We start from the raw sequence: 56825 nt of genomic DNA on the forward strand, positions 1-56825 counted from the left end.
TTCTTTTTGCTCGCGTCCACTGTGCGGTATCTGAAACAGCAACCGTTCTGGTTGTTCGTGTTCAATTGAACAGTGCGCCGGCACACGAGTTTTCCCCCGGCCATGTGTGGGGGGTGTGTTTCGGTGGTCATAGCGTGAGGGAAACGCCCGGTTACTTTCCGAACCCGGAAGCTAAGCCTTACTGCGCCGATGGTACTGCATGCGGGAGCGTGTGGGAGAGTAGGACACCGCCGAACTCTTAGTAGGAGAAGCCCCGTTGGAGGGTGGCACAGCCACCACACCAACGGGGCTTCTCGTCGTTGAACGGGGGCGCTGTGCATGGGGCGCCGGCCTGCCGGTAGTGTCTGGGTGCATCGTCGGCGCGTGTTCAGGGGAGGCCCGGTGGAGGTCCAGGACAGGAAGTCCGAGGAGGGCCGGGTCTTCACCATCCCGAACATCCTCAGCATGGCGCGCCTCCTGGGCGTCCCGGTCTTCCTGTGGCTGATCCTGTGGCCGGTTTTCGGCGGGCCGAACTGTGACGGCTGGGCCCTGCTGGTCCTCGCGCTGAGCGGCATCAGCGACTACCTCGACGGGAAGCTCGCCCGCCGCTGGAACCAGGTGAGCGACCTGGGCCGGATCCTGGATCCCGCAGCGGACAGGCTGTACATCCTCTCCACCCTGCTGGGACTCACGTGGCGAGGCATCCTGCCCTTCTGGCTCACCGCGACGCTCCTGGCGCGTGAACTCCTGCTGCTGGTGATGGTGTGGCTTCTTGACCGGAACGGGTATGCGCCTCCCCAGGTGAACTTCCTCGGGAAAGCTGCGACGTTCAACTTGATGTACGCCTTTCCCCTGCTGCTTCTCAGCGACGGAAGCGGTTGGATCGCATCTCTGGCGGCGATTTTCGGATGGGCCTTCGCCGGGTGGGGAACGGCGCTCTACTGGTGGGCCGGGATCCTGTACGTGGTACAAGTGCGACGTCTGCTCGGCGCCGGCGCAGCGGCTGCTTGAGGTTTTTCCCAGGTCGCGGCGGCTGGATTGTGCCGGGCGAATGTGTGGGCCTTCCCCGATCGGGGAAGTCGGTATGACCGTCGTCTTACCGAGGAGGACGCTTCCGATATGAAGGCCGTCGTTATGGCCGGAGGTGAAGGCACCCGCCTTCGCCCCATGACCGCGAGCATGCCCAAGCCGCTGCTGCCCGTGGCCAATCGCCCCATCATGGAGCACGTACTGCGGTTGCTGAAGCGCCACGGACTCACCGAGACCGTTGTGACCGTGCAATTTCTCGCCTCTCTCGTCAGGAATTACTTCGGGGACGGCGAAGAGCTCGGCATGGAGCTGAGTTACGCCAACGAGGAGAAGCCCCTCGGTACCGCGGGCAGCGTCAAGAATGCGGAAGAGGCCCTCAGGGACGACTCGTTCCTCGTCATCTCCGGCGACGCGCTCACCGACTTCGACCTGACCGAACTCATCGACTACCACAAGCGGCAAGGGGGGCTCGTCACGGTCTGCCTCACGCGTGTGCACAACCCCCTCGAGTTCGGCATCACCATCGTGAACGACGACGGACAGGTGGAGCGCTTCCTGGAGAAGCCCACGTGGGGGCAGGTGTTCTCGGACACCGTCAACACAGGCATTTACGTGATGGAGCCCGAGGTCTTCGACTACGTGGACCCGGATGTGCCGGTCGACTGGTCCGGCGACGTCTTCCCGCAGCTGATGAAGGAAGGCAAGCCGATCTACGGCTTCGTCGCCGAGGGGTACTGGGAAGACGTCGGGACGCACGAGAGCTACGTCAAGGCCCAGGCCGACGTGCTCGAGGGCAAGGTCGAGGTCGACATCGACGGTTTCGAGATCTCCCCCGGGGTGTGGGTCGCCGAGGGAGCAGAAGTACACCCTGACGCGGTTCTTCGGGGTCCCCTCTACATCGGCGACTACGCGAAGATCGAGGCGGGGGCCGAACTCCGCGAGCACTCGGTCGTCGGCTCCAACGTCGTCGTCAAGAGCGGCGCCTTCCTGCACCGTGCCGTGGTCGACCAGAACGTCTACATCGGGCCGCAGGCCAATCTGCGGGGCTGCGTGGTCGGCAAGAACACCGACATCATGCGAGCGGCCCGCATCGAGGACGGCGCCGTGATCGGGGACGAGTGCCTCATCGGCGAGGAGTCCATCGTCCAGGGCAACGTGCGGGTCTACCCATTCAAGACGGTGGAGGCCGGCGCGTTCGTCAACACGTCCGTCATCTGGGAGTCGCGAGGACAGGCCCATCTCTTCGGGGCCCGCGGCGTGTCGGGCATCGTGAACGTCGAGATCACGCCGGAACTCGCCGTACGGCTGGCCGGTGCCTATGCGACCACATTGAAGAAGGGCTCCACCGTCACCACCGCCCGGGACCACTCGCGCGGTGCGCGCGCGCTGAAGCGGGCCATGATCTCCGCGCTGCAGACCAGCGCGATCGACGTGCGGGACCTGGAGAACGTGCCGCTGCCGGTAGCCCGCCAGCAGACGGCACGCGGCAGCGCCGGCGGCATCATGATCCGTACGACGCCCGGCGTGCCCGACAACGTCGACATCATGTTCTTCGACGAGCGCGGAGCCGACCTCTCCCAGGCGGCGCAGCGCAAACTCGACAGAGTCTTCGCGCGGCAGGAGTACAGGCGGGCGTTCCCCGGCGAGATCGGTGATCTGCGCTTCCCGTCGAGCGTGTACGACTCCTACACGGGCGCGATGCTGCGGTCCGTGGACACCACGGGCGTGGAGGAGTCCGGACTCAAGGTGGTCGTGGACGCCTCCAACGGCAGTGCCGGCCTGGTCCTGCCGAGCCTGCTCGGGCGCCTCGGCGTGGACTCGCTGACCATCAACCCCGGCCTGGACGAGTCACGCCCCACGGAGACCGCCGACGAGCGCCGCTCGGGCCTCGTCCGGCTCGGGGAGATCGTCGCGTCCGCCCGCGCCGCCTTCGGAATCCGCTTCGACCCGGTCGGCGACCGTCTCTCCCTCGTCGACGAGCAGGGTCGGATCGTCGAGGACGACAGGGCTCTGCTGGTGATGCTCGACCTGATCGCGGCCGAGAGGCGCACCGGCAAGGTGGCACTGCCGGTGACCACGACCCGCATCGCCGAACAGGTCGCCGCCTATCACGGCACGCAGGTGGAGTGGACGACGACGTCACCCGACGACCTGACCCGCGTCGGCCGCGACGACACGACGGTCTTCGGAGGCGATGGACGGGGCGGCTACATCATCCCGGAGTTCAGTTCCGTCTTCGACGGCTCCGCCGCCTTCGTACGTCTCATCGGTCTCGTCGCCCGCGCTCAGCTCACGCTCAGCCAGATCGACGCACGGATTCCACGGGCGCACGTACTCAAGCGTGATCTCGCAACTCCGTGGGCCGTGAAGGGACTTGTGATGCGGACCGTGGTCGAGGCGGCGGGCGACCGGTCCGTGGACACCACCGACGGCATCCGCATCGTGGAGCCCGACGGCCGGTGGGTGATGGTGCTGCCGGACCCGGCGGAGGCAGTGACTCATCTGTGGGCCGAAGGCCCCGATGACGCCTCCGCACAGTCATTGCTGGACGAATGGTCCGCGGTGGTCGACAGCGCCGGCCGCTGAGCCTGAAAGAGACGGGTCCGTTCGGCGGCAGTGACCTTGCCGTGCGACGATGTGCGTCATGTCGCAGCAGCCGCCCGAACGGAGTATCGCATCGCGGCCCGCGCGGCCCGATGCCTCCATGTCGCTGCTGAACAACGCGATGCACAACAGCCTCGACGACGGGTATGCCCAAGCCGCTGCCCGCCGCGGGGTGGAGGGCCAGTCCGGCATGCCGGGGACCGTTCGGGCAAAGGTCGGTCTCGCCGCCGGGCTGGTCCTCGTCGCGCTGGTCGTCACCGTGGGCGCGGCGCAGGCGCGGGTGTCCGCACCCGAGCTCGCCAAGGAGCGGCAGGAGCTGATCTCCCGGATCGATGACGGCGACCGCCGCGCCGACTCACTGCAGAAGAGCGTCGACCGGCTGCGCAAGGACGTCGAGGCCCGGCAGCGCAGGGCCCTGGAGAAGCACGGGGGCAACCAGGCGGAGGTGGCCGGGCTGCTTTCGGGCGCGCTCCCCGTGCACGGACCAGGCATCAAGCTGGTCGTCGACGACGCCAAGGACACCGAGGACAGCGACGGCGGAGGTCCCCGGCAGAGCAGCGGATTCTCCGACAACGGGCGGGTGCGCGACCGGGATCTGCAGCGTGTGGTCAACGGGCTCTGGGAATCGGGTGCGGAGGCCGTGTCCGTCAACGGCCAGCGCCTGACGTCGGTTTCCGCCATCAGGGCCGCGGGCGACGCGATCCTCGTGGACAACAAGCCGCTCGTGCCGCCTTACACCCTGCTCGCAATCGGGCCGGGGAAGCAGCTCAACACGACGTTCCAGGACAGTGCCGACGGGCAGTACTTGCGGGTGCTGCAGGAGAACTACGGTGTGCGCACCAGCATCAGCACCCAGGACGACGTGCGGCTTCCGGCCGCGCCGAGCCTGATCGTCCGAACGGCAAAGCCGGTGCAGACAGGAGAGGGCAGCAGATAGTGATCGCCGTACTGGGCCTCATCGTCGGGGTCGTGGCCGGACTCGTGGTCCGGCCGGTCGTCCCGACGATCGTCGAGCCCTATCTCCCGATCGCCGTTGTTGCGGCGCTGGACGCGGTCTTCGGTGGGCTGAGGGCCATGCTCGACGGGATCTTCGACGACAAGGTGTTCGTCGTGTCGTTCCTGTCGAACGTAGTGGTCGCTGCGCTGATCGTGTTCCTCGGCGACAAGCTGGGGGTCGGGGCCCAACTCTCCACCGGCGTCGTGGTGGTGCTCGGAATCCGTATTTTCTCCAACGCGGCCGCGATCCGCCGGCACGTCTTCAGGGCGTGAAGCGGATGAGTGGCGAAGAAGGAAACAGGTTCCCGGGCGAACTGCCGCCCGAGAAACGGGCGGAGGACCGCGGAAGGAACAGTGGTCCGGCACGGTCGGAGCGGCCTGAAGGCGGCGGTGCGCGGGACGATGCGCAGGGTTCCAGCCCCGGCAGGCCGGAGCGGCCCGCCGGCAGCGCCGGTGCCGAAGCAGGCCGGTCGCACGCACGGGGTGCCGCCGAGTCGAGTGCGGGGCACGGCAGTTCGCAGGACCACGAGGGCACCGCGAAGGGCACCCCGGACAGCTCCGGCGACAAGGGCGACAAGAAGGCAGGGCCGGCACGCGAGAGGCGGGAGGCGTCCTCCGGGGCCGCCGGACAGGCGCCGGGCGGCGGGACGGGCAACGGGAGTACGGGAAGGCAGCGGCTGGCCCAGGCGGTCTGGCCGCCGCGCGTGACGCGGGCTCAACTCATCGTCGCCCTGCTGCTGTTCGTACTCGGCCTCGGGCTTGCGATCCAGGTCCGGTCCACGAGTGAGAACAGTTCGCTGCGCGGCGCGCGCCAGGAGGACCTGGTGCGCATCCTCGACGAACTGGACGACCGCAGCAAGCGGCTCGAGGGCGAGAAGCAGAGCCTCGAGCGCCAGCGCACCGAGTTGGAGAACAGTTCGGACCAGGCCGAGGAGGCACGGAAGCAGACGCGTCAGAAGGCGCGTCAACTCGGCGTCCTCGCAGGTACGGTGGGTGCCGAGGGCCCCGGCATCGAGCTGACCGTGACCGACCCCGGAGGATCCGTCGAGGCGGACATGCTGCTGGACGCCGTGCAGGAGCTGCGTGCGGCGGGGGCCGAGGCGATCGAGGTCAACAACGTACGGGTGGTTGCGAATACGTACTTCTCGGACAGTTCGGGAGGCGTGAGCGTGGACGGTCACAAGATCAGCCCGCCGTACCGCTTTCAGGTGATCGGCAAGCCCAAGGACCTGGAGCCCGCGCTGAACATCCCCGGCGGCGTCGTACAGACGCTGCGCAAGGAGCAGGCGAATGCGTCCGTCAAGCCCTCCGAGAAGATCGTCGTGAACGCCTTGCGCTCTGCGAAGCGGCCTGATTACGCTCGGTCATCCGGGCAGTGAGGTCGCGGCGGAGTCTTGCGGGGGGTCGGCGGACCCGGTGACCATCGCGTGAGGGAAACTGTCCGAAGGTCAGGGACGTTGTCTGGGCGTCGTATCGGCGGAGTGAGAGCATCGAGGGTCTGTCCTGCCCCACGGGCGGGTCTGTTTCGTGCGAGGGGAATCGCCCGTGAGTTTTTTTGCAAGGCTGTTCGGCAAGGGCCGCCAGGAGCACGAAGCCGGTGCCGCGCGGCGCCGGGCCACCCGGCATCACGATTCCGGGGCGGGGCCCGACGGCGAGGCCGCCGGACGCCCCTTGTTCCGCGACGAGGTCGCCCCTCCCGGCGGTGGCCATGCGGGTGGTCAGGGCGGGGATTCGGTTGACCCCGCAGCGTCGGGACGCATAGGTTCCGGTGCACCATCAACCTCGAGTACAGGTGGAGGATCTGCCGTGCCGGTGTGTAGCAGGTGCGGGACCCAGGTCGCCGAGGCGAGCCGGTTCTGTTCCAACTGCGGGGCACCGCTCCGGGGCGGTGCTCCCGTGGCCGAGGGTTCCTCGGAGACGACCTCGACGATCTCGATCTCCGGCTTGGAGGCGTACGAGGCGGAGGTCACCGGCCAGCAGCAGACCCCGCCGCTGTCTCCCGAGGCGCAGGCCGCGGTCGACGCGCTTCCGCTGGGTTCCGCCCTCATGGTGGTCCGCCGAGGCCCCAACTCCGGCAGCCGCTTTCTGCTCGACGGTGAGCTGACCACCGCGGGCCGCCACCCTGAGAGCGACATCTTCCTGGATGACGTGACCGTCTCGCGGAGGCACGTGGAGTTCCGGCGCGGCCCGGACGGTGTCTTCACCGTCTCCGACGTCGGAAGTCTCAACGGCACGTACGTCAACCGGGAACGCATCGAGGCCGGCGTGCCGCTCTCGAACGGTGACGAGGTGCAGATCGGCAAGTTCCGACTGGTCTTCTTCGCGAGCAAGCACACGGTCTGACCCGCCGGGAAGGGCATGGAACACACACTGCCCGGCGGCACCGGTGACGGTGCCGCGGCAAGGGCGGACGGTCCGCTGGGCATCGGAGGCGTGCTGCGGGCGCTCCGGGGCGAGTTCCCCGGGGTCACCGTCTCGAAGATCCGCTTCCTGGAGACGGAGGGCCTGGTGAAGCCGGGCCGCTCGCCGTCAGGTCACCGACGGTTCGGCAGCGAGGACGTGGAACGGTTGCGGGACGTCCTGCGGATGCAGCGGGATCTCTATCTGCCTCTAAAAGTGATCAAAGAGCGTCTGAGGCCCGTCGCAACGGGTCAGCACTCATCGCCGTCTGTCCAGCAATCCCGGCGGAGCACTCCTCGCGCACCGGCTGCCGCAGTGTCCGCTCCCGGGACCGGAGTCAGCCGCCGGCAGCTGCTGGCCATCACCGGAGCCATGGAGGCCGACCTCGCGGAGTGGGAGGCGCAGGGGCTTCTCTCCCCGCACCCCGACGGTTCCTACGACGCCGGCGCCGTTTCCGTCGCCCGTATCGTCTCGGACCTCGACGGTCACGGAATCCCTCCCCGACGCTTGCGCGAGGTGAAGGCCGCCGCCGAACACCAGGCAGAGATGCTCGCGAGCGCTGGGGCGCCGCCGGAATTCCGGCATGGCCTGCGTAGCGGCGGTGGCCCCGGGTCGTCGCCCGCCCGGCTGGCGGCCCTGTCCGTGCGGCTTTACGAGGTCTTTGTGCAGACGGCGATGGACGTAGGCCCTGCTGAGGGGCCCGGCCCCGGCAGCTGCCCGGGTGAGTAGGTTCACAGCACAGCTGAAGGCGGGTCCCGACTACCCAAACAGGCGGGGCACCGCCTAGGGTTGCTGTGTGAACGAGCTCGACGTTGTCGGTGTCCGGGTCGAAATGCCCTCCAACCAACCGATCGTGCTGCTGCGTGAAGTGGGTGGCGACCGGTACCTCCCCATCTGGATCGGCCCCGGGGAGGCGACCGCGATTGCCTTCGCGCAGCAGGGGATGACGCCTGCGCGCCCGCTCACCCATGATCTTTTCAAGGATGTCCTGGAAGCAGTGGGTCAGGAGCTCACTGCTGTCCGCATCACGGACCTGCGGGAAGGCGTGTTCTACGCCGAGCTGGTGTTCGCCAGCGGAGTCGAGGTCAGTGCGCGGCCGTCCGACGCCATAGCGCTGGCGCTGCGCACCGGTACGCCGATCTACGGCAGCGAAGGTGTGCTGGACGACGCGGGCATCGCCATCCCTGATGAGCAGGAGGACGAGGTGGAGAAGTTCCGCGAGTTCCTCGACCAGATCTCGCCCGAGGACTTCGGTACCAGCAGTCAGTGATCCTGTCGGCACCGGTATGACTTGACGGCCTCCGCGACTGCGAACCGTGACGTGTTCCCTGCCTGGGGTTACGGGAAACCACCCCTTGGGGGATTTTCACCCGGCGTGCCGAGTGCGGCGATCGTTGACGCACCATGGGTGACTGCCTACCTTCGGTGAGGCAGGTTCCGGGTCGTTCCCCGGGATGTGGAGGACGGAGGTCGGCGTGAGAGATACCGGCGGCGGTATGACGGCGGGCGACCCCCCTCCTCGCGGGGTCGCGACAGGTCCGCTGCAGGGGAAGAGCTGCACGGACGAATCGCCGGAACTCATCGGGTACCGCGGGCCCACCGCGTGCTCTGCCGCGGGGATCACTTACCGCCAGCTCGACTACTGGGCGCGTACGGGCCTGGTGGAGCCGAGCATCCGTGCCGCCTACGGCTCAGGCAGCCAGCGGCTCTACAGCTTCCGCGACATCGTGGTCCTCAAGATCGTCAAGCGGCTGCTGGACACCGGCGTCTCGCTGCAGAACATCCGCACCGCCGTGCAGCACCTTCGTACTCGCGGCCGTGCCGACCTGGCCCAGATGACGCTCATGAGCGACGGCGCCACCGTCTACGAATGCTCCTCGCCCGACGAAGTGGTCGACCTGCTGCAGGGTGGACAGGGCGTGTTCGGAATCGCTGTCGGCGTGGTGTGGAAGGACGTCGAAGGAGCCCTGGCCCAGCTGCACGGCGAGCATGTCGATACGGGCGAGACCATCGTCGGCGACCACCCGGGGGACGAACTGGCACGGCGGCGCAACCGCGCGGGCTGAGGATTGTCGGTGCCATGCGGCACCATCGACCAATGTGAGAAGCGCGCCGACGATCCTTCATCTGGACATGGACGCCTTCTACGCTGCCGTGGAGCAGGCCGCCAAGCCCAGCCTGCGCGGAAAGCCCGTCGTCGTCGGCGGGCTCGGGCCGCGCGGAGTCGTCGCCACGGCCTCCTACGAAGCGCGGATCTTCGGCGTCCATTCGGCTATGCCCATGGGCCAGGCCCGTCGACTGTGCCCGAACGCCGCATATCTCGCGCCCCGATTCAGCCTCTACCGGGACGTGAGCGAGGCCGTCATGGAGATCCTCGGCGGGCTTTCGCCGCTGGTGGAGCCCCTCAGCCTCGACGAGGCGTTCGTGGATCTGGAGGCCGGTGACGCGCTCGGCGAGGGGCCGGAGCCCTCGGACGTACGGGCCGTCGGCCGGCGGGTGCGGCAGAAGATCACCGAGACGACAGGCCTCAGCGGCTCGGTCGGGCTGGCCGGCTCGAAGATGCTCGCCAAGATCGGGTCGGAGCTGGCCAAGCCCGACGGACTCGTCGTCATCGAGCCGGGGACCGAACGTGAACTGCTGGCTCCGATGCCCGTGCGTACCCTCCCGGGTGTGGGGCCGGCCACCGAGGGGGTGCTGCGGCGGGCGGGGATCACCACCGTCGGCGACACGACGGAGGCGGGCGAGGCAGAGCTGCTGAGACTTCTGGGCAGGGCCCACGGCACTTCGCTCTACGCGATGGCGAACGGCTGGGACGACCGGCCGGTGATCGCGGAACGTGACGCGAAATCCGTGTCCGTGGAGGACACATTCGACGTCGACCTCACCGACCGGTCGCTCGTACAGGCCCACCTCGCACGTCTCGCCGAACGCTGTGCCGAGCGGCTGCGAGCGGCAGGAAGGTCCGGTCGCACGGTGGTGATCAAGGTCCGCAGCTACGACTTCTCGACCCTGACGCGCTCGGAGACGCTGCGCGGCCCCACGGACGACACGGGTGTGGTGCGCGAGGCAGCGGCCAGGCTGCTCGACACGGTCGACACGACCTCGGGCGTGCGCCTGCTCGGCGTCGGCGTCAGCGGGCTGGCCGACTTCACGCAGGAGGATCTGTTCGCGCAGGCACAGTCCGACGCGGACGCCGCATCGGTGGGGGAGGAGGCCCCGGGCGGCCGCCCGGGGGAGGGGCACGGGGCGGCGGCCCCACCCGAGGCGCCGGCGGCGCCTTCCCACCGGCGCTGGATTCCGGGCCGCGACGTGAGGCACGCGGAACGGGGTCCCGGCTGGGTGCAGGGCAGCGGTCTGGGCCGGGTCACCGTGAGGTTCGAGGAACCGGGCTCCGCGCCCGGCCGGGTGTGCACGTACGCCGTCGACGATCCGGCTCTGGAGCCGGCCGAACCGCCGCCGCTCGCGGCGATGGCGCGGCGGAAACAGGCGGGGGGACTGGGCCGTACGGGGGAACCGGCTCAGCTTTCGGTCCCCGCTATCCACCCGAAGTCCCTGTCGGGCGGCGGCGAGGACGGCATCGCCGACGGGCCCGAAGACGCCGGTGAGGACGGTGCGGGTCCTGCGGATTCGGCGGAGGGCGGCACGTCCAGCCCGTAGTGGAGATAGAGCTGGAGCTCCTGGCGGGGCGAGAGGTGTCTGCCCACACCGAGCACGGGCGTGCTGCGCACCAGCTCCTTCTCGAACGGGACGTGGAGGACGCCGTCGACAAGCTCACTCGGCTCCAGCGGCACAAGAGCCTCGCGCCGGAAGAAGCCCGTGCGCACGGCGGCCCACTCCGGCTCGCCCGTCGCGTCGTCGAGGTAGACCTCCCCGACCGTTCCGATCTTGCAGCCGCTGCTGTCGTGCGCTCTGCGCCCGATCAGGCTCCGTGGGTCGATGTCGTTCTGCACGGTCCCTCCAAGTCGTCGTCAGGGGCACCGGGTGCGTCACGGGACGGGGCCGGTCCTGGGTCGGGTGGTCTGGCGAACCTCTCCTCGGCCCTGCCGTACTGCCGCGCGACGGCGTGCTGCGGGGGCGCCGAGGCCGCCGGGAGCCGGTCGTACAAGCCGTATTACCACCCAAAGGCACATTTCAGTGGTTGGCCACCCGAGTGCACCTCCGGGTCCTGGAGGAGGAACCGCTGGTAGTCTCGTAAGCGGCTGTGGACCCCGTGCGGGAGAGTCCCCCGGCGTCAGCCGGGGGCGCCGAAGGAGCAACTCCTCCCCGGAATCTCTCAGGCTCACGTACCGCGCGGGTGAGGTCACTCTGGAAAGCAGGGCGGGCCGAGCAGTGCCTGGGCTCCTCCTCACCGACGGTGAAAGCCGGGTCCCCGCTCAGCCGGAGCGGGCCGGTGAAACTCTCAGGTTGAGATGACAGAGGGGGAGGCCGTCCGGGCACCAGCGCCGTGGTGTCCCCGTAGGTCACAGCGACCAGGAGGCCCCCGCAGATGACCGCCAACCGCATCCCTCTCGCCGATCTGGAACGCGGAACTCCTTTCGAACGACGCCACATCGGCCCCGACGCCGGTGCCCGGGCCAAGATGCTCGCCCAGGTCGGCTACGGTTCCCTCGACGAGCTGACCGCCGCCGCCGTCCCCGACGTGATCAAGAGCGATGAGGCCCTGAACCTGCCCGCAGGCCGCAGCGAGGCCGAAGTGATCGCGGAGCTGCGGGAGTTCGCCGCGCGCAACCAGGTGCTCCCCTCCATGATCGGTCTCGGCTACTACGGGACCTTCACGCCGTCGGTCGTCCTGCGCAACGTCATGGAGAACCCGGCCTGGTACACCGCGTACACGCCGTATCAGCCGGAGATCTCGCAGGGCCGTCTCGAGGCACTGCTCAACTTCCAGACCATGGTGGCCGACCTGACCGGCCTGCCGACCTCCGGCGCCTCCCTGCTCGACGAGCCCACTGCGGCGGCCGAGGCCATGGCGCTCTCCCGTCGGGTCGGCAAGGTCAAGCAGGGCGTCTTCCTCGTGGACGCCGACTGCCTGCCGCAGACCATCGCGGTGATCCGCACCCGCGCCGAACCGACCGGAGTCGAGGTCGTCGTCGCGGACCTGAGCGACGGAATCCCGGCGGAAATGGCGGAGAAGGGCGTCTTCGGGCTGCTGCTGCAGTACCCGGGAGCCTCCGGCGCGGTACGTGACCACCGTGCCGTTATCGACCACGCGCACGAACTCGGCGCGGTGGTGACCGTCGCAGCCGACCTGCTCGCGCTCACGCTGCTCAGTTCGCCGGGATCGCTCGGCGCGGACATCGCCGTCGGCTCCAGCCAGCGCTTCGGCGTCCCCATGGGCTTCGGGGGACCGCACGCCGGCTACATGTCCGTGCGCGACAAGTACGCCCGCAGCCTGCCCGGCCGCCTCGTCGGCGTCTCCAAGGACGCGGACGGCCACCAGGCCTACCGTCTCGCCCTGCAGACCCGTGAGCAGCACATCCGCCGGGAGAAGGCAACCAGCAACATCTGCACCGCCCAGGTGCTGCTCGCCGTGATGTCCGGCATGTATGCGGTGCACCACGGACCGGAGGGCCTGGCCGGTATCGCCCGCCGCACGCACCGGTACGCCACGCTGCTCGCCGAGGGGCTGCGCGGGGGCGGAGTCGAGATCGTGCACGGCAGCTACTTCGACACTGTCACGGCGCGTGTTCCCGGACGGGCGGCGGAGATCGTCGCCCGTGCGCGGGAGGCAGGCGTGAACCTGCGGGAGACGGACGCGGACCACGTCGGCATGGCTTGCGACGAGACCACGGACCGGGCGCAGCTGAGGGCCGTCTGGTCCGCGTTCGGCGTCGAGGCGGACGTGGAGGAACTGGACGGCCGCGTTCAGGAGGACGCGCTGCCCGGGGCGCTGCTGCGCACCGACGACTACCTGACCCACCCCGTCTTCCACGAGTACCGCTCGGAGACGGCGATGCTGCGATACCTGCGCAGGCTCGCCGACCGCGACTACGCGCTGGACCGCGGGATGATCCCGCTGGGCTCGTGCACCATGAAGCTCAACGCCACCACCGAGATGGAGGCCGTCACCTGGCCCGAGTTCGCCGGGATGCACCCCTTCGCTCCGGCCGACCAGGCGGAGGGCTACCTCGCTCTGATCCGTCAGCTGGAGGACCAGCTCGCGGAGATCACCGGTTACGACAGGATCTCCCTGCAGCCCAACGCCGGCTCACAGGGCGAGCTCGCCGGACTGCTTGCCGTACGGGCGTACCACCGCTCACGCGGTGACGAGCAGCGCACCGTCTGCCTGATCCCCTCCTCGGCGCACGGCACGAACGCCGCGAGTGCTGTCATGGCCGGCATGCGCGTCGTGGTGGTCAAGACCAGCGAGGACGGCGACGTGGACACCGCCGACCTGCGCGCGAAGATCGAACAGTACGGCGACGAGCTGTCCGTGCTGATGGTCACCTACCCCTCCACGCACGGTGTCTTCGAGGAGCACATCAGCGACATCTGCGCCGCCGTGCACGACGCCGGCGGCCAGGTCTACGTGGACGGCGCCAACCTCAACGCGCTGATGGGGCTCGCGCGGCCCGGCAGGTTCGGGGCCGACGTGTCCCATCTGAACCTGCACAAGACCTTCTGCATCCCGCACGGTGGCGGCGGGCCCGGTGTCGGGCCGATCGGGGTGCGCGAGCACCTGGCCCCGCATCTGCCCAACCATCCCCTCCAGCCCGCCGCGGGGCCGGCGAGCGGCATCGGTCCGGTCTCCGGCTCCCCCTGGGGCTCGGCCGGGATCCTCCCCATTTCCTGGGCGTACGTGAGGCTCATGGGAGCCGAGGGGTTGCGCCGGGCCACCCAGGCTGCCGTGCTCGGCGCCAACTACATCGCCAAGCGCCTGGAGCCGCACTACCCGGTGCTCTACACCGGGCCGCACGGCCTTGTGGCGCACGAGTGCATCATCGACGTACGGCCGCTGACGAAGCAGACCGGCGTGAGCATCGACGACGTGGCCAAGCGGCTGATCGACTACGGCTTCCACGCGCCGACGATGTCGTTCCCGGTGCCGGGCACGCTGATGACGGAACCCACGGAGAGCGAGGATCTGGCAGAGCTCGACCGGTTCTGCGAGGCGATGATCGAGATCCGCGGTGAGATCGAGAAGGTCGGATCCGGACAGTGGCCCGCCGAGGACAACCCGTTGCGCAATGCGCCGCACACCGCGGGGCAGTTGAGCCGGGACTGGGATCACCCGTACGGGCGGGAGACGGCGGTCTACCCTGCGGGGGTCAGCGCTTCGGACAAGTACTGGCCGCCGGTGCGGCGTATCGACGGCGCCTTCGGTGACCGGAATCTGGTGTGCTCATGCCCGCCGGTGGAGGAGTACGACGGCTGAGGCCGCAAGAGCGTCGGCGGCGGGGAACATTCGGCGCCGCGTGTGTCAGGGCCGGTTCGGTGCAATACCGGGCCGGCCCTGTTCGGTTGCCGCTGCGGGATCAGGCAGCGGTGGCGATGTTGCGGCTGTCGAGCGGACGGTGCGGATCGATGATCTTGCCGTCCGGCAGAAGCTCCCCGGTGTCCTCGAAGAGGAGGACGCCGTTGCACAGCAGACTCCAGCCCTGCTCCGGGAAGTGGGCCAAGGGGTGTGCGGCCTCCCGGTCGGCGGACTCGGCTGTCGGGCAAGGTGGCTGGTGCTGGCACATTGTCGCTGTCGTCTTCCGTTGTGTCGTGATGTCCGTGCGGCCGGTCACGATGGCCGTGACCGTTTCCCGTTCCGGTCTGGTCCCAGTGTTCCTCTGCGGAGGAGATTCCGCAGGGATTTCGTGTCACCGCTCTTCGACCAGGACAGACGCATCACTCGTGCGGGTGGTTGCCGTCAACTGAGCCGCACTCAGGGCCGGTTTGCCGTATTTGCGCAACAGTGACGCCGCCCCTGGATCACCGCAACAGGCACCGCGTACGGTATCCCACGACGGTCGTCAGCCGCTCCTCAGCAGGGGATCCGACGGCGCCGATCGGCCTGTGAGCAGCGGCAGAAGGGCATCGGCGCGGTGCGGGACGTGGGCCGCGATGCCGGGGGGAGCGGGTGCAAGAGGTATGAGCAGGTCCGAGGGTTCCGGGGCGCCCTTGTCGATGTCCGCTCCGGGGTTCGCGTGCAGCCAGAGGGTGAGCATGTAGCGCCGGGGAACGGACAGCAGCCTGGGCTGGTGAAGTCCGGGCAGCGTCTCGGCCTGCCGCAGGGCCCGTTGGGACGAGGCGACGTACGGGCCGCCGCAGAAGTAGGCGAAGGCCCAGCCGTCGGAGGTGAGGAGCGTCTCGGCCGCTCCGGCTGCCGGGGCCCCGGAAGGGGCGGCCTTCTCCCGCAGCAGGAAGCGCCAGCCGGTCAGGCGCGTGTACGGGGCGGCGTTCCCTGGGCCGAAGCCGGTCAACTCGTGTACGGGCAGTGGGAGTTCGATCTCCAGCGAAGGACCTGCGGAATCGGCGGCAGGTGTGCGTCCCCGGGGTGCGGAGGCGGGCGCCCGCAAGGCCGCGAGAACACTGCGTGCTGCGTCGGCCGGGGCGGAACGGAAGTGCAGCGGCATGATGGATCGCCACCTCTCACTGGAGAGACACGTGGTGCTCGGCATGGCGCGGACGGCACTGTCGGCGTGGGAAAGGGGCCGCGAAGAGGCGGCGGGACCGTCGACTGCGGGCACCGGACGGCCCGGTGATACCGCGTCCCGATCCGTACCGGAGTTTATACGAAAGGTGTTACGTCACCATTTCGCCTAACCCGCCGATATTTCTGTTGCAAGGCGGTATCCGGACCGTCTTGCGCGGTACCTGACCGTGTGAGCGGCAGCCGCCGACCCTGCCGCCTGGGCCGTTCCGGCCGCCGTGGTCGGCCGGATCCCGTCTGTGTTTCCCACAAGGACTGTGCACGTGGTCTGGGACCGCTGCCGCATGCCTGCGGAACATGCCGTTCACCGCAGGTGAGAGGTCACCGGCAGGCGGGTACGTGGAGATCGTCAAGGCGTGATCGACCGGTTCGACGGGCATCATGGCTGACACCACGCGGCTGTATCGAGGAGGGACACCCCGATGGGTGAGAAGGTCGTCTCCGACGGGTTCGACCTGTCCGCTCGGCATCGGTACAGGCAGAAGCTGAAGGAATGCCTGGAGGCGCTCGGAGTCCTCCTGGACGAAAAGCGCTTCGAGCGTCCCCGGAACCTCATGGGCCTGGAGATCGAGCTCAATCTCGCGGACGCCGACGGCATGCCCCGCATGATGAATGCCGAGGTGCTGCAGCGCATCGGAAGCCAGGACTTCCAGACGGAGCTCGGGCAGTTCAACCTCGAGGTCAACATCGTGCCCCACCGCCTGTCCGGGCGGGTCTTCGACCAGCTCGCGGAGGAGCTTCGCACCGGCCTGGCATACGCGGACCGGCAGGCCAAGGAAGCAGGCGCCGGGATCGTGATGATCGGCATCCTGCCCACGCTCACGGACGAGGACCTGGTCTCCTCGAACCTCACCGCGGTGGACCGCTACACCCTGCTGAACAACCAGATCATGGCCGCAAGGGGCGAGGAGGTCGTCCTCGACATCGAAGGCGTCGAGCGCCTGGCCCGGACCTCATCCTCGATCGCCCCGGAGGCGGCCTGCACCTCGGTGCAGCTCCATCTGCAGGTCACGCCCCAGCGTTTCGCCGACGTGTGGAACGCCTCGCAGGCCGTCTCCGCCGTGCAGGTCGCGATGGGGGCCAACTCGCCCTTCGTCTTCGGCAGGGAGCTGTGGCGCGAGTCGCGCATCCCGGTCTTCCTGCAGGCGACCGACACGCGTCCGGACGAGCTGAAGTCGCAGGGCGTACGGCCGCGCACCTGGTTCGGGGAGCGGTGGATCGGCTCCGCGCTCGACCTCTTCGAGGAGAACCTGCGCTACTTCCCGTCGCTGCTGCCGATCTGTGACGACGAGGATCCGCACGGGGTGCTGAAGGCCGGCGGCACTCCCGGCCTGCCCGAGCTGGTGCTGCACAACGGCACCGTCTACCGCTGGAACAGGCCCGTCTACGCGGTCACCGGTGACGTGCCGCATCTGCGCGTGGAGAACCGGGTGCTGCCCGCCGGCCCGACGGTGGCGGACGTGCTCGCCAACGCCGCCCTCTACTACGGGCTGGTGCGGAGCCTCGCCGACGAGCCGCGCCCCGTCTGGTCGCGGCTGCCCTTCGCGGCCGCGTCCGCGAACTTCGACGCAGCGTGCCGGCACGGTATCGACGCCGAGCTGACCTGGCCGCGGCACGGGCGTCCCGGCGGACTGGCCACCGGGCCGGCGGTGCGGCTGGTGCAGGAGGAGCTGCTTCCGCTCGCCGCCGCCGGGCTGGAGGCCTGGGGCGTCGAGAGCGCCGACCGGGACCGCTGCCTGGGCGTGATCGAGGAACGCTGCCGTCGTCGTGTCAACGGGGCGTCGTGGCAGGCGGACGCCTACCACCGGGCCATCGAATCCGGCCTCGAGCGGGAGAAGGCACTCGCGGCCGTGACCAGGCGCTACTGCGAGTTCGCACGCACGGGAGAGCCCGTGCACACCTGGGCCCCCGGGCCGTAGCCGCCGCGGCCGGCCGGGATGAGCCGGGCCCGCCCACGACGAGCTGCGCCCCCGCTTCGCAGGCACCGGCGGCGTCCGGCAAGCTATGGACGTCCACGGCCGTCGCGGACCGGTGAACTGGAGGCATGTGTGCAGTCGTCGCAAGCGAGCGACCCCGCTCGGTTCCCGGAGACCGGGCAGGTGCTCCCGGCGCGCACTCTCCGGCAGGAGACGCTGCTCGTGCTGGCCCTGTCGCTCGGTGCGAGCGCCGTCTCCGCGCTGATCAGTTTCGTCGGCTCGCTGACCGCCTCCGGAGCACTCGCCGACCAGGCGGCACGGCTGAACACCTCGCGTGCTCCCGACCGGCCGTGGCTGGACCTGGCCTGGCAGGTCTTCGGGATCGCCACGGCGCTCGTTCCGGTGGCGCTGGTGGCCCATCTCCTCACGCGCGAGAGCCGGTGGCACCTTTCGGGTCGACAGGGCCAAGGGGGAGGTCTGCGCTCCATCGGGTTCGACCGGACCAGGCCCGGATTCGACCTGGGACGCGGCGCGGTGCTCGCCGCAGCCATCGGCGGCAGCGGACTGGCCCTCTACCTGGCGGCGGTGCAGGCGGGCTTCAACCTGACCGTGGTGCCCGAGTCGCTGCCGCACGTGTGGTGGCGCATCCCGGTGCTCATCGCCTCCGCGGTGCAGAACGCCGTGGTGGAGGAGGTGATCGTCGTCGGCTACCTGCTCCGCAGGCTCGGCCAGCTCGACTTCTCACCGTGGGCCGCCCTGGCGGTCAGCTCGGTGCTGCGCGGCTCGTACCACCTCTACCAGGGCATCGGCGGGCTGCTCGGCAACATGGCCATGGGGGTCGTCTTCGTGCTGCTGTACCGGCGTTGGGGGCGTGTGGGCCCGCTCGTGGTGGCGCACGCGCTGATCGACATCGTGGCCTTCGCCGGTTACGCGCTCTTCGCGGGCAAGGTGGACTGGCTGCCCACCCCCTGACCGCCGCCGTGCGCCGGCGGGACCGTCACCAGCCTGCACACAGCCGGGCGTCGAGGACGGTGACCGCGGTCCCCGTCAGCTCGGTGCGATCACCCCGCAGCGTCGTACGGACCAGACCGGTGCGCGCGGAGCACTGGAGGCCCGTCAGCGAGTCCCGTCCGAGCCGCGCGGACCACAGAGGGGCCAGTGCCGTGTGGGCGCTGCCGGTGACCGGGTCCTCGGCGATGCCGACGGAGGGGGCGAACATCCGCGAGACGTAGTCGTATGCGTGGCCGTTCCCGTGACCGGCGCCGTCCCGGCCGTCCGCGACGGCGGTGACGATCACGCCTCTGTGCGGGAGGCGGCGCAGCGCGGCGCTGTCGGGGGTGAGGGCGCGCAGGGCGGCTTCGTCCGCCACTTCGACGAGGAGATCACCGAGCGGCCCCGTGTCGTGCACGGACACCGGTCCGGTGCCGAGTGCGGCGGCGAGCCCCGGGGGCGGCTGGGCCGGGGTCAGCGGGGCCGTGGGGAAGTCCAGCGTGATCACGCCGCCGGCGTCGGTGGCGGCGGTGAGTACGCCGCTGCGGGTTCGGAAGCGCACGGTGCCGGAGGCGATGCCGTCGCAGTGCAGGACGTGGGCCGTGGCCAGGGTGGCGTGACCGCACAGATCGACCTCCGCGGCCGGGGTGAACCAGCGGAGCGCCCAGTCGGCCTCCGCGTCGCCGGAGAGAGGGTGGGCGAAGGCGGTCTCCGAGAGGTTCATCTCGCCCGCGACGTCCTGCATGCGTTCTTCCGCCGGGAAGGCCTCCTCGTCCAGCAGCACCACCGCGGCGGGATTCCCGCGGTAGGGGCGGTCGGTGAAGGCGTCGACTGTACGGATCCTCATGAGCCGGGACGTTAGACGAGGGGGCGCGAGGCGTGCGACGGCCAATGCGGCGGAGGTGGACCGCTACAGGTCCTGGCCGGACCGTGCCACAAGCATCGCCGTGCGAGCATCGGCGATATATCGTTGAGCCATCACGACAAGTCAAAGGTCTGTCGAGTGCAAGTTGCGGAAAGGATGGCGTCATGCGTAACGACGAACAGCGGTCCGGCGGCCGGGGTCGTGGACGCGGCCCCGGACACTGCGGCCCGGCAGGGTTCGGCGGCCCGTCCGAGCGCCGCGCGTTCGGTGCCTTCGGTCCGCCCTTCGGCGACGGTCCGCCGTTCGGGCCGAGAGGGCGCGGCAGGGGAGGGCCGCGCGGCCGTGCACGCCGTGGTGATGTGCGGGCCTCGATCCTGGCGCTCCTCAAGGACCGCCCCATGCACGGCTACGAGATGATCCAGGAGATCGCCGAGCGCAGCGGCGGTGCGTGGAAGCCGAGCCCCGGCTCGGTGTACCCGACGCTTCAACTGCTGGAGGACGAGGGGCTCATCAGCAGCGCCAGCGAGGGCGGCAAGAACCTCTTCTCCCTCACCGGCGCCGGCCGTGACGAAGCCGACGCCGGCCCGGAGGCCCCCTGGGAGGAGGCCGGGCGCGGCATCGACTGGGAGGCCATGAACGAGGTGCGCAAGGCAGGCGGTGCCCTGGTCAGCGCCTTCCAGCAGGTCTGGGCGAACGGTACGCCCGAGCAGCGTGACAAGGCGATCGGCGTCGTCAACGACGCCCGCAAGAAGCTCTACCTGATCCTCGCCGAAGAGGAGTGACCGCGAGGGGCGGGGGCGGCGCGTGGCCCGAGGCCGTGCGCGGCCCCTGTCACTCCGGGAGTTCCGCCCCCGGCAGCAGCGGCCGGACGTCGAGTTCGCCTGCGCCGCACACCTCGCCCAGCTTCCATGCGGCGGTCCTGGCGGTGCGCTGGTCCGGAGGGATGACGCGCACCGCCTTCGGCTCGGGACACCTGCCGTCGTCGGGGTCCCCCTCGCCGGGCACGACCGTCCAGTGCAGCCGGGCGGATGCGTGCCCGCCGGGGGAGAGGGTGATCTGGCGAGAGGGCACGGAGCGGTCCCGCACCACCTCTGTGGGGATCTTGCCGCCGTTCTCGCCGGTCAGCTGGAGTCCCGGCCAGCCTTGTGTACGGCAGGCGGCCGACGAGGAGTTGGTGAGGACGAGGGCGGCGTAACGGTTGCCCGCTGCGGGCTGTCCCGGTCGCAGCGAGACCGACAGCGCATCCGTCCCGCACCAGCGCGGGCGGTCCGCTCCGCCGTCGGAGCCGCCGGTGCGCTCCCCGTCGCCCTCCGGCGCGTTCCGCGCTCCTGGGGCTCCCGTCGGGTCCCCGGAGGAGCCGGGTGTACGGGACGAGGCGGGGGAGCCGGAGTCCGTGCCGTCCACGGAAGCCGGTGAGTTGGAGGCAGAGGCGGCGGACCCTGTGCATCCGCTGACGGTCACAGTGGCACCCAGGGCGAGCGCGGCGAGAGCGGAGCGTGCATGGTGAACGGCCATGGGAATCTCCAAGTGCTGCCGTATGGGGGGCTGTTGGAGTACAAGACGCGACCTTCCGGGCATTCGGTTCCCTCCTGCCCTCCCCTGAGGCCCTTCAAGCGGCGCTCCTCCTCAGGGAGGAGGTGTGCGGCGGCATGCCCCTCCCGGCGGGGTACGTGCATATGCCCCACGGGGGGATGTGCGGATGAATGTGTGTGTGATGTGGTGGTCTCGTGGACACCGTTGCAGCCCAGGTGCTTGCCGGCAGGACGGCGGGCCCGGCGATCGAGGACAGGCTGAGCGATCAGCTGGCAGCCGTCGTCGCGACCGCGCGCCGACGGGCCTCGCGGGGTGGCGACCGGGACGTGGACACCGCACACCTTCTGCACAGTCTTCTCGAGTCGGACCCTGTCGTGCGGGCGTTCCTCGGCGGCGGTGGGTCGCTGACGGCGAAGCTGCTCGGCTACCTCGCACAGCGCAGCATCGGATACGGACTGCGCTGGCGGCGCTCGGCCGAGGCGACCGGTGCCGCGGACGCCGGCCCGGGAGCCGGAGCCGGTGCGGGTGCGCTGCCGGGGTGGTCGCCGGCCGCCGCCATGGCGATGGAGGTGGCGCTCGACCGCGTCAGGGCGCGGGAAGCCCGCCGTGCGGAGGGCGTCGACCTCTTCGCGGGGATCGTGGCCGACCCGGAGTGCCGTGCGGCAGAGGTGCTGCGTACTGCCGGAGTGGACGTGCGCGGACTTGCCAGGGGTGTCGGTCGCGGAATGGCGGAGGGCTGAAGACCCCGGCGAATGTCAGGGGTATCCGGGGTGACACTCCTGTCGATCGTTGACATGATGTGCGCATGCGGGAAACGACGCGGCCGGGTCCGTCCGTGCGGGGAGGAAGCCTCGGCCTGACCCTGGCCCTCGTCTCCGCCTTCGCTTTCGGCGGTTCGGGGCCCGCCGCCAAACCTCTCATCGAAGCCGGACTCGAACCCCTGCAGGTGACCTGGCTCCGGGCCGCAGGCGCGGCCTGCGTCATGCTGCCCCTCGCCTGGCGTCACCGCGGACTGCTGCGTGAACGCCCCGGGCTGGTCCTGGGGTTCGGGCTGCTTGCCGTCGCCGGCGTCCAGGCGTGCTACTTCGCCGCGCTCTCCCGCATCCCGGTCGGCGTCGCACTGCTCATCGAATACCTCGCACCCGCCCTGGTGCTGGGGTGGGTGCGCTTCGTACAGCGGCGCCCCGTCAGCCGGGCCGCCGGCGTGGGCGTCGTACTCGCCGTGGGCGGCCTGGCCTGCGTGGTGCGTGTCTGGTCCGGTCTGACGCTCGACCTCGTCGGGTTGCTGCTGGCGCTGGGTGCGGCCTGCTGTCAGGTCGGGTACTTCGTGCTCTCCGACCACGGCAGCGACGGCTCCGACGGCCGCGGGCCCTCCGATCCGATCGGCGTGATCGCCTTCGGGCTGCTCATCGGCGCCCTCGTGCTGACCGTTCCGGCGAGGCCGTGGGCGCTGGACTGGCACGTCCTGGGCGGGCAGGCCTCCATGGACGGGACGGCGGTGCCCGCGCCCGTGCTGCTGGGATGGATCGTCCTTGTGGCGACGGTTGCCGCGTACCTGACGGGAGTCGTCTCGATCCGCAGGCTCTCCCCGCAGGTCGCGGGCGTCGTGGCCTGTCTCGAGGCCGTCATCGCGACCGTGCTCGCCTGGGTGTTCCTCGGCGAACACCTCGCCGCCGTACAGCTCGTGGGCGGTGCGGTGGTACTGGTCGGTGCCCTCATCGCGCAGAGTTCGGCGCCCAGACGGCAGCAGGAGGAGCCGGTCGCCTCCGGAGGGGCGGCGGGCGGAGCCGGCGTGGACGGTGCCCTGCCGGACGACGCCCACGCCTGAACCGTTCCGGTCCGCCGCCGCGCCCTCACCGCGAAGTGGCCGTCTCTCACCGGCCGTTGAGGTAGCCGGGCAGTGGCGTGCCCGGAGTCAGGTCCTCCGCGGGAACAGGGGTGCCGTAGACGCGGCTGACGGGTACGACGCCGCTCCAGTGGGGCAGCGCGACGTCCTCCGCGTCGTCGGACGGTCCGCCCTGACGGACCTTGACGGAGACCTCTGCAAGATCGAGGCGCAGGACCGCGGTGGCGGCCAGTTCCCTGGCGTCGGCGCGGCGGGAGTCGGCCGCGCGCCCGGGGACCACGCCGTCGACCAGGGCGTCCAGGGCGGCGGTGAGTTCGTCGCCCTCGGGAACCCGGTACGCGGTCCCGTGGACCATCACCGAGCGGTAGTTGAGCGAGTGGTGGAAGGCGGAACGGGCCAGAACGAGCCCGTCGAGGCGGGTGACGGTGAGGCAGACCGGCAGTCCCTCCTCGGCGCTGCCCGCCCGCAGCGGCCGCGAGCCGGTGGACCCGTGCACGTAGACGCGCTCGCCCTTCCGGGCGTACAGCGTGGGCAGGACGACTGGCGCGCCGTCACGCACGAACCCCAGGTGGCAGATGTAGTCCTCGTCGAGGATCGAGTGCACCAACTCGCGGTCGTAGGAGGCGCGTTCACGGTGCCGCGTGGGGACGGTGCGCTCCGTGCGGATGTAGGAGCCGGCGGAGGGGGCGGGGGAAGGGACAGTGGACGCCAAGGAGCTCTCCCTTGCATTTCAATTTGCACTAGTGCAAAATCTAATTTGTGCTAGGAGAATACCGGATAGAGGGACGGCGCGCAGCGGAGATTGCGGCGAGCGTGGAGAAAGGGGTGCGGACCGGCGGTCTCGCCGCGGGCCGGCCCCTCCCGCCCATGCGGGAGTTGGCGCAGCAGCTCGGGGTCAACGCGAACACCGTGGCGGCCGCTTACCGGAGCCTGCGTGAACGCGGAGTCATCGAGACGGCCGGACGCCGCGGCAGCCGCGTACGCGAACGGCCGCCCGGAGCAGCGCGGGAGGCCATCCGTCCCGAAGTGCCCGAAGGATGCACGGACATCTCCACGGGCAACCCCGACACCGCGCTGCTGCCGCCGCTGCACGCGGCCCTCGCGTCGGCCGCCGACAACGCCTCGCGCAGCGCCGTCCTCTACGGCGCCCCCGCCGTCAGCGAACCGCTCGCCGCCGAGGCACGCCGGCTGCTGGACGAGGACGGGGTTCCCGACGGGCCGGTGGCGCTGACGTCGGGCGCGCTCGACGCCATCGAGCGGGTGCTCGCGGCGCATCTGCGCACCGGAGACGCCGTAGCCGTCGAGGATCCGGGCTGGGGGAGTCTGCTCGACCTGATCCCCGCCCTCGGACTGAAGACCCTGCCCGTGGCGGTCGACGACGAAGGCCCGCTGCCCGAGGAGGCCGCACGCGCGCTGCGAGGGGGCGCCCGCGCCCTCGTCGTCACGGCCCGTGCGCAGAACCCGACGGGCGCAGCGGTGACCCCCGCCCGCGCCCGCCGTCTGCGCGAGGTGCTCGCCGGCCACCCCGGGACGCTCCTCATCGAGGACGACCACGGGCACGGCATCGTCGAGGAACCGCTCAACACCCTCACGGGCAGCACCGATTGCTGGGCGCTGGTGAGATCCACGGCCAAGGCCTACGGGCCCGACCTGCGGCTGGCAGTCGTCACCGGCGACGCCGTAACCCTCGACCGCGTGCGCGGCCGCCAGCTCCTCGGCCCCGGCTGGGTCAGCCGACTGCTCCAGGACGCCGTACTGTATCTCTGGCAGACACGGGCCGTCGATGTGGCCGCGGTGGCCCGCTCCTACGGGCAGCGCCGCAACGCGCTCGTGCGGGCGCTTGAGGCGCGCGGCGTCGAGGCGCACGGGCGCAGCGGCATGAATGTGTGGGTGCCGGTGCCCGACGAGACGGGGGCCGTCGCACGCCTGCTGCACTCGGGCTGGGCCGTGGCCCCGGGGGCGCGCTTCCGGCTCGCGTCCCCGCCCGGCGTGCGCCTGACGGTCTCCCCGCTGCGAGCCGAGGACGCCGGCCGGCTCGCCGACGCGGTCGCCGCCGCCCTCCGTCCCGCCGCGGCCCGGCGCTACGACTGACGTCCCGCTGCCGCCGGGCCTTCCGGGCGCGGGTGTTGCCGCATCCCCCGCGGCCGCAGGTCCCACCCCGGACCTGCGGCCGCGGGGGAGCTTTCACCGGACGCCGCGGCCTGAGACGTGACGGTCCGGACGGCGGCACCGGGCCGCGGCTGGCAGGCATTTGCGGCGACGGTGCCGGCGGAACCTCAGCCCTCGGCGAGGTGGATGTTGCCGCCCTTCACGGAGACCTTCGCGGGAGGAAGCGGCTTCGTCGCGGGGCCGCCCTTGACGCTGCCGTCGGAGATGTCGAACCTGCTGTCGTGGCAGGGGCAGATGATGGTTCCGCCCTTCACCTCCGAGACGGAGCAGCCCTTGTGCGTGCATGTCGCGGAGAAGGCCTTGTACTCCGAGCCGCTCGGCCTGGTCACCACGACCTTCTGCTCCTTGAAGACCTTGCCGCCGCCCTCCGGGATGTCGGCGGCCTTGCCGAGTTCGCCGTTCGAGGCCCCGCCGCCCTCCTGGCTGCCGCCGTCGCCTCCGGCGTTCTCCTCGCTGCCCGAACCCTCGCTGCCGCCCGAGCCGCAGGCGGCGAGCGTGACGGCGGCCGAGGCGGCGCCCGCGGCGGCGAGCACGGACCTGCGGGTGGTCGATGCTGTCATGGGGAACTTCCTGTTCTCTCGGATGCTGCACGCATTTGCCTTTGCTTACCTCTGCCCTGGGAATCCTGCACAGGCGCTCGTCAGCTGCGAAGGGCTTTGTCAAGAAAAAGCAATTGCGTCCGGAGCAGCCGTTCGGCCGTCGAGGGGTCGCTTACGATGTGCGACTGCCCCGGCAGCGGCAGCACCGAGTGTTCCCGTCCGGCCGCCAGCAGCGCCGCCGACATGCGCAGGGTGTGTGCGAATGCGACGTTGTCGTCCGCGGTTCCGTGCACCAGCAGGAGCGGACGCCGCAGCAGATGTGCCTCCTTGCTCAGCGTGCAGCGGTCGTAGTGCTCCGGGTGCCGGTCCGGGTGCCCGAGGAAGCGCTCCTTCCAGTGCGTGTCGTACAGGCGGGGGTCGATGGCAGGGGCGCCCGCGACCGCCGCGTGGAAGACGTCCGGGCGTCGCAGCACGGCCGCCGTGGCCAGGGCGCCGCCGAAGGACCAGCCCTGGATGCCCACCCGGTCCAGGTCGAGGAACGGACGGGTCGCTGCGGCGGTGTGCAGCGCGTCGACCTGATCCTCGAGTACTGGTGTGAACTGGTCGCCCCGGATTGCCTTCTCCCAGGACGGACCGCGCCCGGGTGTGCCCCGGCCGTCGGTCACCAGGACCGCGTATCCGTGTTCCGCGAACCACTGCGCGACCAGCGCCGGCCAGATGCGGGCCCGCACCACGAGTCTCATCCCCGGTCCGCCGTAGGGGGCGACCAGCACCGGAAGCGGTGGGGCGTCCGGATCCCGGTGCTCGTACCAGCCCGGCAGGAACAGGGCGCTGCGCAGCCGCCGTTGCCCGAGCGTCAGCATTTCCGGCTGCGGCCGGATCAGCGGTTCCTCGGTGAGGGAGGAGATCGAGCCGGCGGCGACGCCTTCACGCAGAAGCGTCACGCGCGGCCCGTCGGGGGTGACGCTCTCGAGCACCACTGTGCCGCCGCGCAGCACCGCGGAGTGCAGGCCTGCACCCTCGCTGACCCGGACACGTCCGTCGTCGGGGGACCAGGACCACACATGAGTCTCCAGCGGATCCTCGCCCGCGGCGAAGAGCACCGTCTCCCCGTCGGTGCCCAGCACCTGGGAGACCTGCAGTCCCGGGGGCGTCACCACCTGCTCACCGACGCGCAGACGCCGCGTGTCCCCGTCCTCGTACGGCAGGACCAGCGCTCCCGACGCGGTCCGGCAGTACGCGCCCGGCAGCAACTCGACCCAGTGCTCGTCGTGCTGCCGTGCGAGCACGCGCGTCGCTCCGCTTTGCTCGTCGACCCCGAGGGTCAGCAGGGTGCACTGGTCGCGGCTCTGCACCGTGACGAGCGGGCCGTGCACGTCCCAGCCCGCAGCCACGACGTACTCGAACGCCTGCCGGTCCCAGTCCACTTCGGTGCGCGTGCCGTCGAGGCGCACCAGGTGGAGCGAGACATCGGCGTTGGCGGTCCCGGCCCGCGGGTAGTACTGGACCCGCGGCGGGAGCTCCGGGTCGGAAGGGTCGCCGAGGTACCGGCGGCGCACCTGTGCGTTGTCCACACGGGCGACGAGCAGAGCGCTGCTGTCGGGAGCCCACCAGTACCCGCGGCCGCGCCCAAGGGACTCGGCCGAGACGTGGTCGGTCAGGCCGAAGGCGACCGTTGCCTCCTCACCCGCTGCCGGTCCCGCCACACGACGGTCGCCCGTGCCGTCCGCCGCCATGACGTGCACGGCGCCGCCCGTGACGTACGCGATGAGGCGGCCGTCGGGGGAGGGGCGGGGGTCGGTGACCGGCCCGGCGGCCGGCAGCCGGAACGGCTCGCCGCGTCGCGTTCGCACGGCCCACGGCGTGCCGCCGAGTGCGAAGACGGCCAGCTCCGCGGCGTCGTCGGCCGCGTATCCCGTGATGCCCGTGGACAGATCGCGCTCCCTCTCCCTGCGTGACGCCTCCTCGGTCGTGGGAGATTCCGCACCGGGCGCGGCATGCTCCAGCGTCGCGGGGTCGGCGAGGGCGCGTTCCGCGCCGGCGTCCCGTATCCACAGTCCGCCAGAGGGGTCGCTGCCGCTGCGCGTGCGCAGGAACAGCGCGCGCTCTCCGTCCGGTGAGAGCGTCACATTGCGCACGGTCCCGAGGGAGAAGCGCCGGGTGCGGGCGAACTGACGGGGGAAGGCCGCCAGGGCCTCCGCCTCCGGCGGGGACGCGTGGGCGGCTGTGCCGGGAGTGCCGGGAATACCGGGAGAAGTCATGGGCGCACGATGCCACCGCCCCGGCCGCGGAGGCACCGGAATATCGGCGGGACGCGGCGCAGTGGACGGCTAGCCTGAGCGGATGCTGCGTGAAGTCACCGCCACCCGCTACGTCACCCCGCTTCGGGAGGGCGGCTCGCTCCCGGGGATCGTGGAGGCGGACGATCTCGGTACGTACGTCATGAAGTTCACCGGCGCCGGGCAGGGCCGCAAGACGCTGGTGGCCGAGGTCATCGCGGGGCGGCTGGCACAGCTGCTCGGACTGCGGGTGCCCGAGCTGGTGGGCATCCGGCTGGATCCGGTGATCGGCCTGAGCGAGCCGGACGAGGAGGTCCAGGACCTGCTGAAGGCCAGCGGCGGCCTCAACCTCGGCATGGACTTCCTTCCCGGGGCACTGGGCCTGGACCCGCTGGCCTTCGCCGTGAGTGCGGCGGAGGCCGGCCGGGTGGTGTGGTTCGACGCGCTGGTGGGCAACGTCGACCGGTCCTGGCGCAACCCGAACCTGCTCGTGTGGCACGGCGAGATGTGGCTCATCGACCACGGCGCGACGCTGGTCTGGCATCACAACTGGCCCTCGGCGCAGGCCGGTTCCTCTCGCTCCTCCCGCTCCTTCGGCGTTTCAGGGCCCTACGACGCCTCCGACCACGTGCTCGCCCCGTTCGGCCCGGACCTGGCCTCGGCTGCGGAGGATCTGGCCCCCCGGGTGACCGGTGAGCTCCTCGCCGAGTGCGCTGCCGCGGTCCCCGACGAATGGCTCACCGACGAGCCGGGGTTCGCGGGGCCCGACGAGCTGCGTGACGCGTACGTCAGGACGCTCTCGGCACGCGTTTCCGGGCTGCACGAGCGGATCACGATCGGCGAACCGAGCAGGGACGGTCCCTCGCGCGCGCCGGGCTGGCTGACCGGCGCGACGCCGCCCGTACGGCGCGGCGAGGGGAGCGCACAGCGGTGAGCGGTGGGAGCGGAGGGAGCGGAGGGAGCGGCGGCAGCGTAGGAAAGGCCGCCGGACGCGAGGTGTTCGAGTACGCGCTGCTGCGTGTGGTGCCGCGAGTGGAGCGCGGGGAGATGATCAACGCGGGGGTGGTCGTCTACTGCCGCGCCCGGTCGCTAGTCGTGGCCCGCACTCATCTTGACGAGGCGAGGCTGCGTGCCCTCGATCCCGGCGCCGACCTGGAAGGCGTGCGTGCTGCGCTGCGCGCCGCGGAGGGCCTGTGCCACGGAGGGGACGCCGCCGGGCAGGCCGCGCGCGAGGCGCCCGGCACGCGCTTCCGCTGGCTCGTGGCTCCCCGCAGCACGGTGGTGCAGCCGGGCCCGGTGCACACGGGGCTGACCAGTGATCCGGAGGCGGAGGCCGAGCGGCTGCTGGAGCTGCTGGTGCGCTGAATCTCATGTCCACGGGCACCCGTTGACAGCGGGTTGCGGGACTCATAGCGTCACGGCCACAGGTACTAAGCGGTTGCTCACCACTCATCAGGGCGAGGAGAAAACAGCATGTCCACCACCGACCAGCGCGTCGCGATCGTCACCGGTGCGGCGCGGGGCATCGGCGCGGCCACCGCGGTACGGCTCGCGGCGGAGGGCCGCGCCGTAGCCGTGCTCGACCTCGACGAGTCGGCCTGCAAGGAGACCGTCGAGAAGATCACAGCCGACGGCGGCAAGGCGATCGCCGTGGGCTGCGACGTCTCCGACTCCGCGCAGGTGGAGACCGCCGTCGCGCGGGTTGCGGACGAACTCGGGCCGCCCACCGTGCTCGTGAACAACGCGGGCGTGCTGAGGGACAATCTGTTGTTCAAGATGAGCGACTCCGACTGGGACACGGTCATGAACGTGCACCTGCGCGGAGCGTTCCTGATGTCCCGTGCCTGCCAGAAGCACATGGTCGACGCCGGGTTCGGGCGGATCGTGAACCTCTCCTCCTCCTCGGCGCTCGGCAACCGCGGCCAGGTCAACTACGCCGCGGCCAAGGCAGGCATGCAGGGCTTCACCAAGACACTCGCCAAGGAGCTCGGCAAGTTCGGCATCACCGCCAACTCCGTCGCACCCGGCTTCATCGTCACCGACATGACGGCTGCCACCGCGGAGCGCGTCGGCATGGGCTTCGAGGACTTCCAGGCCGCCGCCGCCTCGCAGATTCCCGTGCAGCGCGTCGGCCGGCCCGAGGACATCGCCAACGCCATCGCCTTCTTCGCCGGTGAACAGGCCGGCTTCGTCTCCGGTCAGGTGCTGTACGTGGCCGGCGGCCCGCTCAACTGACCGGAGGGTCACAGAACATGGCACAGCAGGACGCAGTACCGCAGGACAGCGGCGAGGTCGCGATCGTCACCGGCGGCAGCCGGGGCATCGGCTACGGCGTCGCCGAGGCGCTGATCGCCCGGGGGCACCGCGTGTGCATCACGGGCCGCAACGAGGACGCCCTCAAGGAGGCCGTCGCCGCTCTCGGTCCGCAGCGCGCGATGTACGTCGCGGGCAAGGCGCACGACGAGGAGCACCGGCGCACCGCAGTCGAGCAGGTCATGGAGGCCTGGGGCCGGGTCGACCACCTCGTCAACAACGCCGGCACGAATCCGGTCTTCGGCCCGATCGCGGAGCTGGACCTCGCAGTGGCCCGCAAGGTCTTCGAGACCAACGTGGTCTCCGCCCTCGGCTTCGCCCAGTCCACCTGGGCGGCATGGCAGCGGGACCACGGCGGGACGATCGTCAACATCGCCTCCATTGCCGGAATGTCGGCCTCGCCCTTCATCGGGGCCTACGGAATGAGCAAGGCAGCGATGATCAATCTCACACAGCAGCTGGCGCACGAGTTCGCGCCGACGGTGCGGGTCAACGCCATCGCGCCCGCGGTCGTGAAGACGAAGTTCGCCGCGGCCCTCTACGAGGGGCGCGAGGAGGAGGCCGCCGCGCGTTATCCGATGAACAGGCTGGGAGCGCCGGAGGACATCGGGGGCGCCGCCGCCTTCCTCACCTCCGGGGAATCGGCGTGGATCACCGGCCAGACGCTCGTCCTCGACGGCGGGCTCGCGCTCAACGCAGGAGTGGAGTAGCGGCTTCCTGCGCGTGCACACCTCTCCTCCGGGAGAATCCGGGTGCCGGTCCGTCGTCGGACCGGCACCCGCAGTCATCGGAATGACGCACGTCTCGTTGGTAATTGACGAATGGTTGACCAGTGCATGTTCCCGGAGTCGGATGCTGAGGTAGGGTCTCTTTCGCCTATCGGCCAGCGGCTCCGCGTAGGGCGCGCCCGTACCTCCGTACGAAGGCGTGGAGACAGCGCAAGCGACGCATCGACCGGCCGGCGGCAATTCCCTTTTGCAACTGCATCGGCAGTATTGGCCCACGCCGACTGAGGAGCGCGCAGGTGTTCGACCGGAACGGACCTCTGAAGGTCGCAGCGATCGTTGTCATATCAACGTCCATGGTCGCCGGGTGCAGTTCGATGTCGGGGGGCAGCAGCGAGGAGAAGCGCCGCGAGGTCGTCGCTGGGACCACCAGTGCTCCCAGCACACTCGACCCGGCAGCGGCCTGGGACGGGTCGTGGGAGCTCTACAAGAACGTCTTCCAGACCCTGCTGTCCTTCCCCAGCAGCTCCTCCTCTCCGGAACCCGACGCCGCCAAGCGCTGCGGATTCACCGACTCCGCGAGCCGCGTCTACCGGTGCACCCTCAAGGACGGTCTGAAGTTCTCCAACGGGAATCCGCTCGACTCCCGCGCTGTGAAGCATTCCGTGGACCGTGTCATGGCGATCAAGGCGAAGTCGGGACCGCTCGGCCTGATGGGGAGCCTGGAGCGGACGGAAACTCCGGACAAGCGCACCGTCGTCTTCCACCTGAAGAAGTCCGACGCCACTTTCCCCTTCATCCTCGCCACCCCGGCGATGGCGATCGTCGACCCGGAGAGCTACCCCGCGAAGAAGCTGCGCAAGGGCAGCAAGCTGGTGGGGTCCGGTCCGTACTCGCTGAAGTCCTACAGCAAGGGCAAGAGGGCCGAGCTGACCAAGTACAACGGTTACCGCGGTCCCGCGAAGCCCAAGAACGACGTCGTCACCATCGAATACTTCCAGGACTCGAAGAAGATGGTGGCCGCGCTCAAGGACAAGAAGATCGATGTCGCATACCGGGGACTGACGCCGGATCAGGTCACCGGTTTCCGCAAGGCGCAGGCGAACGGCAACCAGGAAATCGAGCTGACCGAGCTCCTGGGCGCCGAGATCAGCTACCTGGTCTTCAACCCCAAGGACCGCATGGCCGGAAACCCCGCCGTGCGCAAGGCCGTCGCTGAGCTGGTCGACCGCAAGGCACTGGTGCGCAACGTCTACCACCGCACGGCCGACCCGCTGTACTCCATGGTCCCCGGCGGTATCACCGGCCACACCGCCGCCTACTACGACCGCTACGGCGAGCCCGACCGGGCAAAGGCGAAGCAGACGCTCACCGAGGCCGGCATCACCAAGAAGGTGCCGTTGAAGCTGTGGTACACCACGGACCGCTACGGTTCGACGACGGGCGAGACGTTCGCCGAACTCAAGCGCCAGCTCAACAAGTCCGGGCTCTTCGACGTGAGCGTCCAGGGGCGCCCCTGGTCCGAGTTCGTCGAGGGGTACAGCAAGGGCAAGTACCCTGTCTTCGGCCGCGGTTGGTTCCCCGACTTCCCGGACGCCGACAACTACGTGGCGCCGTTCGTGGGCAAGAACAACGCGCTCGCCACGCCCTACGACAATCCCGAGATCACCGACGAGCTGCTTCCCAAGTCGCGCAAGGAGAGCAACCGCGCGACCGCGAGCCGCGACTTCACCCGCGCACAGAAGATCATCGCGAAGGACGCGAGGCTGCTTCCGCTGTGGCAGGGCCGGGTGTACGTGGCCTCGCGCAAGGACGTGGCAGGCGTCGAATGGGTGCTCGACCCCTCCACGCTGCCGCGCCTGTGGGAGCTGCACAAGAAGTCCAGCTGGTAGACAGGCGCCGGGCCGCGAGCCGCACGGCCGCCCGACCGGCGCGCCTCCCGGCGTCTTCCGGCGCACCTCCCGGCTCTTCTCGCGGTCTTCCGGCGGTGGGCGGCCCGCCGGGCCCGCCGGCTCCGCCGGGCCGCACCGGGGCAGCTGCGCGGAGGACCGCGGAGGACCGCGGCAGACGGTTCCGGGGACCGGCTGTCGGCGGCACCCGATAGTTTCGTGGCGTCAGAAGACACACGCGAAGGCGCCGCGGAGGTACGAGAGTTGAACGACATGCTGGGCACCCTGCCGGACTCCTGGCAGCAGGCCCTCGGCGAGGAGACCGGCAAGCCCTACTTCAAGGAGCTGGCCGAGTTCGTCGAGGAGGAGCGTGAGCGGGGCCCGGTCTACCCGCCGCGCGAGGAGGTCTTCGCGGCGCTGCACGCGACTCCGTACGAGCGGGTGAAGGTCCTGATCCTCGGCCAGGACCCGTACCACGGTGAGGGCCAGGGGCACGGCCTGTGCTTCTCCGTGCGTCCCGGCGTCCGTACGCCCCCGTCGCTGCGCAACATCTACAAGGAGATGCGCGACGATCTGGGCCACCCCGTCCCCGACAGCGGATATCTCATGCCCTGGGCGGAGCAGGGCGTGCTGCTCCTCAACGCGGTGCTCACGGTCAGGGCCGGGGAGGCCAACTCCCACAAGGGCAAGGGCTGGGAGAGGTTCACGGACGCCGTCATCCGGGCCGTTGCCGCCAGGGAGACGCCCGCGGTGTTCGTGCTGTGGGGCAACTACGCCAAGAAGAAGCTCCCGCTCATCGACACGGCACGGCACACGGTGGTGCAGGGCGCGCACCCCTCCCCGCTCTCCGCCAGGAAGTTTTTCGGCTCCCGTCCCTTCAGCCGGATCGACGAAGCCGTCGCCGCGGCAGGCCACCCTCCGGTCGACTGGCGCATCCCGGAGGCCCGCGCACGCGCCTGAGCGCGATTGTCAGTGGCTGCGGCTAGCGTCGTCGTGGCAGGTGACAGCAGCACCCGGCGGGCAGGCGGAGGAGGAGTTCCGTGACGGAGTCGCAGCAGGAGACGTCCCCGGACGGGATCCTGGTCCGCATCGGCCAGGCGATCATGCTCCACCGCGCGGGCGACCGTGAGGAGGCCCGCAACCGGCTTGCGCTGCTGTGGTCGGAGACAGGTGAGGGTGATCTCTTCCACCGCTGCACCATCGCGCACTACATGGCCGACACCCAGGACGACCCGGGCGCCGAACTGGAGTGGGACCGCCGCGCCCTGGCGGCTGCGGACGCGCTGACCGAGGAGGAGGTCGAGTGGGGGGAGCACTCGCTGGCCGTGCGCTCCCTGTATCCCTCGCTGTACCTCAACCTCGCCGCGGACCACGCCAAGCTCGGGGACAGCGATGCCGCGCGCCGTGAACTCCGCCGGGCGCAGGGCGCGCTGGGATCGCTGGCAGACGACGAATACGGTGCGGGCATCAGGGCCGCCGTGGGGAGACTGGAGAGCCGGCTGGGGCCGGCCTGACGCGTTCCGGACGGTGCGCGGCAAGGACGGCACCCCCGGGAAGGCGTGCGCTGACGCTCCCGCCCTGTGTCCCGGCCGTCGTTGCGCCCGTGCTCAGCCTCCCCGTGGCGCCGGGGAGGCGGGCCGGGTACTGAGCATCCCGTGCAGCAACTCCCGCAAACCTGCCCGCAGTTCCCCCAGGGTGGGTACCTCCGCGGCGTAGGAGCCGGCCGTGCACGAGAAGAGCATGCCGTCGCACCACGCCACCAGAGACAGGGTGTGCCGCTCCGGTTCGTTCGACCCGGCCCGGCTCAGCATCGCCACGAGCGGCTTCCGGAAGGCGCTCGTCCCGGTGCGCACATACATCTCCCGCAGTTCCGGCCGCCGCGTGATCTCCAGGGCCAGTTCGTAGCGCGCGATGAGAAGCGAGGGGTCGCGGGTGAGGTAGCGGTGCATCGCGAGCGCCAGCCCGTCCGCGAGTTCGTCGGCGTCCTCCCCCTGCGGCATCTCCTCGAGCGAGATCACCTGCGACTCCCGCACGGCCAGGTGCCGCACCGCAGCCTCGATCAGTGCCGCCCGCGTTCGGGCATGGTTGGAGGTCGATCCCTGCGGAAGGCCGGCCGCCTCGTCCACGGCCCGGTGGGTCAGTGCGCGGAGCCCGCCCCCTGCCAGTAGGGAGATCGCGGCGTCGCCGATCACCTCGGAGCGGGTGGCCGGGGGAGAGGAACGGGGCGCGGTCATGGCAGCCAATGTACGTCGGGGACGGAGAGGCACGTGATCCACTACAGGCGTAGTACACTACAGATGTAGTGACCGGGTGACGGTCATCCCCACGGAGAAGGAGACCGCACATGTCCGAGTCCCGCTCCCGGCCCGGCGCGCTCGTCATCGGAGCCGGCATCGGCGGCCTCACCGCCGCCGTCGCGCTGCACCAGCGGGGATGGCGGGTCACCGTCCTCGAACGGGCCCCCGCGGTGGAGGCCGTGGGAGCGGGAATGGGGATGACGCCCAACTCGCTGCGGGCGCTGGACACGATCGGCCTCGGGGACACCGTCAGATCCATGCGCACCTGGAGCGACGAGGGAGGGCTGCGCACTCCGTCCGGTCGGTGGCTCTCCCGGACGAACCAGGAGGCCGCGGCCGCCCGCTTCGGGGGCCCGTTCGTGCCGCTGCACAGAGCCACCCTCATCTCGCTCCTCCACTCCCGGCTGCCCGAAGGCGCGGTACGCACCGACACGGCCGCCGACGTCGCGGACCCCGGCGGCGAGGACCGGCGCGCACGGGTGCGCAGCGGTGCGCAGGAGTGGGAGGCGGACCTGGTCGTCGCCGCCGACGGCATCCACTCCCCGGCGCGATCCGTCCTCTTCCCCGGGCAGCCCGGTCCCCGCTATGCGGGTTTCACCGCCTGGCGGCTCGTCGTTCCGGCACCTGATGTCGCCTACCCGCCGCACGAGACGTGGGGCCGCGGCGCCCTGTGGGGCACCCAGCCGCTGCACGACGGACACGTCTACGCCTACGCCGCGGCGGCGGTACCGGCGGGGCAGCGGACGCCCGACGGTGAACTCGCCGAGCTGCGACGCCGGTTCGGCACCTGGCACGAGCCGGTACCGGCGATTCTCCGGGCCGCGGGGCCGGGAGATGTGCTGCGCAGCGACGTCCATCAGGCCGCGGCGCCGCTGCCGGCTTTCCACCGGGGACGCGTGGCGCTGCTCGGCGACGCCGCTCACGCCATGCCGCCGACACTCGGTCAGGGTGGCAACCAGGCCGTCGAGGACGCCGTCGTGCTCGCTCATCACGCCACGCCGGGGACGGATGTTCCCGCCGCCCTCGACGCCTACACGAACGATCGGCTGCCCCGCACCGGTGAGGTGGTGCGGCGCGCCATCAGGGTCGGCCGCCTCGTCACCCTGACCTCAGCCCCCGCCTGCGCTCTCCGGAACGCCGCGGTGGCCGTGGTCAACCGGCTCGGACCGCACCTGGAGCTGCGCGCACTGGACGGGATCGCCGACTGGAGCCCGCCCGGACATCAGGGCGCCGTGGGCGTCAACGGGACTCGGAAGGCCGGGAGTTGAAGCGGCCCGGCCCCTCCGTGCCCCCTCGCCGGCGGCTGCTGAGCGCCCGGGCGGCCGCCACCGCCCCGTACAGCGCGAGCGCCGCCGGCGCCACGTGCACGATCCAGTCGCCGGTGCGCAGGTAGAGCGTCTCACCGGTGGCGAGCGGCACCGTGTAGATCTCGCTGGTGCTGCGGTCGGTGCCGAGCCAGGGGCCGGTGCGCTCACCCCGCGGTGCGTACACCGCGCTGATGCCGGTGAGCGTGGCGTGCACCATCGGCCGGCCCGTCTCGGCGGCGCGCAGCGCGCCCAGTGAGGCGTGCTGCGCCGGTGCCCAACTGTCCTGGAAGGTCGAGGTGGAGGACTGCGTGATGATCAACCCGGCCCCGTCGAGAGCCAGTTGACGGCTCATGTCGGGGAAGGCGCTCTCGAAGCACACCAAGGGCCCGAACCTCACGCCCGATGCCTTCATCATCACCGGCCCGTCGCCGCGCAGCCGGTCCTCCCCGGCGGCGCGGCCCACCGACGTGGCCCAGCCGAGCAGGGAGCGGGCCGGGACGTACTCGCCGAAGGGCACCAGGCGCGTCTTGTCGTACCGCCTGCCGATCGGCCCGTCCGGGCCGATGAGCACCGAACTCTTGTAGATGCCGGGCCGGTCCGAGCGACGGGCGTCCACGTTGACCAGGATCCGTGCGTCCACCCGTGAGGAAAGATCCGCCAGTCGCCGCCGCAGCTCCGGATGGGCCCCCAGGTCGAAGCTGACGCTGCTCTCACCCCACACGATCAGGTCCGGCTTCCGGCCCGCCAGCCGGCGGGTCAGCTCCTCGCTGCGCTCCAGCCTCGCGCGCTGGCCCTCGACCACTCCTGGCTGGACGACGGCGACACGAATCCGCCCGTCCGTGCGCGGCACCGGCGCCCACGCCCATGCGGCAGCGAGAGCACCGCCGCAGACAGCGAGGGCGGCGGCAGCCGCGACCGCCGGGGCCAAGGGCACCGCCGGACGCCCGGAACCGCGTGCGAGCAGGAGCGCGGCCGCAGCCGCCAGGGCCGTGTTCGCGGCGACAAGCACGAAGCTGACCAGCCACACCCCGCCAACGGACGCCAGCCGGAGGGCGGGAGGGACCTGCCACTGGCTCGCGCCGAGCAGTCCCCACGGTCCGCCCAGGTACTCCCAGGACCGGACGAGTTCGGCGATGAGCCAGCCCGACGGCACCAGTACGACGGCGGCCGCCACGCTGCCCGGCCCCGGCCTCCCGCCGAGCAGCCGTCTCACGAGCCATCCCCACGCCGCCCACAACAGGCCCAGCAGCGCCGCCAGTACGAAGAGGAAGACGTGCAGGCTCGGCAGCAGCCAGTGGTGCACGGCAAGCATGAAACCCGTACCGCCGGCCCAGCCGACCAGCACCGCCTGCCCGCCGGTGGGGGCGCCGCGCAGCAGCAGAAGCCACGGCACCAGCGCCACCCATGCGAGCCACCACAGGGACGGTGCCGGGAAGGCGAAGGCCGGCAGCGCACCGGCCACGGCCGCCGCCACCGCACGCAGCCAGCGGGAGGACCGCCGCCCGGTGGCCCCGTCCCCTGCACGTTCTGCGGCCATGCCTCGCCTCCACCGTCCGGTCGCCGGATCACCGACTGTGCGAGGGCTTCCCCGGCAGGGGAGGGCGCATGCACCGGAGGGGACCGTACGGACCGCTGTGATCTGGGGCATAGACATCCGCCCACGCTGTGGAGACGCTGGGCCGCTCGACAACGATGTCCCGACCGGAGGCCCAGGTGCTGCGAGCGAAACGGATCCGGACCCTGCTGGGTCTGGCGACCGCGACGCTCTGCGCGGGCCTCGTCGGGGCCTCACCGCCCGCTGCCCCGTGCGGGGGAGGGGAGGTGCGCGCCGGCCCCGTCACGGACCCTGCCGCGTACGTCGACCCCTTCATAGGCACACGCAACGAAGGCAACACCTTCCCCGGCGCCGCCGTCCCGTTCGGGAAGGTGCAGCTCTCACCCGACACCACCGGCAGCAGCACCGGCTACGACTGGGACGAGGACCGCATCCGCGGTTTCTCCTCCGTCCACCTCTCCGGGGTGGGCTGCCGCATCGGCGGTGACCTGCCGGTCATGCCGACCACAGGTGACATCACGAGCACCGACAACAACGAGTACGCCTCCGGGTTCCGCCACGCGAAGGAGAGCGCCTCACCCGGCTCGTACAAGGTCGCCCTCGACGACTACGGCGGGACGACGGCGGAACTCACCGCGGGCAGGCACACCGGGCACCAGCGCTACACCTTTCCCGCCACGGGCAAGGCGAACGTGCTGCTCAACTCCGGCCAGGCGCTGCACAAGGTCACCGACAGCACAGTGCGCGTCCTCGACGAGAGGACCATCGCCGCCAAGGTCACCGGAAGCGGCTTCTGCCAGGGGACGGAGCCCTACACCGTGTGGACCGTGACCCGCTTCGAGCGGCCCTTCGACTCCTACGGCACATGGGACGGCGACGAGGTCACGGACGGCGGCGAATCCTCGTCCGGCGGCGGTCGGCGCGGGGCATACGCCCGCTTCGACACCCGGAACGGCGACCGCGACGTGGAGGCGGTGACGTCGCTGTCGTACGTCGACGAGGAGGGCGCCGCACGCAACCTCGCCGCGGAGGGCGGCCGTTCGTTCGACGAGACCCGCGATGCCGCCCGCCGGGCCTGGCAGGAGCGGCTGGACGACGTCAGGGTGAGCGGCGGCAGCGAGGCGCGCCTGCGGGTCTTCTACTCCTCGCTCTACCGGGCGCTGCTCCACCCCAACGTCGGCGAGGACGTCGACCGGCGCTACCGGGGCTGGGACCAGAAGATCCACCGCGCGAAGGGACACACCTACTACCAGAACTGGTCACTGTGGGACACCTACCGCACCCAGGCGCAGCTGCTCGCCCTCGTCGCGCCGCGCGAGTCCCGTGACATGGCGCTGTCGCTGCTCGACGTGGACGCACAGGGCGGCTGGCTCCCCCGGTGGGGCTATGCCACGCGGGAGACGAACATCATGGCCGGTGACCCGGTCACGCCGTTCCTCGCCAACGCCTACCAGCAGGGGCTGCTCACGGAGGACGAGGGGGAGCGCGCCTACCGCGCGCTGAAGAAGAACGCCGACGGGGTGCCGCCCGCGGATTCTCCCTATCTGGGCCGCACAGCCAACAAGGAGTACATCGAGGGCGGTTACATTCCTCACCAGCCCGACAGGAAACGGGAGAAGCCGGGCAGCCCGGACTTCAGGCACAGCGGCTCAGCCACCCTCGAGTACGCCACGGCCGACGCCGCCCTCGCCGGGATGGCCCGTGATCTCGGTCACGACTCCGACGCCGACCGCTACGCCGAACGCTCCCGCAACTACCGCAACATCCTCGACCCCGGCACCGGGTTCCCCCGCGCCCGCAAGGCCGACGGCACCTTCGCCGGACCCGCCGACCCGTCCAGGAGCGAGGGTTTCCACGAGGGAACGGCCTGGCAGTACATGTGGATGGTCCCGCAGGACGTCCCCGGGCTGATATCCCGCACCGGCGGACGCGAGGCGACCGAGAAGCGGCTGGACTCCTTCTTCGCGTACGACGAACTCACCGAGGACCCGAGGAGGACGGCGGGCGAGGAGTGGGTCGCCGGCCCCTACGAGTACTACGACTCGGACAAGTACAACCCCCAGAACGAGCACGACCTCCTCGCGCCGTACACCTACCTCTCGACCGGCTCCCCCTGGAAGACCACCGACGTCGTCGACGCTGCCCTGTGCCGCTTCACCGACTCCCCGGAAGGGGTCACCGGCAACGACGACCTGGGCACCATGTCGTCCTGGATGGTGCTCTCGGCCATGGGCATCTACCCGGTGGCTCCCGGCGCGGACACCTGGGCCCTGAACACCCCCGCGTTCGAGCGCGTGGAGCTGACCCTGGACCGCGACCGGTACCCGGAGGGGCGCTTCACCATCCGCGCCCCGCGGGAGAGGGAGAGCGACCGCTACATACGTTCGGTGTCCGCCGGCGGCTCGCAGATCTCCCGCACATGGATCAGCACGGACGACATACGGCGCGGCCGCTCCCTGGACTTCCGTCTCGGCCCCGAGCCGTCCGAGTGGGGCACCGGGAAACAGGACGCGCCGCCGCCGCTCGGGCAGCCGAATGCTCACAACCGTTGACCCGGCAGCGACTCCCGGACCAAGATCGCAGTTGACCCGGGGGCCGTGACGCTACGAGCAGCACCAGGGAGTGAGCATGAGCAGTGACGAGGGAGCCGGCCGGCGCAGTGCGGCCTGGTTCGCCGCGGAGGGCCGCAACGGCTTCATCCACCGGTCCTGGATGCGCAACCAGGGGTTCGGCCCGGAGGTCTTCGACGGGCGGCCCGTGATAGGCATCGGCAACAGCTGGTCCGAACTCACCCCCTGCAACGCCCACTTGCGTGACGTCGCGGAAGCGGTCAAGCGCGGCGTGTGGGAAGCCGGCGGACTGCCGCTGGAGTTCAACACCATGTCGCTCGGCGAACCGCTGATGCGGCCCACCACGATGCTCTACCGCAATCTGATGGCGATGGAGGTCGAGGAGACCCTCAGGGCCAACCCCCTCGACGGGGTGGTGCTGCTGTCCGGCTGCGACAAGACGACCCCGGCCATGCTGATGGGTGCGGCGAGCGTCGACATCCCCTCGATCATGGTGACCGGCGGGCCGATGCTCAACGGCAAGTTCCGCGGCAGGGACATCGGTTCCGGCACGGCGGTGTGGAAGCTCAGCGAGGAGATGCGCGCCGGCAAGCTCACCGAGGAGGACCTGCGTGAGGCGGAGGGCTGCATGTCGCGCAGCCGGGGCCACTGCATGACGATGGGCACCGCCTCCACGATGGCCTGCATGGCCGAGAGCCTGGGCATGCAGATGTCCGGCGGCGCGGCCATCCCCGCCGTCGACGCCAGGCGCTACGTCCTTGCGCAGGCGTCCGGACGGCAGGCCGTGAAGCTCGTCGAGCAGGATCTGCGCCCGTCCCGGGTGCTCACACGTGAGGCGTTCGAGAACGCGATCCGGGTGAACGCGGCCCTCGGAGGTTCGACCAACGCGGTGGTCCATCTGCTGGCCCTGGCCGGCCGCGTCGGAGTGCCCCTGGAACTCGGCGAGTTCGACGAGCTCACCGAGCAAGTCCCGGTGCTGGCCGACATGATGCCCTCCGGCCGCTTCCTGATGGAGGACTTCTACTACGCGGGAGGCCTCCCCGTCGTCATGCGCGAACTCGGCGCCCTCATCCACCAGGAGCCGGTCACCGTCACGGGAAGGGCCATCGGCGAGGAGATCGCCGGCGCGGAGTGCTACAACCGTGAAGTCATCCGCACCGTGTCCGAGCCGTTCATGCCCGCGGGGGCGGGAACCGTCGTGCTGTACGGCAGCCTCTGCCCCGACGGGGCGGTGCTGAAGGTCTCCGCGGCCGACCCGGAACTGCTCAGCCACCGGGGGAAGGCGCTGGTCTTCGACCGTGTCGAGGACTACACGGCCGCCGCCGACGACCCGGATCTGCCGGTCGACCGGTCCACCGTCATCGTCGTGCGCAACGCCGGGCCCAAGGGTTATCCGGGCTTCCCCGAGGTGGGCAACGTCCCCGTGCCGAAGAAGCTGCTCGAAGCAGGCGTGGAGGACGTCGTACGCATCAGTGACGCGCGCATGAGCGGCACCGGGTACGGCACGTGCGTCCTGCACGTCGCTCCCGAGGCGGCCGTCGGCGGACCGCTCGCCCTCGTGCGGACGGGGGACACCGTCGAACTCGACGTTCCCGCGCGCAGGCTCGACGTGTGCGTGGACGAGGACGAACTGGCCGCCCGCGCCAAGGAAGTTGCCGCGGACCGGGAGGCCGACGACGCCGGCAGGGCGCAGCGCGGCTGGGCGAAGCTGTACACCGACCACGTCATGCAGGCCGACCGCGGCGCCGACCTGGACTTCCTCACGGGCACCGGCGGCAGCGAGGTGCCGCGCCACTCGCACTGACGCCGCCGCTGGAGATGCCCCCGGACCCGGGTCCTCTACGTCCGGGGGCAGTTGTCAGCCCGCTGCGGCCTGCTCGCCCGGGGCGGCCGTGAGGGAGGCGAGCCGCTCCCGTACGTCGCGCACCGCACCCGGCCTGTGCCCCGGAGCCAGCTCTCTCAGCTCCGCCAGCTGCACCCCGAGCGGGTAGGCCTGCGCCGGGTCGGTGACCTGGTGCCAGCAGTGGTGGGCACGGTCGACCGCGCCGAACACCTCGGGCGCGTCCGTGGCCTGCCCTCGCTGCAGCCGTACGGAGGCCGCCTGCAGCCACAAGGTGCAGGCCCGTCCCGCGTCCCCTGCCCGGTGGGCGAGGTCGGCGCGCACCTCCACCCAGTGCACGGCCTCGCTGGAGTGCGGGCCCGAGGCACGCAGGGCTGCCGTCTCCCACTGCGCCGCCATCGTGGCCGCCTCGCCGTGGCGTCCCTCGAGCGCCGCCCGGTATATGGCCTCGTGCACGCCGGCCGGCACGTCTGCCGGCACCTTCGTGTCCATGTCCGGCAGGGGTGCCTCCGTCCCGGCGGGCGCGGGCGCGGGCGCCGCGGCCGGGCGGGCCGGCGCCGCGGGCTGCCCGTCCGCCGGCTTCCCGTCCGCGGGCACCGGGGGCCGGGCCCGAGGTCCGCCGGCGGCCTGGCCCGCCGGAGGGGCGGCGCGGGGTCCGGGCGGGGGCGACGACGGACGCGGCGGCACCGTGGGCGCCCCGGGCGCGGGGAGGAGGGGCGTGACCGTCGCCGGAGCGGGCCCCGGCGGCGCAGCGGAGGGCCCCGGCGCCGCACCGGGCACCGGCGCTGTCCCGGGTCCGGCGACGGGAACGTACCCCGCCCCGGGGGCGGCCGGAGAGGAAGCGGTTGCGAGCAGCATCCGCTCCGCGTCGCCGAAGCCGAACCCGGCATGATGCAAGGTGAGTTGGTGCAGCTCGTCGAGGGGCGGCCGCGCCCGGCTCACGCGCAGGACCGCGGCAAGCGCACGGCTGTACTCCGGCGCGGAGGTCAGACGCCTGGCGCGCGGCGCGGTGAGCGATCCGTACAGCACCAGTCCGTTCGCGAGGTGATGCTGTGCACGCCGCTGCCACATGGTTTCGTCGGCGGCCAGGTCGGCTATGACGGCGGTGAGTCCCGGCGGCCTGCGCCCCAGCTCCACTGACAGCCAGTGCCAGGGCAGACCCGTGTAGCGCACGGAACGCGGCGTGGAACGCGTCAGTGCCAGATGCGGCAGATGCTCGCGCGAGTCGAGCATGAGCTGCCCGGCAAGGTAGACCAGCAGCGGCCCGTCGTGCGCGGCGGCCGTACGCAGGTGTGACAGCACGGTGTTGGGGTCGCCGGGGTCGGCGAGCTGGACGACGCTGCCCGTTTGCGTGCCCAGCAGAACGGACGGGGGAGTCGCGGCCAGCGCGGGAAGGGCCTCGGTCGCGTCGACCGCCGGATGTCTGCCCGGTGGGGTGGCCGCCACCAGCAACCCGTAGCCCCGCTCCGCCTGTTCGCCGTGCGCACCGTACTCGTGCCGTACCCCGTACCCCATGTCAGCACCGTATCTGCTGACTTGCCCGTCTGCTCCCGTCGGGCCTCCGCCGACGAGCGGTCAGGGATCCGTCAACGTACCGCGTGGCAGAGCCGATTGGCGGATCACTTGTTGGTGACGGTCACCGGACGGTCGTGCTTCAGCTGGGTGAAGAGCTTCTTCGCCTCCACCTGGTTCCAGCGCAGGGCACTGCCCTTCGACGTCGTGATGGCGCCGGCCGTGGGCACGTTGATCTGCTTCCCTCCTCCCTTGCTGACGCCCTGGACAGAACGGAACATGCTGGTCAGTGCCCGCATACTCATGTTCTGGTCGACGACGAGAGTGTCCAGTCCCGCATCGAGCGCCGGATACACGTCCGACGGATTGAGCACGGTGCCCGGCGAAGTCGCCTTGTCCGCCAGGGCGGAGAGGAACTTCTGCTGGTTCTGCGTACGGCCGAGGTCTCCCTGCGCCTCCTGGTGGCGCTGCCGCACGAAGGCGAGGGCATCCGCACCGTCGAGGTTCTGGCAGCCCCGCCGCAGGTCGGCACCGGAGTCCTTGTCCTTGATGTCCCGCTCGATGCACATCGGAACGCCGCCGACCGCGTCGACGATGTTGACGAATCCCGCGAAGCCGATCTCGGCGTAGTGGTCGATGCGCAGCCCCGTGTTGTGCTCGATGGTGGCTATCAGCAGTTCCGGACCGCCCACCGAGTAGGCCGCGTTGAGCTTGTTCTTCTCCGGCTCGGAACGCTTGCCGGTCGACGGGCGCTTGTACCCGGGCACGGTCACCCATGAGTCGCGGGGGAGACTCATCATGGTCGTGCCGTTCTCGCCCTTGTGCATGAGGATCATCGAGTCGGTGCGGCGGCCCCCGAAGACACCGGTGCGCAGTTCCTTCCGGTCCGCCGCGGAGAGGCCCTCACGGCTGTCGGAGCCCACGATGAGGTAGTTGGTCCCCTTGCCGGCCGGAGGACGGTTGGTGAACTTGTCGAGGTTCACGTCGCGTTGGAGCTTCGTCTCGGCCCAGGCGAACGTGCCGCCGGAACCGACGAGAACCGTCGCGAGCAGTACGACCGCCGCGCGTCTGAGCGGCCGGCGCCGCTCGGGGCTGCGCGGCGCCCTCGGGGGAGTGGGGCCGAAGCGCGAGTTGTTCTCCCGCGGGGATCCGCCTCCCGGGCCTCCGGTGCCGACGCGGCCTCCGGGCCCGTTCGCTCCGCCCGGCCCCGAGGGTCTCCCGGCCGGCGGCCGTTGTGCGGGGTGCGGCACCCGGGTGTATCCGGGCGCCGCCGGCCGGCCCGCCGGCTCCGTACGCGATCCGGCCACTTCGCCCCTGATCGTGGCCCTGGACTCCCAGGAGGGCCGCAGCGGCTGGTCCGAGTCGTGGCGCGACGGGCCCCGCACGTTCACCGGGTCCGAGACCGCCCACCCCTGGCCGGTCCCCGCCCAGCCGTGGACGCTCGAGCCGCCGGGTCCGTAGTGCCTCCACTCCCCGGCCAACTCTGCGGTGTGGCCCGGAGAATCTCCTTCGGACGCTTGTGGCGTCCCACCGTCGGCCCACTGGTCGAGTGGGTCCCTCATGGTCCGACTCTCCTTCGGTCACGTCGATGCGGTCAGATGCGGTCGTTCACTTCGTCAGGAGGCTCCTGCGCTCCACGGTTTCCCCCAGCAGGTACTCGTCGGCCGTGCCGGACCTGGACATGCGCTGCCACTTGAGGCGGTTGCCGAGCATGGCGGTCACCACCGACTGGATGATGACCAGATACAGCAACTGCCTGTAGACGAACAGCTGGAGCGGCAGCGTCCACAGCTCGCGCATCCGCTCGTGGTCCAGCCGCAGGGCGTAGGCGGCCGTGACCATCTGGATCACCATGAAGCCGAGCCAGACACCGACCGCCTGTGCCGGGTCGCGGAAGAAGATGCCGTACAGGAAGAAGACGTCCACGACCGGCGCGAACAGCGGCAGTGCCACCTGGAAGAGAGTCAGATAGCTCAGGCCCCTCCGGCCGAAGCGCCCGGCCGGGCCGACCTCCAGCACGGCGCGGCGGTGCTTCCACATCGACTGGAGCGTGCCGTAGCACCAGCGGTACCGCTGCCGCCACAACTGCTTGAGGCTTCCCGGCACTTCGGTCCAGGCGATGGCCGACTCCTCGTAGACCACGCGCCATCCGGCCCGCCACAGAGCCATCGTCAGGTCGGTGTCCTCGGCCAGGGTGTCGTCGCTGACGCCCCCGACTCCCATCAGCGCATCCCGGCGGAAGGCACCGATGGCGCCCGGGACGGTCGGCATGCACTCCAGGACCTCGAACATCCGGCGGTCCAGGTTGAACCCGAAGACGTACTCCAGGTGCTGCCATCTGCCCAGCAGCCTGGTCCTGTTGCCCACCTTGGTGTTGCCGCTCACCGCGCCGATCGCCGGATGGGCGAGCGGCTGGATGAGGCGGTGGAGGGCGTCGGGCTCGAAGACGGTGTCCGCGTCGACCATCACGACGATGCCGTGACGCGCGTAGCCCAGGCCGGTGTTGAGCGCCCCCGGCTTGCCGGCGTTGGGCTGCCGCACGACCGTGACGCGCGGGTCGCGGATGCCCTCGGCGATCTGCGCAGTCCGGTCCGTCGACCCGTCGTCGATGACGATGACCTGGAGGTAGGGATGGGTGGAGGCAAGGAGCGAACGGACGGTGGACTCGATCCCGGCCTCCTCGTTGTGCGCGGGGACCAGGACCGTCACAGGCTCGTTCACCTCCCGCAGCCACGGCGAGCCCGGACGGTAACGCTGCAGGCGCCTCATGTGGACGCGGGCGAACATCACCAGCAGCAGCAGCCGCAGCACGCCGAGGCCCCCGGCGATGGCGAGCGCCCAGGCCATGGCGGTCGTGAAGAAGCTGCCCAGGGTCCGCGCCCATATCAGTCCCTCACCCCGCAGCCGGTCGGCCGCGGACACCGACGTCATCGCTGACTGCTGTCCCAGCCCCCCTGTGACGGTAGTGAACTTCTTGACGTTCCGGTTGCGCAGCAGTTGCTCAGCCTCGTGATAACCGAGGTCGGTGTGGCTGTACTGCCGTATCACTCCCTGGGACGGCTTGCGGGACTGCCGGTCCGTGGCGACGAGGAGATAGCCCTGCTCGGCGCTGCGCTGTGCTGCCGTCCACTCCTTGCCGCACATCGTGTCCGCGGCCTTGGTGTGCGGGAGGCGCAGCAGGCCCGTGTTGACGCCGGCGCTTCCGGCCAGCGCGGTCTGCGTGAGCGAGAGCTCCATCTGCGAGCGGAGGGGCGAGGCCACGCCCAGGTCGCCGCCCGTGTAGGTGTACGAACCGATCTCGTGCCCCTCGGCGCGGATGCGGCGCACCAGTGCGGGGTGGCGTGTGGCCTGCGATCCGTAGACGAAGAACGTGGCCTTGGCGTTGTGGCTGCGCAGCAGGTCGAGGATGCGCGGTGTCCACCGGGGGTCCGGACCGCCGTTGAAGGTGAGCGCGGCCGTGCGGGCCGGCATGGCCGCGGTCTCGACCTTCGTCCCGGACAGCCGCAGTACCGGATCCCCGGTGTCGGCGGCTCGCGGTATCGGCGTGGCGCACGGGGCCTTGGTGCGTGCGGAGTCGACCTCGTGGTTCGTCCAGCCCTCGAAGAGCAGGGCAGCCGACACCACGGGCAGGAAGAGCAGAAGCAGCAACCAGTGCCCGCGTGGGTCCCGGCGCAGCGCGTGCCGGCTCACCTGGTCGCGCCGCCGGGACGGGCCGGAGAAGTATCAGGCGTGGGGGTGGTCTCAGGGGGGTTGTTGCCGTTGTAGGGGGTGGGGGGTGTGGACTTCTGACCGGACCCGCTCGGGGCCGAAGTGCCGTCGGGGGAGGAGGGGTTGTGGGGGGAGGGGGAGGTCGAGCGGGCCGGGAACTGCGCACCCGCCGGTACATCGGAATCGTCCTGTGAGGAACTCGGCAGCGGTTCGTTCATGCGCGGGGGGTGGTCCGCGGCAGGCTGCATGCCACCCAGCACAGCTACGAAGAGAGCCATGTACCCCGTGCAGGCGGTCCCGACGGTCACTGCCGCGTATCTGACGAGTCGTCTACGCCTGTTTGAACTGGCAATGAATATCGGGTGATGCGCGTCTGCACGCCTCCGTCGGCTGTTGTTCATGGATCGCATGGGGCGTGAGTGTAGCCAGCCGGGAACGCGAGCGACGCGGAAAGATTCAGTAATCCACCTGTGAACTTTGTCGCCCTCGCCAGGGGCCGGTCGAGCAGCCTTCGGAATCTCATGGTCACCACTCCAGATCGGATGGCCGGTCAACCCCCCGGTTCCCCTGAAGCCATCATGCCGCTCCACGGTGGCCGTGTGTCCGGGCTTTGCCCGGAAGGCTTGTCCTCACCGCACGGGACGAGCAAGGACAGGTGGCGTGGAATTCCGCCCCGGCACGGTGGTCCGCCCGTGCCGACCTGGCTCCTGCGTGCGTGCACGGCCCCGCGCGAAGCGCGGCGAGGAAGACGGAAAGCCCTGGTCGGAGCGCTCGGCGTAACCCGTTGTACGTGCCGTCGGCCGAGGCAGGACGACGTTGTGGCAGCGGCGGAGGCGCACACGGAGACCTTGCCGTTCCGTCCTTTTCGGGGCGACTCGTCAGGTGGCTGCCGCGACGCGAATCGGCCGTTCGGCAGCCGGAGATCGGCTGGATCCGCTCGATGTCTACCGGTCGGTCACCCTCACCATATACAGCTGCGGCTCCGCGTCGAATTCCGCAGCGAACTTGTGAATTCAAGGCCTGACCGCCCTTGTGTAAATGGGCAATTGTTTCCGCTCATTCACCGACCAATTGCGTGTGGCTTCACGAAGAGGAATATACCTCTGAAACGAGACATTCGGCCCGCCCGGTTCTCCCGGCCGCTGGACGGGGTGACGTTGAACACCGTGTGAAGATCCTGTGTGCACAGACCTGTCTACGAGCCGGCCCGCGGGTGCGCTTCCGGCTGAAGCGTCAGGGCCCGCCCGGGGGCGAATCCGGCGTCAACGGCCATGGGAACAGCGCCGGCTGACGGCACGGGGGACCGAGGAGTTCTCCGCCGTCGCATCGGAGCCGTCAACTGCCGCGGGCCGGAGGGGACATGGACGGTGGAGGGCTCTGCACCGGCCGCCGCGCCGCCGGGCGTTCCAGGAAGCCGCCCTGTCAGCGGCGCGAGACCCGCGGCCGTGTGCTCGCTCGTACGGGCGGCGGTCTGCGCGCCACCGCCCGGTGCACCGCTCCGGACAGCCGTCCGGGACCGCGGATGACGACCGGCCCCGGTCCCTCGGTCCGGACGGGCGGCGTCCTGGACGGCCCGGCCCGCTCTCCGGCGCTGTCGGCCGCGAGCAGGGCGAGCCCCCAGGCGGTGACGCCTCCGGCCGTCAGCGCACCGGCAGCCCCGGGAGCTCCGAACCGGAACCCCTCGTCGAGCATCACGATGCCCACCGCGGCCGCGAAGGCCGGATTGGCGACCGTCGTCGTCGCCAGCGGCGTGGCCAGCCCTCCTCCCCGGTAGGAGGACTGTGAAGCGGTCAGACCGACCGCGGCGAGAACGCCGATGAGGACCAGCAGCGGCGCGGTGGACAACAGACCGGGCAGGGAGAGGCTCCAGCCGCCCGCGACCGTCTTGACGAACACCGACGCCGCCCCGTATGCCACGCCCGCCGCGGTCGCGAGCGTGACGGACCGCAGCGTCCGGGCCCGCCGCCCGGCGGTCGTCGCGGTCAGCAGAAGCAGGCCGAGCAGGCAGGTCACCGCCACCGCCAGGACCGTCTGCCCCGCACCACCGAGCCCGTGCGCGGGTGTCGGACCCGTCAGGACGAGCAGGACCGCCAGGCCGCCCGAGACGATGACGATGCCGTGCCACGCCGAGGCGCTCACCGGCCTCCTGACGAGCAGGGCAGCCAGCGGAGCCGCCAGCACCAGAGTGAGGACGCCGAGCGGCTGTACGACGGTGAGAGGGCCCAGGCTCAACGCGCCCACGTGCAGAACCGCGCCCAGGCTGTTCAGCGCGACCGCCCCCCACCACCGGGGCGCGCGAAGCAGCCCGTACCGGCTGGGCGGTGTGGTTGCCGCGATGCGTTCCTGCACGATGGCCGCCGTGGCGTAGCAGACGGCCGAGACCAGCGACAGCAGCACCGCCGCCGGGAGGGCGTTCACGGACGATCCAGGCGGAATGACCACATCCGGTTCATGTCGTCAACGATGCCCCGTCTCGGGCACCCTGTCCTCGTCCGGCGGGTGAGTCCTGCCGTACGGCCTCAGGAGTACACCCGCCCTCGCGTGTGCACCGCACGTCTTACGCACGGCCGCACTGGCTCAGCCGGACGAGACCCCGCCGGACGAGGCACCCTCGTTCGGGGTGAGAACGCCGGTGGCGACGAGCGCGAAAATGACGATCCCCAGCACCACGCGGTAGATGACGAAAGGCATGAAGCTGCGGGTGGAGATGTAACTCATGAACCAGGCGATCACCGCGTAGGCAACCGCGAAGGCGAGGAGCGTCGCGAAGACGGTCGGTCCCCACGAGACGTGCCCTTCGCCGATCTCCGCCAGCTCCAGGCAGCCGGAGGCCATCACGGCCGGGATCGCGAGCAGGAAGGAGTAGCGGGCGGCGGCCTCGCGGGTGTAGCCCATGAAGAGCCCGCCGCTGATGGTGGCGCCGGACCTCGAGACGCCGGGGACCAGTGCCAGAGCCTGGGCGCAGCCGTAGAGGAGGCCGTCCTTGACGTTCAGCTCCTCGATCGTCTTGCGCGGCCGGGCCCTCTTGCCCTTGCCCGAACGTCCGCCGTGGGCAGCGAGCCTGTCGGCGATGCCGAGGACGATACCGAGGACGATCAGAGTCGTGGCGATCAGCCGCAGATCCCGGAAGGGGCCCTCGATCTGGTCCTTGAACAGCAGCCCCAGCACACCGATCGGGATGGAGCCGATGATCACGAGCCAGCCCAGTTCGGCGTCGTGGTCACGCCTCATGCTGCGGTCGACCAGAGAACGGGACCAAGCGGAGACGATGCGCCAGATGTCCTTGCGGAAGTAGATGATCACTGCCGCCTCGGTGCCGATCTGGGTGACGGCGGTGAATGCGGCTCCCGGGTCCTGCCAGCCGGCGAAGGCCGCGGTGAGGCGGAGGTGGGCGCTCGATGAGATCGGAAGGAACTCGGTCAGTCCCTGGACGAGTCCGAGAATGAACGCTTCGAACCAAGACATCTGCTCTGACCCGTCCTCGCCGCGGCAATGATCACGCGGAGCAGACTACAGCCACACGGATGACGGCCGACGGCGGGGTGACGAGCTCTCAGGGACGTGTGGAGCCGTGCCGTTGCAGGGTCTTCGCCGTACATTGCGGGGCCTCACGGCCGAGCACGTCACGCTTGCGCCAGGCCAGCACGGCGCCCCCGAGACCGGAGAGCGCGATGAAGCCGAAGGCGGCGAGGAAGACGGGCGAGGTGGGTGCCGCCGCGTGACTGCCCGCGACCACATAGGCGACGGTGTTGGGGACAACGCCCAGCGCAGTCGCGGTGAGGAAGGCAGCCCATCCCATGCGGGAGACGGCCGCACCGTAGTTGGAGGCCGCGAAGGGAATGCCCGGCAGAAGCCGGATCACCAGCATCGAACGGAATCCGTGCCGGCTCAGCTGCCGGTCGACTGCGGTCAGCCAGCGCGCCCGCAGCAGCGGACGGAGCGCGTCCTGTCCGAGTACGCGGCCGAGGCCGAATGCGAGGCCCGAGCCGACGACCGTGCCTGCCACGGCGGCGACCGTGCCTGCCTGAGTGCCGAAGAGGGCGCCCGCGGCGACGTTGAGGACGGGACGGGGGACGAAGGCGGCGGTGCACAGCCCGTAGGCCACGGTGAAGAGGAAGCCCGCGAGGCCGCCGGAGAGATGTGCGGGCAGGCCGTTGGTGACGAACCGCTGCGGCTCGTACACCAGCATCGATATGCCCGCGGCGCAGAGCAGCACCAGCAGTGCCGCGAGCCGGTACCTCGGGGAGAGCAGCGTCTGTGCCAGCCGGCCGGGGAGACCGTCTGAGTGCTGCGGGGAGGGGACGGACACGCGGCGAGCGTAACCGACGAATGTGACCGTCCGCCGGGCGAGATGAACATCGCTTCTCCCCGGAACGGTCACTTCCACCATCCCGTGACGCCCGTGAGGGGAGCAGCCCCACCCCTCTCAACGGGGCGTCACCGGTCCACGGCGGAAGGGACCGCGAGGCCGTGCGCACGTGAGAAAAATCAGTCGACGTACGGCCGTTGGGGCGCAACCATCAGGTCATGTTCCGGCAGACCCTCCCCATGGCACGGCCCGCGGCAGCGGGCGTGCTCAGGGCTGCCGCGCTCCCGTTCTCCTCTGCGTCGCGGCTCACCGCCGCCGCCCCCTCAGCCACCGACGCCGCCCTGGCCGCCGCCGCTTCGGCCGCCGGCGGCGCCCGACGCTGACCCTTCCCGGATCGCACCGAGGACCCCGCAGGGGGAGGGTCGGCAGGCCCGAGGGGTCCCGGCTCCCACCGCGCTACCCAGGCGCGCAGCAGACGAGGAAGAACATGGCCAAGCAGGCATACGTGCGCACCAAGCCGCATCTGAACATCGGCACCATGGGCCACGTCGACCACGGCAAGACGACGCTCACCGCCGCCATCACCAAGGTCCTCAGCGACCGGGGCACCGGCGCGTTCGTGCCGTACGACCGCATCGACAAGGCGCCCGAAGAGGCGGCCCGCGGCATCACCATCACCATCGCGCACGTCGAGTACGAGACCGGGACGAGGCACTACGCGCACGTCGACATGCCCGGTCACGCGGACTTCATCAAGAACATGGTGACCGGCGCCGCGCAGCTGGACGGCGCGATCCTGGTCGTCTCCGCCGTCGACGGCGTGATGCCGCAGACGGCCGAACACGTGCTGCTGGCGCGGCAGGTCGGCGTCGAGCACATCGTCGTCGCACTGAACAAGGCCGACGCGGGAGAGGAGGAGTTGACCGAGCTGGTCGAGCTGGAGGTCCGCGAGCTGCTGACCGCCCACGGCTACGCCGGCGAGACCCTTCCTGTCGTGCGGGTCTCCGGGCTGCGTGCGCTGGAGGGCGACCCGCGCTGGACGGCGGCGATCGAGGCACTGCTGGACGCCGTGGACACCTACGTCCCCGACCCGGAGCGCCACCTGACGGCGCCGTTCCTGCTGCCGGTGGAGAACGTGCTGACGATCACCGGACGCGGAACCGTCGTCACCGGTGCGGTCGAGCGCGGCACGGTGCGCGTCGGCGACAAGGTGGCGGTGCTCGGAGCGGACATCGAGACCGTCGTGACCGGCGTGGAGACCTTCGGCAAACCCATGGAGGAGGCCCGGGCAGGGGACAGCGTCGCGCTCCTGCTGCGCGGCGTGCCCCGGGACGCGGTGCGCCGCGGGCACATCGTCGCCGTCCCCGGGAGCCTCAGTCCGCGACGGCGGTTCACGGCGCGCGTGCGTCTTCTCCCCACTCGGGACGGAGGGCGGCGCACCCCTGTGCACAGCGGCTACCTGCCGCAGTTCTACCTCCGGACCGCTGACGTCGTCGGTGAAGTCACCCTCGGTGCGGACGGTGTCGTGCTGCCCGGTGAGACCGTGACGCTCGACGTCGAGCTGGGCCACGAGGTCCCGCTGGAGCCGGGCCTCGGTTTCGCGGTACGCGAGGGCGGGCGCACCGTCGGTGCGGGAACGGTCACGAGCGTCGGCGACGAGTGAACGGGACGGGGGCCGGTCCCGGCCCCGGGCCCGCGTGAGCGCGGCCCGGACCTGCGGGGGGGAGACTCCCCCGGGTCCGGGCCGCGCCACAATGGCAGGGTGGACGACGAGCCGATACCCGTGACACGTGCCGTTCAGGGCGGCACCGCGAAGCTGCTGCCCGACATCGACCACGAGGGCGGCTGGCTGCTCACGGTCGACGGCGCACCCCAGTCCTACGTGGATCTTCGGGACCCGATGCATCTGGAGTTCGAATACGCGCGCCGCGTCGCACACGTCCTGGATCTGGCCGAACCCCGCCAAAGCACCCTGGACGCCGTGCACCTGGGCGGCGGCGCCCTCACCCTTCCCCGGTACGTGGCCGCGACCCGCCCCGGATCGCGGCAGCGCGTGGCCGACATCGACGCGGCGCTGCTCGCCTTCGTGGAGGAGTACCTGCCGCTGCCCCCCGACGCCGGAATCTCCGTGGCGGCGCAGGACGCGCGCGCCTTCCTCGACGGGTCACCTGCGGCGTCGGCGGACGTGGTGACAGCCGACGTCTACGGGGGAGTGCACGTGCCGGCGCATCTGACCACGGTCTCCTATGCGCGTGCCATAGGCCGCGTACTGCGGGCGGACGGGATCTGCGTCGTCAACGTGGCCGACACCGCGCCCTTCCGCTTCGCCGGCTCCCAAGTCGCCACGTTCCGCACGGTCTTCGAGCACATCTGTCTCGTCGCCGAGCCCTCCGTGCTGCGCGGGCGGCGCTTCGGCAACGTCGTGCTCGTCGCCTCGCACGAGCCCTTCCCCGTGGATGAGCTCGCCCGCAGAACGGCCGCGGACGTCTTCCCCGCAAGGGTCGAACACGGAGCGGGCCTGGAGCGCCTCACCGGCGGAGCCGTACCCGTCGAGGACGGCGACGCGGCGCCCTCGCCGGAGCCTCCCGGCGGCGCCTTCACCATCGGCTGAGGACTGCCGGGCGGAGGAAGGAGGGGCACACCCTGGCCAGAAGTGGTTACTGGATGGTAACTTGCGGCCATGTCCTCCACAGAGTCCCTTCCGTCCATCGGTCAGATGATGGCGGACACCGTCCCGATGGTCCGCACCCTCGGCCTCGAGTTCTCCGAGACGAGCGCCGAGCGGGCGGTCGTGTCACTGCCCGACCGGAGCGCCTGGCACAACCACGTCGGCGGCCCGCACGCCGGTGCCATGTTCACGCTCGCCGAGTCGGCCAGCGGTGCGATCGTGCTCGCCGCCTTCGGCGACCAGCTCTCGCGGGCGGTGCCGCTGGCCGTGCGGGCCGAGATCGGCTACAAGAAGCTGGCCATGGGGCCGGTGACCGCCACCGCCGAACTGGGCAGGACCGTCGCGGACGTGGTGGCCGAACTGGACGCGGGGCAGCGGCCCGAGTTCCCCGTGGAAGTCACGATCGCCCGCGAGGACGGCGCCGTCACGGGGGAGATGACGATCATCTGGACGCTCCGGCCGCACGGCTGACCGGCTTCGGAGCGCCCGCCTCCGCTCCACGGCCGTGACCTGCGGCGCACTCCCGCGGCGCCGTCCCGCCTTTCCCGGCATCGAGTAGGCTGCCCGCACGCGCGCCCGGGACGTATCCGGGTGCGCGCGCGGGACGCGGCCGAAGAGGGCCTCCCGTGACCATCACCGGCGGGAGGACAGCCAGTTGCACGTCCAGGAGTGGCTCGAGACCGTGCCGGCCGTGAGCGTCTACCTCCTCGTCGGGGTGATCATCGGCCTGGAAAGCCTGGGCATTCCGCTCCCGGGTGAGATCGTCCTCGTCAGCTCCGCGCTCCTCGCCTCTCAGCACGGCGAGATCGACCCCGTCGTTCTCGGCGCCTGCGCCACCACCGGCGCGATCATCGGCGACTCCATCGGCTACGCCATCGGACGCAAGGGCGGCAAGCCGTTGCTGGCATGGCTCGGCACGAAGTTCCCACGGCACTTCGGCCCGCACCATGTGGCCAGTGCCGAGCGTGCCTTCGAGCGGTGGGGGGTGTGGGCGGTCTTCTTCGGCCGCTTCGTCGCGCTGCTGCGCATCTTCGCCGGGCCGCTCGCCGGAGTCCTGCGGATGCCCTACTGGAAGTTCCTCGCGGCAAACGTGCTCGGCGGCATCGTCTGGGCGGGGGGCACGACAGCCGTCGTCTACTACGTCGGCATCGTCGCCGAAGCCTGGCTCAAGCGTTTCTCCTGGATGGGCCTGGTGATCGCCGTGATGTTCGGCATCGGTTCGATGATCGTCATGCGGCGTCGCGCCCGCAGGGCCGACGCCGAACATGCCACCGCGGCCGTGGCGGCGGGCGAAGCGCAGGATGCCGGCGAGGACCGCGCAGGTTCAGGAGCCGTCCGCACCGGCGACTGACGCCGGGAGGTCAGTCCTGCACGGGCGAGAACTCGTCCCGGTGGCCACGGGCCAGGTGCCGGTAGGCGGCGGCGTTGGCCTTGATCCCCTCGTGCTCCTCGGACGTCAGCTCCCGCTTGATCTTCGCCGGCACGCCCGCCACCAGCGACCCCGGCGGCACCTGCATGCCCTGCGGCACGAGTGCGTGTGCCGCGACCAGTGAACCCGCGCCGATGACGGCGCCGTTGAGGACGGTCGCGCTCATGCCGACGAGGACGTCGTCCTCCACCGTGCAGCCGTGCAGCACCGCGTTGTGGCCCACCGAGACGCCCGCGCCGATGTGCGTGGGAAAGCCGGGGTCGGCGTGGACCGTGCAGTTGTCCTGGATGTTGGAGCCCTCGCCGAGCGTGATCGCCTCGCAGTCCCCTCGCATCACCGCGCCGTACCAGAGGCTGGACCCCGGGCCCATGGTCACGGCGCCCACGACCACGGACGTCGGTGCGGTGTAGGTGTCCTCGTCGAGCTTGGGTTCCCTGCCGCTCACACCCGCGATCACCGCTCGCTGCTGCGTCATCGTCGTCTCCGCTCACTCCCCGGCCGGCGGACACCGGCCCCTCCTTGAACCGTATGTGATGGGTGGGCGGAAGATCACAGGGGCCTGTGGGCCCAGCGCAGGCCCCGCCCGGCTACCGTGACGGCGTGCGATCCATCCGGAACTCCTTCGCCTCGCTCGCATCGCGGGCGGTGCACGGGATATGGCGCCGGGCGCAGTACGCCGGCGCCATCACAGCGGAGCGTCCGGGCCCCTACGCATTCCGCCGCATCGGGACCGGCACCAGGCTCGCTTTCCCGCAGGGCACGGTCTTCGGCACGCCCTGGATAGAGATCGGCGACCACTGTGTGATCGGGCAGGAGGTCACTCTCGCCGCCGGGATGCTGCCGGAACTGGAGCTCGGCCCGGACCCGGTCCTCACCATCGGCAACGGAGTGGTCCTCGGCCGCGGCAGTCACGTCATCGC

Annotated in this window: 49 protein-coding genes, 1 rRNA gene, 1 pseudogene and 1 riboswitch (1 of these 52 running past the window's edge); of the genes and pseudogenes, 34 read left to right on the top strand and 17 right to left on the bottom strand. The window is 70.7% G+C overall.

Annotated features, from left to right (window positions below; translation table 11 throughout):
- The first annotated feature begins 119 nt into the window (after nucleotides 1–119).
- The 11 genes and pseudogenes from rrf to H180DRAFT_RS27640 all read left to right on the top strand — a co-directional run.
- Nucleotides 120–236, top strand: a 5S ribosomal RNA gene (gene rrf / locus H180DRAFT_RS27590).
- Between the two features lie 145 nt (nucleotides 237–381).
- Nucleotides 382–990: a cardiolipin synthase ClsA gene (locus H180DRAFT_RS27595; RefSeq protein WP_055488887.1), complete on the top strand. Its 609-nt coding sequence runs from the start codon at nucleotides 382–384 to the stop codon at nucleotides 988–990.
- Nucleotides 991–1098: 108 nt separating this feature from the next.
- A complete protein-coding gene (locus H180DRAFT_RS27600; protein WP_055488888.1) occupies nucleotides 1099–3594 on the top strand; it encodes a mannose-1-phosphate guanyltransferase in 2496 nt (831 codons plus the stop codon).
- A 58-nt stretch (nucleotides 3595–3652) separates the two neighbouring features.
- The gene (locus tag H180DRAFT_RS27605) at nucleotides 3653–4549 is read left to right on the top strand and encodes a DUF881 domain-containing protein (RefSeq protein WP_175437839.1); all 897 of its coding nucleotides are present in this window, start codon (nucleotides 3653–3655) and stop codon (nucleotides 4547–4549) included.
- On the top strand, nucleotides 4549–4881 hold the full coding sequence (locus H180DRAFT_RS27610) for a small basic family protein (protein WP_028437366.1): 333 nt from the start codon (nucleotides 4549–4551) through the stop codon (nucleotides 4879–4881). The genes H180DRAFT_RS27605 and H180DRAFT_RS27610 overlap by 1 nt, the downstream gene beginning before the upstream one ends.
- Before the next feature lie 5 nt (nucleotides 4882–4886).
- The gene (locus H180DRAFT_RS30695; protein ID WP_254666213.1) at nucleotides 4887–5987 is read left to right on the top strand and encodes a DUF881 domain-containing protein; all 1101 of its coding nucleotides are present in this window, start codon (nucleotides 4887–4889) and stop codon (nucleotides 5985–5987) included.
- Nucleotides 5988–6111: 124 nt separating this feature from the next.
- A complete protein-coding gene (locus H180DRAFT_RS27620; RefSeq protein ID WP_074467041.1) occupies nucleotides 6112–6951 on the top strand; it encodes an FHA domain-containing protein in 840 nt (279 codons plus the stop codon).
- Between the two features lie 15 nt (nucleotides 6952–6966).
- Nucleotides 6967–7737: a transcriptional regulator FtsR gene (locus tag H180DRAFT_RS27625; protein WP_055488890.1), complete on the top strand. Its 771-nt coding sequence runs from the start codon at nucleotides 6967–6969 to the stop codon at nucleotides 7735–7737.
- 67 nt (nucleotides 7738–7804) lie between these two features.
- Nucleotides 7805–8278, top strand: a complete 474-nt coding sequence (locus H180DRAFT_RS27630; protein ID WP_028437364.1) for a bifunctional nuclease family protein — start codon at nucleotides 7805–7807, stop codon at nucleotides 8276–8278.
- Nucleotides 8279–8462: 184 nt separating this feature from the next.
- Entirely contained in the window at nucleotides 8463–9074 is a 612-nt protein-coding gene (locus H180DRAFT_RS27635; RefSeq protein WP_055488891.1) for a MerR family transcriptional regulator, read from the top strand.
- Nucleotides 9075–9108: 34 nt separating this feature from the next.
- A pseudogene (locus H180DRAFT_RS27640) lies at nucleotides 9109–10470 on the top strand (DNA polymerase IV); the annotation flags it as partial.
- A gap of 56 nt (nucleotides 10471–10526) precedes the next feature.
- Here the strand turns inward: H180DRAFT_RS27640 and H180DRAFT_RS30990 are convergent.
- On the bottom strand, nucleotides 10527–10958 hold the full coding sequence (locus H180DRAFT_RS30990) for a PRC-barrel domain-containing protein (RefSeq protein ID WP_074467042.1): 432 nt from the start codon (nucleotides 10956–10958) through the stop codon (nucleotides 10527–10529).
- A 253-nt stretch (nucleotides 10959–11211) separates the two neighbouring features.
- Nucleotides 11212–11307: riboswitch (glycine riboswitch) on the top strand.
- Nucleotides 11308–11494: 187 nt separating this feature from the next.
- Here H180DRAFT_RS30990 and gcvP point away from each other — a divergent pair.
- A complete protein-coding gene (gene gcvP / locus H180DRAFT_RS27650; RefSeq protein ID WP_055488893.1) occupies nucleotides 11495–14383 on the top strand; it encodes an aminomethyl-transferring glycine dehydrogenase in 2889 nt (962 codons plus the stop codon).
- A gap of 100 nt (nucleotides 14384–14483) precedes the next feature.
- On the opposite strand, the gene H180DRAFT_RS27655 is transcribed toward gcvP, so the two are convergent.
- Both H180DRAFT_RS27655 and H180DRAFT_RS27660 read right to left on the bottom strand, forming a co-directional pair.
- Nucleotides 14484–14690, bottom strand: coding sequence for a DUF5999 family protein (locus tag H180DRAFT_RS27655; protein WP_055488894.1), 207 nt, complete (start codon nucleotides 14688–14690; stop codon nucleotides 14484–14486).
- Nucleotides 14691–14966: 276 nt separating this feature from the next.
- A complete protein-coding gene (locus tag H180DRAFT_RS27660; protein ID WP_055488895.1) occupies nucleotides 14967–15569 on the bottom strand; it encodes a hypothetical protein in 603 nt (200 codons plus the stop codon).
- 499 nt (nucleotides 15570–16068) lie between these two features.
- Between H180DRAFT_RS27660 and H180DRAFT_RS27665 the strand changes: the two genes are divergently transcribed.
- Both H180DRAFT_RS27665 and H180DRAFT_RS27670 read left to right on the top strand, forming a co-directional pair.
- Nucleotides 16069–17565 (top strand): glutamate-cysteine ligase family protein, encoded by a 1497-nt coding sequence (locus tag H180DRAFT_RS27665; RefSeq protein WP_055488896.1) that lies wholly within the window; start codon nucleotides 16069–16071, stop codon nucleotides 17563–17565.
- Between the two features lie 180 nt (nucleotides 17566–17745).
- Nucleotides 17746–18534: a CPBP family intramembrane glutamic endopeptidase gene (locus tag H180DRAFT_RS27670; protein ID WP_055488897.1), complete on the top strand. Its 789-nt coding sequence runs from the start codon at nucleotides 17746–17748 to the stop codon at nucleotides 18532–18534.
- A gap of 25 nt (nucleotides 18535–18559) precedes the next feature.
- Here the strand turns inward: H180DRAFT_RS27670 and H180DRAFT_RS27675 are convergent, their stop codons facing one another.
- Entirely contained in the window at nucleotides 18560–19399 is an 840-nt protein-coding gene (locus tag H180DRAFT_RS27675) for a PhzF family phenazine biosynthesis protein (RefSeq protein ID WP_055488898.1), read from the bottom strand.
- A gap of 182 nt (nucleotides 19400–19581) precedes the next feature.
- Here H180DRAFT_RS27675 and H180DRAFT_RS27680 point away from each other — a divergent pair, with 182 nt between their 5' ends.
- Nucleotides 19582–20199, top strand: coding sequence for a PadR family transcriptional regulator (locus tag H180DRAFT_RS27680; RefSeq protein ID WP_074467043.1), 618 nt, complete (start codon nucleotides 19582–19584; stop codon nucleotides 20197–20199).
- 49 nt (nucleotides 20200–20248) lie between these two features.
- On the opposite strand, the gene H180DRAFT_RS27685 is transcribed toward H180DRAFT_RS27680, so the two are convergent.
- Nucleotides 20249–20932, bottom strand: a complete 684-nt coding sequence (locus H180DRAFT_RS27685) for a DUF4232 domain-containing protein (RefSeq protein WP_055488900.1) — start codon at nucleotides 20930–20932, stop codon at nucleotides 20249–20251.
- Between the two features lie 212 nt (nucleotides 20933–21144).
- Here H180DRAFT_RS27685 and H180DRAFT_RS27690 point away from each other — a divergent pair, with 212 nt between their 5' ends.
- Together H180DRAFT_RS27690 and H180DRAFT_RS27695 are read left to right on the top strand one after the other, a co-directional pair.
- Nucleotides 21145–21690 carry a Clp protease N-terminal domain-containing protein gene (locus H180DRAFT_RS27690; RefSeq protein ID WP_254666214.1) on the top strand — a complete coding sequence of 182 codons (546 nt, stop codon included), beginning with the start codon at nucleotides 21145–21147 and terminating at the stop codon, nucleotides 21688–21690.
- 65 nt (nucleotides 21691–21755) lie between these two features.
- Nucleotides 21756–22778, top strand: coding sequence for an EamA family transporter (locus tag H180DRAFT_RS27695; RefSeq protein ID WP_055488901.1), 1023 nt, complete (start codon nucleotides 21756–21758; stop codon nucleotides 22776–22778).
- A gap of 46 nt (nucleotides 22779–22824) precedes the next feature.
- On the opposite strand, the gene H180DRAFT_RS27700 is transcribed toward H180DRAFT_RS27695, so the two are convergent.
- Nucleotides 22825–23508 (bottom strand): pyridoxamine 5'-phosphate oxidase family protein, encoded by a 684-nt coding sequence (locus H180DRAFT_RS27700; RefSeq protein ID WP_055488902.1) that lies wholly within the window; start codon nucleotides 23506–23508, stop codon nucleotides 22825–22827.
- Between the two features lie 47 nt (nucleotides 23509–23555).
- Here H180DRAFT_RS27700 and H180DRAFT_RS27705 point away from each other — a divergent pair, with 47 nt between their 5' ends.
- Nucleotides 23556–24887, top strand: a complete 1332-nt coding sequence (locus H180DRAFT_RS27705; RefSeq protein ID WP_055488903.1) for an aminotransferase class I/II-fold pyridoxal phosphate-dependent enzyme — start codon at nucleotides 23556–23558, stop codon at nucleotides 24885–24887.
- 185 nt (nucleotides 24888–25072) lie between these two features.
- On the opposite strand, the gene H180DRAFT_RS27710 is transcribed toward H180DRAFT_RS27705, so the two are convergent.
- Both H180DRAFT_RS27710 and H180DRAFT_RS27715 read right to left on the bottom strand, forming a co-directional pair.
- Nucleotides 25073–25525 carry a Rieske (2Fe-2S) protein gene (locus H180DRAFT_RS27710; RefSeq protein ID WP_055488904.1) on the bottom strand — a complete coding sequence of 151 codons (453 nt, stop codon included), beginning with the start codon at nucleotides 25523–25525 and terminating at the stop codon, nucleotides 25073–25075.
- An 80-nt stretch (nucleotides 25526–25605) separates the two neighbouring features.
- Nucleotides 25606–27765 (bottom strand): S9 family peptidase, encoded by a 2160-nt coding sequence (locus tag H180DRAFT_RS27715; RefSeq protein ID WP_079100462.1) that lies wholly within the window; start codon nucleotides 27763–27765, stop codon nucleotides 25606–25608.
- 82 nt (nucleotides 27766–27847) lie between these two features.
- Here H180DRAFT_RS27715 and H180DRAFT_RS27720 point away from each other — a divergent pair, with 82 nt between their 5' ends.
- The 7 genes from H180DRAFT_RS27720 to H180DRAFT_RS27750 all read left to right on the top strand — a co-directional run bounded on the left by H180DRAFT_RS27720 (nucleotide 27848) and on the right by H180DRAFT_RS27750 (nucleotide 34224).
- Entirely contained in the window at nucleotides 27848–28717 is an 870-nt protein-coding gene (locus H180DRAFT_RS27720) for a HipA family kinase (protein ID WP_055488905.1), read from the top strand.
- Nucleotides 28714–29148: a DUF3037 domain-containing protein gene (locus tag H180DRAFT_RS27725; RefSeq protein ID WP_055488906.1), complete on the top strand. Its 435-nt coding sequence runs from the start codon at nucleotides 28714–28716 to the stop codon at nucleotides 29146–29148. Before H180DRAFT_RS27720 ends, H180DRAFT_RS27725 begins: the two co-directional genes overlap by 4 nt.
- Before the next feature lie 108 nt (nucleotides 29149–29256).
- Complete coding sequence (gene fabG, locus H180DRAFT_RS27730; RefSeq protein WP_055488907.1) at nucleotides 29257–30018, top strand: 3-oxoacyl-ACP reductase FabG; 762 nt, start codon at nucleotides 29257–29259, stop codon at nucleotides 30016–30018.
- Nucleotides 30019–30035: 17 nt separating this feature from the next.
- On the top strand, nucleotides 30036–30806 hold the full coding sequence (locus H180DRAFT_RS27735; protein ID WP_055488908.1) for an SDR family oxidoreductase: 771 nt from the start codon (nucleotides 30036–30038) through the stop codon (nucleotides 30804–30806).
- 314 nt (nucleotides 30807–31120) lie between these two features.
- Nucleotides 31121–32713, top strand: coding sequence for an ABC transporter substrate-binding protein (locus H180DRAFT_RS27740; RefSeq protein WP_055488909.1), 1593 nt, complete (start codon nucleotides 31121–31123; stop codon nucleotides 32711–32713).
- Nucleotides 32714–32983: 270 nt separating this feature from the next.
- A complete protein-coding gene (locus H180DRAFT_RS27745) occupies nucleotides 32984–33670 on the top strand; it encodes a uracil-DNA glycosylase (protein ID WP_055488942.1) in 687 nt (228 codons plus the stop codon).
- A gap of 80 nt (nucleotides 33671–33750) precedes the next feature.
- A complete protein-coding gene (locus H180DRAFT_RS27750; RefSeq protein WP_055488910.1) occupies nucleotides 33751–34224 on the top strand; it encodes a tetratricopeptide repeat protein in 474 nt (157 codons plus the stop codon).
- Between the two features lie 93 nt (nucleotides 34225–34317).
- On the opposite strand, the gene H180DRAFT_RS27755 is transcribed toward H180DRAFT_RS27750, so the two are convergent.
- Nucleotides 34318–34944 carry a TetR/AcrR family transcriptional regulator gene (locus tag H180DRAFT_RS27755; RefSeq protein ID WP_055488911.1) on the bottom strand — a complete coding sequence of 209 codons (627 nt, stop codon included), beginning with the start codon at nucleotides 34942–34944 and terminating at the stop codon, nucleotides 34318–34320.
- A 110-nt stretch (nucleotides 34945–35054) separates the two neighbouring features.
- Between H180DRAFT_RS27755 and H180DRAFT_RS27760 the strand changes: the two genes are divergently transcribed.
- Nucleotides 35055–36275: an FAD-dependent oxidoreductase gene (locus tag H180DRAFT_RS27760; RefSeq protein ID WP_055488912.1), complete on the top strand. Its 1221-nt coding sequence runs from the start codon at nucleotides 35055–35057 to the stop codon at nucleotides 36273–36275.
- Here the strand turns inward: H180DRAFT_RS27760 and lnt are convergent.
- On the bottom strand, nucleotides 36247–37851 hold the full coding sequence (lnt, locus tag H180DRAFT_RS27765; RefSeq protein ID WP_055488913.1) for an apolipoprotein N-acyltransferase: 1605 nt from the start codon (nucleotides 37849–37851) through the stop codon (nucleotides 36247–36249). The genes H180DRAFT_RS27760 and lnt overlap by 29 nt on opposite strands.
- Before the next feature lie 176 nt (nucleotides 37852–38027).
- On the opposite strand from lnt, the gene H180DRAFT_RS27770 reads away from it, so the two are divergent.
- Together H180DRAFT_RS27770 and H180DRAFT_RS27775 are read left to right on the top strand one after the other, a co-directional pair.
- The gene (locus H180DRAFT_RS27770; protein WP_254666215.1) at nucleotides 38028–40421 is read left to right on the top strand and encodes a GH92 family glycosyl hydrolase; all 2394 of its coding nucleotides are present in this window, start codon (nucleotides 38028–38030) and stop codon (nucleotides 40419–40421) included.
- Nucleotides 40422–40497: 76 nt separating this feature from the next.
- The gene (locus H180DRAFT_RS27775) at nucleotides 40498–42243 is read left to right on the top strand and encodes an IlvD/Edd family dehydratase (protein WP_055488915.1); all 1746 of its coding nucleotides are present in this window, start codon (nucleotides 40498–40500) and stop codon (nucleotides 42241–42243) included.
- A 54-nt stretch (nucleotides 42244–42297) separates the two neighbouring features.
- On the opposite strand, the gene H180DRAFT_RS27780 is transcribed toward H180DRAFT_RS27775, so the two are convergent.
- The 6 genes from H180DRAFT_RS27780 to H180DRAFT_RS27805 all read right to left on the bottom strand — a co-directional run bounded on the left by H180DRAFT_RS27780 (nucleotide 42298) and on the right by H180DRAFT_RS27805 (nucleotide 51808).
- On the bottom strand, nucleotides 42298–43794 hold the full coding sequence (locus H180DRAFT_RS27780; RefSeq protein WP_055488916.1) for a hypothetical protein: 1497 nt from the start codon (nucleotides 43792–43794) through the stop codon (nucleotides 42298–42300).
- Nucleotides 43795–43898: 104 nt separating this feature from the next.
- Entirely contained in the window at nucleotides 43899–45353 is a 1455-nt protein-coding gene (locus H180DRAFT_RS27785) for an LCP family protein (protein WP_079100463.1), read from the bottom strand.
- A 46-nt stretch (nucleotides 45354–45399) separates the two neighbouring features.
- Nucleotides 45400–47481 (bottom strand): bifunctional polysaccharide deacetylase/glycosyltransferase family 2 protein, encoded by a 2082-nt coding sequence (locus tag H180DRAFT_RS27790; RefSeq protein WP_055488917.1) that lies wholly within the window; start codon nucleotides 47479–47481, stop codon nucleotides 45400–45402.
- A 1440-nt stretch (nucleotides 47482–48921) separates the two neighbouring features.
- A complete protein-coding gene (locus tag H180DRAFT_RS27795) occupies nucleotides 48922–49917 on the bottom strand; it encodes a DMT family transporter (RefSeq protein ID WP_055488918.1) in 996 nt (331 codons plus the stop codon).
- A gap of 159 nt (nucleotides 49918–50076) precedes the next feature.
- Nucleotides 50077–50964 (bottom strand): undecaprenyl-diphosphate phosphatase, encoded by an 888-nt coding sequence (locus H180DRAFT_RS27800; RefSeq protein ID WP_055488919.1) that lies wholly within the window; start codon nucleotides 50962–50964, stop codon nucleotides 50077–50079.
- Between the two features lie 88 nt (nucleotides 50965–51052).
- Complete coding sequence (locus H180DRAFT_RS27805; protein ID WP_055488920.1) at nucleotides 51053–51808, bottom strand: TVP38/TMEM64 family protein; 756 nt, start codon at nucleotides 51806–51808, stop codon at nucleotides 51053–51055.
- A gap of 218 nt (nucleotides 51809–52026) precedes the next feature.
- Here H180DRAFT_RS27805 and H180DRAFT_RS30015 point away from each other — a divergent pair, with 218 nt between their 5' ends.
- From H180DRAFT_RS30015 to H180DRAFT_RS27830, 5 genes are all read left to right on the top strand, one after another.
- Nucleotides 52027–52191, top strand: coding sequence for a hypothetical protein (locus H180DRAFT_RS30015; RefSeq protein ID WP_159033610.1), 165 nt, complete (start codon nucleotides 52027–52029; stop codon nucleotides 52189–52191).
- Between the two features lie 104 nt (nucleotides 52192–52295).
- Nucleotides 52296–53471, top strand: coding sequence for an elongation factor Tu (gene tuf / locus H180DRAFT_RS27815; protein WP_055488922.1), 1176 nt, complete (start codon nucleotides 52296–52298; stop codon nucleotides 53469–53471).
- 99 nt (nucleotides 53472–53570) lie between these two features.
- Entirely contained in the window at nucleotides 53571–54419 is an 849-nt protein-coding gene (locus H180DRAFT_RS27820) for a spermidine synthase (RefSeq protein ID WP_055488923.1), read from the top strand.
- Between the two features lie 69 nt (nucleotides 54420–54488).
- Nucleotides 54489–54947 carry a DUF4442 domain-containing protein gene (locus tag H180DRAFT_RS27825; protein WP_055488924.1) on the top strand — a complete coding sequence of 153 codons (459 nt, stop codon included), beginning with the start codon at nucleotides 54489–54491 and terminating at the stop codon, nucleotides 54945–54947.
- A gap of 184 nt (nucleotides 54948–55131) precedes the next feature.
- The gene (locus H180DRAFT_RS27830) at nucleotides 55132–55827 is read left to right on the top strand and encodes a DedA family protein (RefSeq protein ID WP_055488925.1); all 696 of its coding nucleotides are present in this window, start codon (nucleotides 55132–55134) and stop codon (nucleotides 55825–55827) included.
- Nucleotides 55828–55837: 10 nt separating this feature from the next.
- Here the strand turns inward: H180DRAFT_RS27830 and H180DRAFT_RS27835 are convergent, their stop codons facing one another.
- Nucleotides 55838–56380 carry a gamma carbonic anhydrase family protein gene (locus tag H180DRAFT_RS27835; RefSeq protein WP_055488926.1) on the bottom strand — a complete coding sequence of 181 codons (543 nt, stop codon included), beginning with the start codon at nucleotides 56378–56380 and terminating at the stop codon, nucleotides 55838–55840.
- Nucleotides 56381–56514: 134 nt separating this feature from the next.
- Here H180DRAFT_RS27835 and H180DRAFT_RS27840 point away from each other — a divergent pair, with 134 nt between their 5' ends.
- A protein-coding gene (locus tag H180DRAFT_RS27840; RefSeq protein ID WP_254666218.1) for an acyltransferase crosses the window boundary here: on the top strand, nucleotides 56515–56825 show its start. 412 nt of this gene lie beyond the right edge of the window; the window shows 311 of its 723 coding nt (coding positions 1–311); it begins with the start codon at nucleotides 56515–56517; its stop codon lies beyond the right edge, outside the window.

The sequence above is a fragment of the Streptomyces sp. WMMB 322 genome, assembly GCF_900090145.1.
Classification (GTDB): Bacteria; Actinomycetota; Actinomycetes; order Streptomycetales; family Streptomycetaceae; genus Streptomyces.

Bases quoted from the DNA above. Each gene is read 5' to 3' on its own strand.
- H180DRAFT_RS27600 (WP_055488888.1), top strand. From the start codon at position 1,099: ATGAAGGCCGTCGTTATGGCCGGAGGTGAAGGCACCCGCCTTCGCCCC.
- H180DRAFT_RS27605 (WP_175437839.1), top strand. From the start codon at position 3,653: ATGTCGCAGCAGCCGCCCGAACGGAGTATCGCATCGCGGCCCGCGCGG.
- H180DRAFT_RS30695 (WP_254666213.1), top strand. From the start codon at position 4,887: ATGAGTGGCGAAGAAGGAAACAGGTTCCCGGGCGAACTGCCGCCCGAG.
- H180DRAFT_RS27625 (WP_055488890.1), top strand. From the start codon at position 6,967: ATGGAACACACACTGCCCGGCGGCACCGGTGACGGTGCCGCGGCAAGG.
- H180DRAFT_RS27635 (WP_055488891.1), top strand. From the start codon at position 8,463: ATGTGGAGGACGGAGGTCGGCGTGAGAGATACCGGCGGCGGTATGACG.
- gcvP (WP_055488893.1), top strand. From the start codon at position 11,495: ATGACCGCCAACCGCATCCCTCTCGCCGATCTGGAACGCGGAACTCCT.
- H180DRAFT_RS27655 (WP_055488894.1), bottom strand. From the start codon at position 14,690: ATGTGCCAGCACCAGCCACCTTGCCCGACAGCCGAGTCCGCCGACCGG.
- H180DRAFT_RS27660 (WP_055488895.1), bottom strand. From the start codon at position 15,569: ATGCCGCTGCACTTCCGTTCCGCCCCGGCCGACGCAGCACGCAGTGTT.
- H180DRAFT_RS27665 (WP_055488896.1), top strand. From the start codon at position 16,069: ATGGGTGAGAAGGTCGTCTCCGACGGGTTCGACCTGTCCGCTCGGCAT.
- H180DRAFT_RS27675 (WP_055488898.1), bottom strand. From the start codon at position 19,399: ATGAGGATCCGTACAGTCGACGCCTTCACCGACCGCCCCTACCGCGGG.
- H180DRAFT_RS27680 (WP_074467043.1), top strand. From the start codon at position 19,582: ATGCGTAACGACGAACAGCGGTCCGGCGGCCGGGGTCGTGGACGCGGC.
- H180DRAFT_RS27685 (WP_055488900.1), bottom strand. From the start codon at position 20,932: ATGGCCGTTCACCATGCACGCTCCGCTCTCGCCGCGCTCGCCCTGGGT.
- H180DRAFT_RS27695 (WP_055488901.1), top strand. From the start codon at position 21,756: ATGCGGGAAACGACGCGGCCGGGTCCGTCCGTGCGGGGAGGAAGCCTC.
- H180DRAFT_RS27710 (WP_055488904.1), bottom strand. From the start codon at position 25,525: ATGACAGCATCGACCACCCGCAGGTCCGTGCTCGCCGCCGCGGGCGCC.
- H180DRAFT_RS27715 (WP_079100462.1), bottom strand. From the start codon at position 27,765: ATGACTTCTCCCGGTATTCCCGGCACTCCCGGCACAGCCGCCCACGCG.
- H180DRAFT_RS27720 (WP_055488905.1), top strand. From the start codon at position 27,848: ATGCTGCGTGAAGTCACCGCCACCCGCTACGTCACCCCGCTTCGGGAG.
- fabG (WP_055488907.1), top strand. From the start codon at position 29,257: ATGTCCACCACCGACCAGCGCGTCGCGATCGTCACCGGTGCGGCGCGG.
- H180DRAFT_RS27735 (WP_055488908.1), top strand. From the start codon at position 30,036: ATGGCACAGCAGGACGCAGTACCGCAGGACAGCGGCGAGGTCGCGATC.
- H180DRAFT_RS27745 (WP_055488942.1), top strand. From the start codon at position 32,984: ATGCTGGGCACCCTGCCGGACTCCTGGCAGCAGGCCCTCGGCGAGGAG.
- H180DRAFT_RS27755 (WP_055488911.1), bottom strand. From the start codon at position 34,944: ATGACCGCGCCCCGTTCCTCTCCCCCGGCCACCCGCTCCGAGGTGATC.
- H180DRAFT_RS27760 (WP_055488912.1), top strand. From the start codon at position 35,055: ATGTCCGAGTCCCGCTCCCGGCCCGGCGCGCTCGTCATCGGAGCCGGC.
- lnt (WP_055488913.1), bottom strand. From the start codon at position 37,851: ATGGCCGCAGAACGTGCAGGGGACGGGGCCACCGGGCGGCGGTCCTCC.
- H180DRAFT_RS27775 (WP_055488915.1), top strand. From the start codon at position 40,498: ATGAGCAGTGACGAGGGAGCCGGCCGGCGCAGTGCGGCCTGGTTCGCC.
- H180DRAFT_RS27780 (WP_055488916.1), bottom strand. From the start codon at position 43,794: ATGGGGTACGGGGTACGGCACGAGTACGGTGCGCACGGCGAACAGGCG.
- H180DRAFT_RS27785 (WP_079100463.1), bottom strand. From the start codon at position 45,353: ATGAGGGACCCACTCGACCAGTGGGCCGACGGTGGGACGCCACAAGCG.
- H180DRAFT_RS27800 (WP_055488919.1), bottom strand. From the start codon at position 50,964: ATGTCTTGGTTCGAAGCGTTCATTCTCGGACTCGTCCAGGGACTGACC.
- H180DRAFT_RS30015 (WP_159033610.1), top strand. From the start codon at position 52,027: ATGTTCCGGCAGACCCTCCCCATGGCACGGCCCGCGGCAGCGGGCGTG.
- tuf (WP_055488922.1), top strand. From the start codon at position 52,296: ATGGCCAAGCAGGCATACGTGCGCACCAAGCCGCATCTGAACATCGGC.
- H180DRAFT_RS27825 (WP_055488924.1), top strand. From the start codon at position 54,489: ATGTCCTCCACAGAGTCCCTTCCGTCCATCGGTCAGATGATGGCGGAC.
- H180DRAFT_RS27835 (WP_055488926.1), bottom strand. From the start codon at position 56,380: ATGACGCAGCAGCGAGCGGTGATCGCGGGTGTGAGCGGCAGGGAACCC.